Source organism: Streptomyces sp. 1222.5 (assembly GCF_900105245.1).
Classification (GTDB): domain Bacteria; phylum Actinomycetota; class Actinomycetes; order Streptomycetales; family Streptomycetaceae; genus Streptomyces; species Streptomyces albidocamelliae.
Genome location: NZ_FNSZ01000001.1, coordinates 54,323 through 111,185 on the forward strand (window position 1 = coordinate 54,323; position 56,863 = coordinate 111,185).

Consider the following 56,863-nt stretch of genomic DNA (forward strand, 5'->3'; position numbering starts at 1 on the left):
GGTTGATCTGCTCGGGCGCGATGACGGCTTCGGCCTTGAGGACCTCGGCACGGGTGTTGCAGCCGTCCTTGTCAGCGTCCACCCAGTGCTTGAACGCGGTGCGGACGTGGCCGGTGCGGTCCTCGACACGGACCGGGAGCTGGGCAAGGGCGTCCTGCACGGGCAGGGTCACGCTCTCCCCGGGCGCGGCGGCGGGAGTGGCGGTGGGGCAGGCGCGGCGTGGGCGGCTGTCGGGGCAAGGAGAGCAGTGAGCGCCACCCCAGCGGCCAGGACGGCGGCGCGGACGAAGCGCACGAGCGGAGGTCCTCTCGAAGATCGCTGAAGCCCCGCGGACCACTCCCGCTCTCTATCGGGCGGTGCTGCGGCCGGTTCCCTGGCGCGCGGCACACGCAGGCCGCTACGAAGATCACGACCACTGGGGCTGCCAAGCTGGATCACGGTGAAGTCGGGTGAGGCCGGGGACGCCCAGCGGAAGCCCATCGCACTGGTGCTCACTCGTTCGGCGGTATGGCCAAAACGCCCAGGCCGTAAGACTCGGTCACCCCTTGATCATCTTCCTGGAGGAGACCGCATGCGTCTGCCTGTTTGGTCAGCCGCCGCAGCGTTGGCCCTGGCAGCCACCGTCATTCCCGGCACAAACGCCATCGCGGCACAGCCCGGCAGACTGATCCCCGGCTGCCCGGGCGGCTCGATCTGCTTCTACACCGGCTCCAACTTCGGCGGTTCCAGCTGGGAATGGACCGCCAACAGCGGCTACCACGACCTGCCCGAGGCACTGCACGATCACGTGGGCTCCTTCGTGGCCAACACCGACGGCTGCCTCATCAACTGGCAGCCCAAGGAGACCCGCCTGGTTCACAAGGGCGACTATCGCATCAACTACACCACGGACTTCGGCGGCAGGGTCGACGGCGTCGGCACCACCTGCTGATCCCCCAACGCTCGTGTAGCGCCCTCCCCATCTTCGGCCAGCACACGATGCGGCACGCCCCCGACCCGGTCCTGCCGCAGGGGCGGGCAGCGCTACACCGCCCCGCGAGCACCAGCCGTTCGCCAGCAAGCGCCTTGGAGGTATCGTCGGTGCCGAGGGGCCATCACGCTGTCTGCAAGGCCCCACCCGGCCGAACCGTACAGACGGCAGGTCTGTGCCCGACCGTCGTGGAAGGGCGCTGCAGGTGCGCGGGCGGTGGCCAGTCTTCGCCGTGCAGGGCCGGGCGTGCCCAGTCCGCCCCCCCAGGCCAAAAGCCGTCAGCGGCAAGGCCGCTCTGTCGGTGGGGGCGCGTAGCGTGAGCCAGCACACCGAACTTGCAGCAGGAATCACCATGCCACCTCTTGGACAGCAGTCCGCTTCCACCGCCGTGCCGCTCGTGCAGCGTCGGCCGCGGCGGTCGTCCGTCCGTCACGGCCAGGCATCGTGCGCCGACTACGGCTGCACCCGCCCCGAGTGCCGCCAGGCCGCAGTGCGTGCGCGCCGCCAACGCGGCCAGGACCGCCTGCGTGGTCTGTCCGCACGCGTTGCCCCCCGTGCCGCCGCACGGTGGGCCGGCCGGCTGCGCGAGCAGGGCATGTCCGCACAGGACATCGCCGACCGAGCCGGCCTGTCCGTCACCCTGGTCCGCCGCCTCCTGCGCACCCCGGCACAAAGCCTGACGGCCGGGGACATCGCCCGCACAACCGCCGACGCCATACTGGGCATCCCTCTCCCCACTCGCCGCTCCCCCACCGCCCCCGGCCTGACCGACGCCACCGAAGCATCCCGCCTGCTGGCCGACCTGGCACGCGCCGGATGGCCCGCCACCACACTCGCCCGACGCCTGGACGTCAGCTCACGCACCGTCGCCGAAGTCCGCGACCAGCGCCCCCGCCTCCACCTCGACCTGGCACTGCGCATACGCCGCCTGCACCGCCGCCTGATCAGCCTCGATCCCGCCGGCTACGGCATCCACCCCACCGACATCGCCCGCACCCGCGCCGCAGCCGCCCGACGCACCGCCAAGGCCTGAGGCGGCAGAGCCCCAGAGCGCCGACGAGCCACGCCGCCCCGGCACGGTGAACGCGACGCGCCAAGGAGAGGAAACGTCCGATGGTGGCGCGTGGCGATGGTCCCCGGAGGGGAGAACGTGCGGGGTGTACTCGCTCTGAGCACGCCGTGGAACACGGGCCGCCAGCGTCGCGCCGGCGGAAAACGTCAAGTGAAGTCAAGTGAAGGGGAATCCATGCTTGTGCCGAGGCTTGCCGCCGTCGGAGCGGTTGTCGCACTCGCAGTGGGCCTGAGTAGTGCACCGGCTGTTGCCGTACCCCGCACCTCCGGTTTCAGGAACCAGGCTGCCGACCACCGGGGTTGCCTGGACTTCCGGGCCGACTACGGCCCATACATCTTCAACTGCAATCACACCAGCTATCAGCGGTGGTACTGGAACGACGACTACGAGTACACCGCGTTGCGGCAGCAGGCGACCGGGCTCTGCCTGACGCTGCGCAATGGCCAACTCACCATGAAGCCCTGCTCCGCCGCCGACGATGCGGCGATGTGGCAGATCGATGAGACACAACCCATGCTGATCAGGAACCTCGTCAGCCGAAAGTGCCTCGCGCGGACGGCAAACGATCGCGTCTCGACCGCGACGTGCACCGGAGGTGACTCCCAGCGTTGGACGACGACCTACTAGGCGTCGGGCGGAGCCCCACCCCGCCGGTCAGCCAGTCCGGCGAGGAATGGCACCGGGGCAGAACCCGGGGCCCGGAGCGGCGTCATGCTGAGGTCCGGGAAGGTCAGCCGCCCCGGACAGTACTGTGCCCCGCCCCTCGGAGGGGCGGGGCACAGCAGACGGGCTGGGTAATCAGCGGTTGGCGGAGACCGCGTACACCGAGATCCCGATGCTGCTGTACGCGTCCTGACGCCCAAGAGCGATCCAGCCGCGTCCGTCGTCCGTCGGGAATGAGCCGACGAGCATCGCGTCAGCGCCCTGCGCCTCCGCCGTCGGAACGATCAACGCCGGCCTGAACAGCGCCATCCCCGCTCGCGTACGCACAACCAGCCGCTCGCCGTTCGTCAAGGGCCTGCCCGGGGGGTCAGTTGGTTTTCTGGTTGTCGACTTGCTCGAAACGGCACCCGATGCTGTTGTCCGGGTCGTCCCCCGGGATCTGGAGGAGGATCAGCCGGCCATCACCCTGCAGCACTGTCAACGGCTCGAAGGTGTTGCCTCTCTTCACCTCGAAATACTGCTTGCCCCTCACGGTCTCAAGCGTCCAACTCCCCTGACCGTCCTGTCTGCCGGTGATGCGGGCATCACACACGCTGTAACCCGTCGCCCAGTGTTTCCACCGGGCCGAACCACCCTTCTCCAGCACGAGAGAGGAGTCGCACGACTCGCCGGCGTGCCAGTGGCCCACGAGGTCGGAGCGGCTGACGTCCTTCGCTTCCGGTTCCATGGAGCATCCGGTGACAAGGCCTGTGCCGAGGCAGAGGAGGACTGTGGCTGCCAACCGATGGTTCATTCCTGCCCCCGTTTTCGTGACTGTGGGCAGACGATATGCCGCGGTGGGGCGCGTGCCTCGTGGAGGGGGGTGGCCAGGTCTGTGAGGGCTACCGGTAGACCGGTGGCGGCTGGACAGGCGGCGGTGGCGGCGGTGCGGGGTTTGCAGGGGGCCAGAAGGGGTCGTTCCAGGGATCGGAAGGCCGCGCTGGGTTTCCATGGCTGACGGGAATGTGGATCTTCCCGGCGGCCCACAGGACACCCAGCGTGATCAAGGCGGCCGTCACGATCGCCGCTAAGTGGTAGAAAGCCTGTTTCAACGCTTCCTCACCTACTCAATCAGGACACGCACTGCTCTTCTCCACTCTAGGGTTCAGCCTCCGAGCCGTACACGGACTTCCTCCTCCTGCGGGTGCCAAGTCCTCACGCCTGATCAGCCGGCACCACTGCCCTGCTTCGCCGCGAGCGCCGGCAGACCATCCCTCGCCTTCGGCTACGCGGGAGATCAGGCGTGCGCGTGCCGGGGCCTGGTCGTCCGGCGTGGTACGGCATGGTGCGCAGGGCCCGCCGAGGCTGCCCTCGCCGCCTGGAGGCGCTGAAGCCACACGGTGGTGGTGAGAAACAGGCCGGTGAAGACGGCCAGGAGGAGGGCGGATACCCACATCTGCCGACTCCCCAGGCTCTGCCAGCCGGTCCAGGCGGTCGATGCCGCCCACACCAGGACGCCCACCGCGTAGAAGGCGCGGACCCGGCGCAGCTGCCGCACGGCCCGCTGGGACTTGATGCGATCAGTCGTGGATGCCATGCCGGCCCGTGTACCCCCGTACCTGCTGTTCAGCTGTCCGGGGTGGGTGCTGATCCCTTCACCCTTTTTCCTGCTGTCGGGTGCGCCCCTCGAAGTCACGCCGTACCGCGGCACCCTGATCCTCAATCAGGCCTGCATCGTCCGGGAGGTCCAGAACGGCACCGCAGTGACTGCACAGTTTTCCGTTCTGGGCGGGCGTGCCGCAGGCTTTGCAGAACCGGTTGCCCTCGTCGTCTCGGGTCTTGCGTGTCATGGCTCTCCCTTGTCGGGTGGGCGGTGATGCTTGCGGAGTACCCGCGGCTCGAGGAATCACCGGCCGCTCCGGACGGTGATCATCGGACATCTGGTCGCCGCATCGCCCCGTTCGGGGTGCCTCGGCGATCTTCCGAAGCCACCGCATCCGGCCCACCGACGAACACTCGCCACATCCCCGCGATCTGCCCCTCCGCAACGAGTTCCCGGCACGAGGTCATCAAGCGACAGCACCGCACGACGAAGGGACCCAAACCGACCATGCCGAACACCGTGCTGAGCACCTCAGTCGGTGCCGGCCTGCGCGCGCCTGGACCTCTCGTCGAGGAGATGAAGACGACGTTCGCGGCCCGGGAGCTTGCTCAGATGGACCGCGGGGGCCCCACCCACGGTCGTGAGGCTTACGACGCCATAGCAGCTGCTGGCCCTGCTGTGCAGCTTTGCCGCGTTGCAGGTGGCTCCCGAGATGCCTCGCAGCATGGAGCCCGAGGGTGTGGTGCGCATGCTGCAACATCCGGTCTGGATCTTCTGGGGGCAGACCGTCTCCCGGCGCGCCGCCAGGCGGCAGCGGCGTGGGCGGCTGTCGGGGCGAGGGAAACGCGAGCGGAGGTCCTCTCGAAGATCACGAAGGTGGTCGTGATCTTCGTAGTGGCCTGCGTCCCTCCTGGTACGACGGTGCTGACAGTGAGCGGCACTGGCGCGAGGCGTGGGAAACCGCCCCTGTGCACGCGAGGGGCCGTCTGCTCCTGACAAGTGAATCACCTTGCCCAGGCGTCAGGGGCTGTCGAACAGCTCGTTCCAACGTCGACCAGCAGACCGCCGATCCAGGGACCCCGTCCGCTGTATATCGCCGCCGACCGCCCCCTTCAGTGTCGGGTGCTGGTGTTCAGCGGGCTTGGCCGCTCGTGCATGCATGCGAGTGAAAACTCGTGCGCGCCGCGACATGAATGAAGATGCCCGGGCATACATTAGTGCGTTTTCCCTATGAACATGAATAAGCCCGTTTTGATGGAGAAGGGAGTACATAAGGGTGAAAGAAAAGCACAGGGTTGCCGCTTCGCTGGCCGCCGCAGTCGTCATGACGTTTGCCGGAGTCGGAGCAGCACACGCTGCGAAGCAGCCCGTGGCAGCGAACGGCACCGGCGTAGGCACCGCATCCGTTGGCGGGTGCGACAACGGCCACGACTGCCCGAAGCCCCCGCCAGTGCCGTCGGGATGCTTCGACATCGACTCGGCAGTTCAGGATCCAGACAAGTACCTCTCGGTGGTGTGCGACGGGCGGGTGTACGTCCTGACGGTCAGAGAGGCGCCGCCCTCGGCTCCTCAGCCTGTGGGCGACTGGCAGTTCGTGGGCGGCCCGACTAACGTCGTCGACGCCACACTGTCGACGCGCGCCAACGAGGTCTATGTCAGCGTGCTGACCGCGACCGGCAGCGTATTCCAGGGCGTCTGCACCGCAACGGAACCGCTCACGGTACCGTGCACCTTCACGCAGATGCCCACGCCTCCGTGACCAGACAACAGGCGGACCCCCCAACCGGACTGCCGAGCCGGCCCCAGGTTCCGTGTGACACAGGAACCTGCTGCGGCGTTTTCAGAGGGCTGAGTTGACAGCCGGTTCTCACTAGCTGGCACGACTGGGCGCGGTCAGGTGATCGAGGCCCTCACGGCCTGCCGGTCACAAAGTGTCAGAGCCCCGGTCGGTGATCACCAACCGGGGCTCCAAGCTGCATGGACCAGCCACGACGCCTGAACTGGCCATTCGCGCCACCGTGCGTGAACCCGCCCCTGCGATCGGGCTGGGGTGGACGACGCAGTCGGATCCGGCCTTGGACGACCGCGGCACGGATGTCAGGGCGCAGGGACCCAGGCCACATGCCCGCCGGGAGAAACCGCGGGCCGCTGCAGGAGCGCCACTCACGTCGTCCTGAGTGCCGGCCCTCACATCAGGCCTCGAAAACCCGGCGCATGACCCCGCGGGGATGGCTTTGGCCTACTGGACCGAGGCCAAGGGCGCCAGATGGGCGCCCTTCACTACCAGCGGGCGGCTGCGCGCCCTTGACCTGACGGGTGGGTGGCTGTGGTAGCTCTCCCCTGCCGCCGAAAGCCGTGCGCGCCAGGACAGTGGTGCTGCTGGATGCAGTGGTGCAGCAGCGGGCCGGCTGGTGCCGGGGGCCGGGTGCCGGCGGCGTATCTGGCTACCGGCTTCGCTCGGTCCGTTCCGTGTGGTGGCTTGGTCTGCCGATACCCAGTGACGGATCGGAAGGTTGTCCACGACGCCGTGAACGGGGCGCGCTTCCAGTGCCCGGCAGCGCGCCCCGACATAGCCTCGATGGAAGAGACCAGGAAGGACCATACCCGCCGAGGGGGCACTGCATTTGAGCGACACGTCGCGTCCGGGTCCGGTCCGGCAACAACGGCTCGATACGGGCCCACTGGGCGTCAGCCAACGACACACGTCAACCAGCGATCGGATGATCTGAAGGAAACGGCCTAGTAGAGGGTCAGGCCGGCATCTGGGCTTTTGGGTCGCGCCGCCGGAGGGTGAGGAAGGCCTGGGCGGCGGTGACGAGGGTGACGTGGTGGTGCCAGCCGCGCCAGGTGCGGCCTTCGAAGTGGTCCAGTCTCAGGCTGTGTCTGAGTTCGCGGTAGTCGTGCCCGCTCCGCCAACGCATCTTCGCCCATCGCACCAGGTCGGCGATCGGGGTGGTGGCGGGGAAGTTGGTCATCCAGCAGCCGGTCGGCTCGTGATCGTAGAAGTGCTCGGCGCCCGGCTTGTCGAAGACGGTGCGTGGCAGTCCGGCCAGATCGCCGGCAAGGCGCACCTATTCTTCGGCCCCTACGACCACGCTGGCTCCGCAGCCACGCACACAGCGTTCTGCACGTCGTCGGCAAAAGCCCAGAGATGGGGCCACCGCCAACTGCTGGACGTGGCCTTGGTGACCCCGCGGCCTCGTGGTCGAGGTCGGCGTCGACGTGGCACGCGATGCGGACGGCCTGTGGCGGCACTCCGCCCGCCTCCACCGCACCCGCCCCGACCTCCAACCGCACGACGTCACACGATGGGTTGGCCCGCCGAGCTGACGAAAACCGCAGAGATCGCCTGGGCCCTGGGCCCGGTCGCCGCCGTGCACGCGACAAAACGGCTCGAGGCATGTCGGGACGACCGGTGAGGATGCCGGAGCCGAGGGCGCGCGCCCCGGGCGTACGGGGTGCTGTGCACGCCGCGCATTGTCTGGGGCTTGTCTGCTGCATGTGCTCTGACCTGCGGTGGAGTTGTCCGGTTGTCCTGCCGGACGTCTCGGACGCTGTATCGCGGTACGGGCGGCCCGCTGGGGCGGTAGTCATGGAGCAGCAAGTCCGCGCCGGCCGTTCCCGGCGAGCGCGGGGGAATGTGACCGCGGGCCTACTCCGCCTGCGGTCGGGGGTTGGGGAGGGCTGTCATGGCAGGACGCCGGGAGAAGCCGATCGGGCGGGGCGGGGGGCCGATCAAGGAGTTCGCCGAAGGGCTGCGGGCGCTGCGGAACGAGGCCGGGATCTCGTATGCGGCGATGGAGAAGCGGGTTCCGTTCAGCCGGGCCACGTTGAACGAGGCTGCGAGCGGCCGCAAACTGCCGACGAAGGAACTGGCGCTGGCCTACGTACAGGCGTGCGGAGTTGATGAGCGCACGCTGGGCGAGTGGGCACAGCGGTGGGAAGCGGCCAAGGCGGAAGTGGACCGGCTGGAGAAGCAGAAGACTCAGGCGGCGCAGCCGGGAACCGGCGACGGCGGCACCGGGCCGGCCCTCGGGACCCGGCAGGAGTCGGTGCGCCAGCCCGGGCCCCACGACCCCCGTCAGATCGGTGGGTTCAGGGTGCTGGGGTTCCTGGGCTCGGGTGCCATGGGCCGGGTCTACCTGGGTGAGAGCACCGGCGGGCGGCGGGTGGCGATCAAGGTCATCGACGGCGCCCGGGCCGGCGACGCCGAGTTCCGCGCCCGGTTCCGGCACGAGATCGACGCGGCCCGCCGGGTGCACGGGATGTTCACCGCGGCGGTCGTGGCCGCCGACCCGGATGCGGCGGAGCCGTGGATGGCCACCGAGTACGTCGCCGGCCCGCCCCTGCAGGAGGTCGTCGCCTCGCAGGGCCCACTCAAGGTCGAGACCGCGATCAAGCTGGCCGCGGGGGTGGCGGAGGCGCTGGCGGCCATCCATGGCGCGGGGGTGGTGCACCGGGACCTGAAGCCGGGCAACGTGCTCGTCGACCGGGACGGCCCGAAGGTGATCGACTTCGGGATCGCACGGACCCGGGACGCCACGGCGCTGACACGGACCCAGCTGGTGGTGGGGACCCCCGGTTATGTGGCGCCGGAGCGGCTGACCGCCGGTCAGGCGGGGCCGGCCAGCGATGTCTTCTCCTTAGGAGCGCTGCTGGCCTACGCGGTCTCGGGACAGTCGCCGTTCGGTACGGGCACCACGGAGATCAGCTACCGGATCGTGCACGCCGAGCCGGATCTGGAACCGGTGCCCGAGGTGCTGCGGGAGCTGGTGCGGTGGTGCCTGGCCAAAGATCCCGAGGAACGGCCCGGCCCGCAGGACGTGGTCGACTGGTGCCGGCCGCACGCCGGGCAGGTGGGCCCGGGCTGGCTGCCCGCCCCGCTCGACGACCTGGTCCGCCAGCGCGCCGAGGAGGCCGCCGCGGTCTGTGTCCCCGAAGACAGGCCCACGGTGGCGGAGCCCGCGGCGCACGGCGGACGGGTCATGCTCGCCGTGCTGGCCGTCGTCGCGGTCATCGCCGCGGTCGCGGGCCTGCTGGTCTGGCACCCCTTTGCGGAACAGCCGTTCGCCCAGGGCCCCTCCCCCACTGCCTCGTCCAGCGGGGCCGTCACCACTGGAACGACCGGCGGGCCGACGTCCGGAAGCACCGCCGGCTCGGGCAGCAGCCCCGGCGCCACCGCGGGAGTCGCGGGAAGCACCACCCAGGGCTCGGGCGGCGGGACGACCAGCGGACCCACCGCAGGCACCACCAGCGGCAACTCCGGGACGAGCCAAGGCCCGACAGGCGGGACGACCAGCGGGCCCACCGGAGGGAACACCGGCGGCACAGGTGACCGGGGCAGCAGCAGCGGGCCGAGCGGCAGTGCCTCCAGCGGCAGCAGTCAGGGACCCGGTGGCGGCGGCTCTCACGACAACGACGACGGCAAGAACGACAAGACCGGCCCCAGCCAGGACTCCTCGCAGCCGGTCCTCGGCGGAACAGGGGTCTCCGTTCAGCCGCGTTCGGGCACCGTGGACTGCAGCCAGCCCATCACCTTCACCTTTGCCGCCTCCGCGCAGCGGACCGGAACGATCGAGTACACCTGGTTCCCCGACCAGTTCCTGATCGACCGCGGCTACGACCAGCGCTCGGCAAGCATGACCTTCACCACGCCCAACTCCCAGTACGACACCTACGTGGTCCACCTGCAGGGCACCCACCCCGGCGACACCGTGCAGGGCGCGATGGCCGTCCAGGTCACCTCCCCCACGATCGACCGGCAGAAGGTCGGCGACCAGTTCGCCCTGACCTGCGCCTGATCCACCCTCAGGCGGGCAGGCCCGTGCGCCTACCTCCCGGGCCTGCCCCCTGAACCCTCCGTAGCACTGTCTCCCCCGGCTCGTGGCGTCGCGCGCCACGGCACGGCACCGCCATGCCTGAAACCAGCCCCCGGCGCCCGCCCACACACCTCGCCGCTCCCGCTGCCCACGCGGCCGAGGGCTTCCTCACCCCATGGAGATGACGTGACGCACACCGGACACCTCCCCGTCTCAGCAGCCCGGCGAGTGAGTGCCGTCGTGGCCCTGGCCCTGGCCCTGCTGGCCGCCCTGATCGCCTGGACCGTGACGCAGCACCCCCACCCGGACGCCCGGCCGGCCGCCACCGCGGCCCACGTCACCGGACCTGCCGGCAAGCAGGTGGTCCTGGCCCGCGGCGACACCCTGTGGTCGCTGGCCCGGCGCCACGGCACCACCGTCGCCGCCCTGCAGCAGGCCAACCACCTGGGCCGCTCCACGCTCATCTACGCCGGACACCGCCTGGTCCTGCCGACCGGGCCGGGCGCCCACGCCCGAACGACTTCCGCGCCCAGCACCGGCCGCCGCTCCGCCGCCGGCCCGGGACGCACGGCGGTGGACTTCGCCCGCCGCCAGGTCGGCGTGCCCTACCGATGGGGCGGAACGGGCAGGGGCGGCTTCGACTGCTCCGGCCTGGTCCAGGCCGCCTGGCACGCCGCCGGCATCGACCTGCCCCGCACCACGTTCACCCAGATCCACGCCGGCACCCGCATCGTGCGGGCCCGACTGCGTCCCGGCGACCTGGTCTTCACCCACGCCGGCCGCCACGTCCAGCTCTACGCCGGCCACGGCCACGTCATCGAAGCCGCCCGGCCCGGCACCACGGTGGGCTACTCCCCCCTGCCACCCGCGCACGCCGTCGACGCCTACCTGCGCCCCACCCCGACCGGACGCCGCTGACACCCCGTCCCGGGGCCCGAACGCGACTACGGCCCCCGAAGACACCGCCCGGAACCACTTGCCGGCGGTCCCACCCCAAGAGAGAAGGACACATCCGTGAGTCTGCCCCGCCCCGGTGCGGCCCGTAGTCTGGCCGCCACCCTCCTGATGGCCGTTATGGCCCTCCTCATCCAGCAAGTACCGGCTCACGCCGGCCCGGCGCCGGTACCGACCACCGCCATGACCCGCTGCACCCACGACTTCGACCCGGACCAGGCCACCACCCTCCACCTGTCCGGCGGCCGCGGAACCACCTTCCCCAGCGACAGCATCGTGCACCCCGGGGACGTCATCCGGATCGTGCCCCAGGAGAGGGACGAGGTGTCCACCAGCGGCTGGTGGTGGCAGCCCGCCGACGGCTCCAACTGGGTCACCCCCGCCGGCCTCGACCCCCGCCAGAGCGCCGGCGACGGCTACCCCGCCCCCGGCCTGAACAAGTACAGCCTCATCGCCCGCCTCGCCGGTTTCCAGCCCTTCGAAGTCCTCAAGAAGCCCGGCTGCCGCATGGCCGGATCCGCGGGCACCCTGGATCTGCGCATCAACGATCCTCAGGACTGGGACAACTTCGGCGCCTGGAACGTCGACATCCAGCTCTACCGCGAACCCCTCCAGGACGGCGGCTTCGAACAGCAGCCCACCTCCACCGTCCGCCGCCCCTGGCACACCGAAGGCCCCGACACCAAAGTCATCCTCAACGACGTCGGCCAGGCCAACCACGGCAACAAGTCCGCACTCCTCAGCTCCCCCGGCCCGCGCGTCTGGAACGCACTGACCCAGACCATCCCCGTACGCCCCCACACCGACTACAGGATCACCGGGTTCTTCCGCACCTCCGACAACGTCAACACCGCCTTCTTCGGCGTCCGGCTCCCGGGCATCTGGCCCCCCGTCGAACGGCACTTCGGCCCCGCACCCGCCTACTGCCCGCCCCGTGACCCCGCCTGCTACAGCCAGGTGACTGTCTCCTTCAACTCCGGCGACCACACCACCGTCACCGCCTTCGCCGGCTTCTGGGGAGTCGGCCAGCCCGCCACCCTGCAGATCGACGACATCCGCGTCCTGTCCTCCTGAACCCCAGCAGCACACCGGCGCCCCGGGACCTCACGGCCCCGGGGCGTCCCCTCGCCTTGGCTTGCTGCAGCCGCGATCGGCGCGTGGCTCGAAGACGAAAGGGCTCAGTCCTCCTGGTCAGACCGGCTCGAACAGCGGGGCAGTCGGCACTCACGAGACAGGTCCAGACGCGGCCCTTACGACTGGCCGTTGCGTGAGCCACGGGCGCCCGCCGACTGCTGCGCGCGGGCGGTTCGCCCTCTTGTCTCACAGCGCCCGGGTGAGGGCGTCGAGCCGCTCGCTGAGCGTCTTCGAGCGCGGGTGGGGGCATCGGGTCAGAACACTGTGCACCCTTGCCGGGCTTCCGGGATCGTGGATGAAGCGGTCCGCAAGATGCTCGAAGATGCAGCAGCGGGGGTGGGTGCTCCCGTGATGTTGAATGCCCCTTATGGATCAAGGAATAGCAGGACTCGCGGGAGCGGTCGCGGGAGGCCTCATCGGGATCGTGGGGACACTCGGTGCGGCGCGGCTGACGGGTCGAGACCAGAGCCGAAGCCAGCGAGAGCAGTGGCATCGCCAGATTCGGCGGGAGACGTACAGCCAGTACATCGTCAAGTACACGACCGCTGTCAAAGCCGGCAACGCTGCCCACGAGGCTGTCTTCAAGGAGCGCACCGACGCGGAGGCTTTGCTCAGAGGCTTTGAGGCGGCCGTGCACGAGGTCGAGGTGGCGCGCACTCTCGTAGCGCTTGAAGGCCCTGAGGAGGTTGCCGATGCCGCAGTCGACGCACTGACTGAGTTGTCGCCCTGGGTGTGGGGTCTCTCGGTTGTCTGGAAGGGTGAGGACACGCGGTCGCTGGCCATGGCGAGGCAGAAGGCGATCGATGCAACTCATCTGGCACAAGACCAGATTGACGAGGTCACCCATATTTTCGCTGCCTCACTCGGGGGCGGCCGGGTCGTAACGCGTGGGTGAATGTCGCCTTGGTGAACCGCCCACCGCCAAAGCATTCTGCTGACGCGCGGCCGCCGGGCAGTCAGAGCGAGGCCTGTGGTGAGGACTCGGCCCCTGCACTGCGACCGGCGAAGCTCTGGGCCACCGCGTCCAGGTCAGAGAGGGTGTCGGACCGACTGCGGCTGCCTGGTGCTCCACAACCGCAGCCGCCCCTCGATATCCGCGGATACGTCCCTGCCGGCTCTGACGCCTGGCCAGGGTGGGGTTCGCTGCCTCTAGTCGAGGCCGCCGGTCTCTTCGATGTGCTGAACGAAGGCGGCCACAATCCGGGGACGGGTGGCGTCGGGGACGAGAGTGCGCTCCAGACCTTCCTCGATCCCCCACTCTGTGTTGAACATGACCGGGACGTCAGCCGGTGCGAGGTTGTTCCTCAGCCACAGGGCAAATCGTGCTGCCAGGTGGGCGTTGCAGTCCAGGAGTGCGACGCCTTCGGGTTCCAAGCGGACCATTCCTTCTAGGTCCTCGTCGTCGAGGGTGATCCCGAACGTCATGGATGCCCCTCGGACGGAGCCGCCGCTGTCGTCGACGCGGATGAACTCATCCGGGTTGCGCTCCCTCAGTTTGGCTGCCAGGCCGTCGAATGTCAGGCCCCAGCTCTGACCGTGAGGCGGGGTGAAGACGAACATGGTGCGGAGTTCCGCGATCTGTTCCGGTTCCATGACGGGTGCTTCCTGTGCGTGCCTGGACGGATGTTCAGGGGACGTAGCGGGCGTGGCCCTTGACGCCGTAGGCGGCCATCATGATGCGCCAGTACTGGACGGCGTCCTGATTGTTGGTGACCGTCTCGACACCGCGCATCTCCTTGTTGCGGGGGTCGTTGAGCGCAGCGTGGTACTTGCGGAGTTCACCGCGGTCCTTGTCGTAGAGGAAGTCCTTGTCGCCAGTCGCATGGTTCGTGCGGAGGTCTTCCAACGAGCGGTAGCACCGCTGGTTCGGTTTGTTGACGTACTTCGCTTCGACGGCCATTCCATCAACGTTTCGGAAACCGTCCACCATTAGTGTGTTCGCCTTGCCGTGCCCTGGAGGGATGGGTACCTCGAACTCGGGAAACCCCGCCACCCGCCTTTGGTAGGCCTGTTCGACCGCCTTGCCGCCGGAGATATCCCCCTTGCGCAGCGAATCGAGCCAGGTCTGGAATCTTGTTCCTTCTGCGGGCGTGAGCGGCGGGAAGCGGGGGTCAGGCGGATACGTCGGCGGGACTGGCTGAATATGGGGTGTGTTGGCTGGGAGGGGGCGGTAGGCGGCGGGCACCAGGGTCGGAACACGGATTAGAGGGCCGAGAAATGGCGGGAGACCGGGCAGGAAGCCACCGTGGTCCGGTTGCGGCATCTTCACACGGGACTTGGAGCTGTCCAGGGCGTGAGGGATCTTACCGAGCGAGGTGATGCGTGTGTCGCCCGCTATGAGGTCGTGCAGGCCGCCGTCGTGGCCGTCTCCTCCAAACCTCGGTTGTTCCCAGGGCCACTGGAAATCGCCGGTGAGGGAGTTGTTCTCCATGGGTAGGCGTTGCTTGGCGGTCTCGACGTGGTCGGCGTAGGCGTCGCAGGCGCCTGCCAGCATCTTGCAGGCGGTCGGGAGATTGGCCATGAGGGTATCGTGCTCGCCGACCTCGCTGGGTGGCGGAGTCTTGCCGACGAACTTCTCGAAGAAGTGCTCTACTGCGTCCGCGGTCTCGCCGGCCTGGTCGAGGTTGGCTGTCTTCCACGCGTCGCGTGAGTCCCAGTACGCGTCTTCGAGGATTTTGGCGGCGCTCCGCCAGGATTTGGCGACGGCGCGCAGTTTGTGCGGCTGTCCGAGGAACCGTTCGTTGAACAGGTACTGGTCGAGGCCGCTGGTTTCGCCGACGACCTCAGGCAGGTCCTCGGCGTTGTGGCTGGCTCGCGGATTGCAATCCGGCCCCGACGGCTGCGCGCCGATGCCGGGGCCTTGCGGACTTTGTTCCAGGAGCCTGGCTGCCACTTTGTCGTCGCGTTTGAGTAGCTCTTCGGAGGCAGTCAGCAATGCCCCAGCACCGCTGGCCATCACCTGGTGGGCGAAGCCCGACTTGTCGAAAATCGTCTGGACGGCTTCCTTGTAGACCTTGGCGAAGGCCCGGCCTGCTGCTCCGTCACCCGCCATACCGCCGTTACTGCTCAGGTCTGTAAACAGCAGGCTCACCATGTCGTAGACCAGGTCGCGCAGTTGCACCATCGACCAGGACGCGTTGACGAAGTTCGCCGTCTGATGACGCAGATCCACCATTCCCCCGTAGCTCCTGCAGACGCCGCCCACACCGTACATGGGGAATGAGCAAGCCCAGCGGCGGGGTGACGTTACGTCATTAGACGGGTGCTCGATGAGGAAGCGACCAGTTCGCTGCCCTCGTCCGCATGCTCCTTCCTGCCAAGCCGGTACGTCTGCAGGTGTGTTCGCATACGAAGGCGGCACACACTCCCTGCGGGGCTGACCCGTTGCAGGACGACAACGGCGGCAACAGTGACGAAGGCGACGGGAGGGTGCACGGCGGCAGCCTCCACCAGCGCCAGCAACAGATGTGCGGGCAGGCGGACGCAGCGTGGGGTGTGACAACGCGACGGCGGTGACGCGCCTTGATCTTCGCCGCCCTTTTCCGCTGCATCGATGCCTCCACACCAGGTGTACCCGCATCGGACCGATCGCCCTGGCCTGAGCAGGGATGACTGCCCTACGCCCGGCGAGGCCAGCCCTCGGCGGATATTCGGCCGGGATGGAGGGCGGTCACAGAACGGATGCCGTAGGCAACCGACTTGTTCGACGAGCAGCGTCCGAATCCCGACGAGCCGCCTGCCGGCCGTATAGGGCTCGCACTCTCCCTGCAACGCCGACTGATCACCTCCGTCTTGTTGAACGGACCACGTTCGGATCGGAATTTAAGCCGAGGTGCCTCCGCCGGCGGCAAGGCATGTACGGCAAGAGGGCGCCGAGTTCCCGTGTGGGGAACCCTCCCCGCACGCCTCACGCGGTCACGCCGGCAGAGGCACACCAGCTTGAGATCTCCACGATCCGTCCGATCGCGTGACAGCCGAGATGGTCCTAGACTGGTAAAGGCTTCTGGCTAAATTCTGCGGCGCCCCGGCAACCCGGCAGACCCGCAGTCTTCTTCGCCGTCCTTCCTCCTGAATGGCAATCAGGGAGGCAAAGATGCGCCGCTCGCGTTCTTTTTCCGTTGTCGTGGGACTCTCCCTGTGTGCTGCCCTCGCACTGTCGTCTGGCGCGGCTGCGGACACCGCCGCGCCAGTTGTGGAGAGGGCAGTACAGCCCCAGCTTCTGCCGGAGGATCCCCCTTGGTCGGCGTGCATCTACTACATGGAGCTGAACCAGCCCTACTGGCGCGGCCACTGCGATGGCTACCGAGCGGGTGAGCGAGCTGGAAGAGTGGCGGGCTGGAGCTGTGCCCGCAGAAACTTCCCGCTGTTCCAGTCAGGCACTCCCTACGCGGAGGGCTACGCCGCCGGCTACACAGTGGCGTACAGGTACTACTACAAAAAGTTCCGCAATCTGAAGGCATGCGCGCTCAGGCACGGACAGGATCGTCCCGGGCCGATCACCCGCTGAAAGCGGCTGCCGCACCACACTCAGGCCCCTCTGCGGGTGCTGTGCTGAGGAAGACGAACTACCCGCCCGGGCGGCCAGGCGCGTCACGGACCCTCGTCGATGGCCTGCCCCTGCGACAGCAGGCCCGCCTCGACCTCCTGGCTTGCGTCAACGCAACGTCGAATCGCGGGAGGTGGAACCTTCATGAGGAGCCGAACTGCACTGACCGGAACCGCGGTGGGCCTGGTGGTGGCCGGAGCCCTGTCGACGACCCTCGTACCGGTCACCGCGTCGCCGGCCTGGGCCCAGGAGTGCGTAGCATCCGCTCGCACGCCGAGCCACAGTCATTCGCACCGGGCCGACCGCCGCAACCGTGAGGTGAGGGAAGCGGTCGTGTGCCTCATCAACGCTCAGCGTGAGCAACACGGTCTTCCCGCCCTGACCTACAACCAGAACCTGACGACGGCGGCTCACCAGCACGCCTTTGCCGCCGTGGAGCAGGAGTGGTGGGGGCCGGGGAAGGACTCGCACACCAACCCGCAGACGGGCTCGACACCGCAGAGCCGCATTATGGGAGCAGGCTACTGCCCGAACCCGGTGTCCTGGCGGGTCGCCGAGATCACCTACAACGGCTGGGGCGGCAGCGGCACGCCGGACGCCGCCCTCGGCTGGTGGATGAACTCGCCGCCCCACCGGGCGAACGTCCTCGACCCAGGACTGCGCGAGATCGGACGCTGGGCTCAGGCTGGTGCAGCCGACCCGGCTGGAACAGGCGCGAGCGGAGCCGGAACGTACGTCGTCACCTTCGGAAGCTGCCAGCAGTGAGGCACCGGTACGCCCCGTCCTTCCTGCTCCTCTGTCACCAGCCGCAGCCGCACCTTTCCCGGGACAGGACCGCAGGCACAGGCCAGGCTGGCCCGGGGGGGGCAATGCCCCGAGCGCACGCCGTTGGTGCCCGGCCCCGACCAGTGTGTCGATCTCGAATTCCCGACGGCTGTGGCGTTCAGGACGGTCTACACGGACCCTGCAGGGACAACTCGGGTTTCACGCTCCCTACTGCGGAAGCTATCTGACACTTCGCCAGCAGCTGCTCTTGTGGTGGTGCGGGGGCATGGCTCCCGATTTGCAGGAGGTTTCGTGCAGAGTAGCCTGTAATTAATCATTCCTACCCTATTCCGGAGGTAGGCCATGTTCATCCGCATACTGCGGCGGCGCCGTAGGCTGCACAGGCTTCTCCTTCTCGGCGACGGCCGTCTGATTCGCGGCTTCAGCGGCGGCATGTACGACGGTCACGGGTACCACGCCTGACGCCGTCCAGCGGCCGTTACGGGAGGATGCGCGGTGGCAGACCACACCGAAGCACTGGTGGCGGTGAGGCGGTTCCTGTCGCCGTCCTGCCGCGTCGTCCAGATGTCCGGCGGAGCTCTGATCGCGGACTTCAGGCGGGCCCGCTTTCTCGGCATGACAACGGCAGACGTCCAGACGTTCGTCGACGGAAGCGCCGAGGAACGCGCGGAGCTTGCCACCGCTCTCGTCCGTTCCGGGTGCGCGCCGGCCCACCGGAAAGAGTATGCGGACGCCGAGATACGGCTCTGGCTCCGCGGAGTTCGCCTGCTGATCCGCACGGTGGGATTCGGGCGCGTCCTCCGGTTCCTCTCCTTGGCGGCCCCGGACTACGTCCGTGCGGAGGCCCCCGGGACCGAGGATGTGGCGCGTCTCAAACGGGCGGTGCAGTCACTGGCCCACACCAGCTGGTTCGTCAACGACGACTGCAAGGCCGAGGCCGTGACGGCTTTCGTCCTGTTGCGGCGATCCGGTCTGCAGGCCGTGCTGCACGTCGGCATGCGCGAGCACCCGTTCGCCCTGCACGCCTGGACGTCGGCGGCCGGGTTGTGCATCCCGGACGCCGACCCGCGTGGGCATGCGTTCGCACCGATTCTCTCCATCGACCGCGGAGGGCGGTGAGGTGGAAGCGGTGCGCCTCGAGTGGGCCGCGGGTGCGCCAAGACTCCGGGCGGCCAAGGACATGGCGGAACAGGGGCTGGTGACGACGGTCTCCTCGCGGGCCGGCACGGCGACGGTCGTCGGCTGGGTCGGCTCGTTCCGCGACCGCGTGGCGGGTGCGCACCGCCTCCTCGACGCCTTCGCCGGAGCGGGAGCCGCACCACGTCCGCCGAGCGGCGATTACGCGGCCGTCCTCGTCTACCGCGAGCGCATCCTGCTGATGCGGGACGAGTCCGCACGCATCCCCTTGTTCTTCCGGCAGGTCGACGGCCGGGTGAGCGCGGTGAGCACCTCGGCGCGCCGCCTCGGCGATGCCGAAGAGCTGGAGCGGCGCTACTTCTGCCGCTACCTGACCGGGAACATGGCGCAGCCCCACACGGCACTCACCCCGTTCGCCGCAGTCCACCGGGTCCTGGGCGGCGAGGTGGTGGAACTGTCCCCCACCGGGCGGCTGCACGGCCGCATCCGGCGACCCGCCTCCGCTTCTGCCGGACTCTCGCCGGTGGCCGCGGGCGACGCCGGCCCCGGCACAGCGGCCAAGGACCTGCGCCGCGCGCTGGAGAACGCCGTCTCGCGCCGCATGGGCACGACGACGGCATGCCACGTCTCCGGCGGGCTGGACTCCACCAGCGTCGCCTTGCTCGCCGCCCGGACACTGGCCGGAGAAGGCAGCCACGAAGGCAGCCGGCACGGGGATCTCGTCCTGCTCTCCGGGCGCTTCGGCAGCGGAGAACTGGCCGCGGAGCAGCCGTACCTGGAGGAGGCGATGGAGGAGATCCGCCGCCATGCGCCCGAAGCCCGCCCGGTGATCGTGGATGCCGGCGACGTAGCCGACTTCGACGACTTCCGCCACCATGCGGGAGACGCGGACGAACCGCATGTGCACGCCTTCCGGGCCCCGTTCTGGAGCAGGCTTCATGCCGCGGCGTCCGAACTGGGCTGCGACATCCTCCTGACCGGGTGCGGGGCCGATCCGATCGCCGACGCCAACCCGTTTCATCTGCATCGGCTGGCCCGCACGGGACGGCTGCGCGGGCTGGCGCTGCAGGCACGCGCCTGGGCCCAGGGCAGCGAGCGGGGCGTGCGGGACATCGTCCAGGACTACGTCCTGAAGCCGGCTCTGCCCCTGGCGGCCGAACGGATCGGCATGCTCGCCTCCCCCGGAACGGTGCTCGGCGGTCTCGGCGCCTTCAGCCGTCCCCCATGGCTGCGATCCGGCTTCGCGCGGGCCCACGGCTACCGTGAGGCCGGCATCGCGGAGACCAGGTTCGTCTTCGGACGCGCGCCGGAGCAGTCGCTCTACGACGCGGCCAACTACCTTGCCGCTCCCGACCTGCTGTCCTGGCAGCGCGCGCAGGAGGACGGATACTTCCTCTCCCACCCCTTCCTCGACCAGGAGGTCATCGCGCTGATGCGCGGCCTTCCCGCCGAGGCGACGTTCTGTCCGGGGCGGCCGAAGGCGGTTCTGCGTGAGGCGATGGCAGATCTGCTGCCCGCCCACATCCACGACCGGACGGTCAAAACCCCTTTCGACCAGCTGTACGCCCGAGGGTTGCAGGTACACGGCGACGACCTCATCGGCCTGTGCCGCTCCGCGAGGCATCCCCTGGTGCAGGAGATGTTCGACGTCGAGACGCTGTGCCGGGCCGTGCGGGAAGCGCGGCTCGGCGTGGGGGACGCGTACTCCTGGGATCGCGTGAACAGCTCCCTCGCCCTGGTGATGTGGCTGGAGGGGCTTCTCAGCGCGTCGCCTTGATCTCGTCCAGGGTCTCTTCGACCGGGCCCGCATAGACGTCGATCAGGCCGTAACGGTTCACTACCTCACGGAGCATCTGCTCGGAGAGTGGACGGCTCTCCTCACCCATCGGCACAATGGCCGGCGCCACGGCTACACCATGCTGACCAAAGGTCCAGTACGTAGTGACGCGGCGCGTTCTTCTCGTATATTGATCGATTGCATTGTTTTCTCGCATCTCGGACGTCTGAATGATGGTGTCGTCCTCCTTCTTCTTCTTCTCCTTTTCCTTTGCCCAGGCAGGCAGCGCGACACCCTTCCAGGAGTATTGAGGCTCGCCGAATTTTTCCACAACAAGCCGGTCTTTACGTGCCAGGTTCAGGGTGGCGTAGAACGTCAGCTTGTCGAAATTCGTGTTGCTGGGAAGTTGAACAACGGTCCGCGTGAGCGACTCGTCGTTCGCCTTGATCCAATTCCCGGCCGGAATCCACGGCTGCGCCGCCACCAGCATGCCAGGCTGGTATACCTCCCTGCGGGTGAGCGGGTGCTTCTCCCGAGACGAGGCCCATTTCTCGGCTTCCTCTCGCCACTTCGAGGGAGCCAGGTCCCTCGGGCTGACCGCCACGTCTTCTCCCATGGCATGGAACTCGGCGCCCAGCACGTAGAAACCGATATCGCTGTGATTCACAAGCTTGATTTCGACGGGTACGGAGAATGCCTTGCGGTCCGCACTGAGCACCGCCTTGCCCACGTTCAGCTGCACGAGAGGGGTGGCGTCGCGCCGGTACGGCTGGAAAAGGTACTGGTAGCCGAAATTGGCGACCGCCACGGCCGTGGAGATGACGAGTGCCGCGGCCACCCGCTTCGGGGCGGGGATTTCATCCAGCCTTCGCCATACCAGGACGACAGCGGATAGCGAACATGCACTGAGCACAATGGACAGTACTTTGTAAGGGACCCTCTCGCCATCATTCCATGTCTGTAGGGCGAGCAAGACGTTCGTCAACAACGCCACGCCGGTACTGACCAGCGCGACCACTCTGAAGTTGGAGATCGGTCCTCGGACCCAGCAGTCCACGACCGCGGCAATCCCCACGACCATGATGAGTGCCGCCAACATGAGGGCCGCTCCGGTAACGCACCCCGGGAAGGTCAGAGCCTCCCTGAAGTCCTTGAAGCCGCACCAGCCCACCGGCAGCGCGGTCAGGAGCAGGACCAGCACCACCCATGCCATTTCCGCCCGCGCGCATCGGGATCTCGTCATGCGTCGTCGTACCATCACGTACGAGCCGGAGCGGGCCCCTGAGCCAGGCCCGGGGGAAGTCGTCACATGATCACCTCCTGGCGGCATACCGGAATCCGATCACCATGCTCCGATGTGATCCACGCGATCACTAGACACATTCCGCCGGGATCACCACATACATTCCGCCGGTCGGCCCACCCATCGTGCACTTAAGCCGTAACGGCCGTACTCGCGAATTCCCCGATGCCATGTCGTCGCTTCCGGCAACGACATCCGGAATCGTTCGATTTTCACCCAACTCCGATGAGGCGTTTTTACGGTCTCGCCCGAGCTGCGATCCAGCACGACCCGGATATGCTGGTGTTGAACCCATCTGCCAGCGCGCGGAACTCGTCATCGGCGGTCAGTTGACGCCTGAACGAATTCCGTGGCGCACGCGCGGAGGGTGATTCCCGTGGCGCGGTTGTGCGCCTCGACTCGTGATGCCGGATCAACCGCGCTTCCGTCTCCGACAGTGCGTCCGGACCCGTGAAGACCAAGACGCTGCGGTGTCCGCCCTCTTGAACGCGGCCGGTAAGTACCGCTCGCGAAGTTGTCGGTCTGCACGTCCAGTTGCTCGGTCCCACTACCGAGGAGTCATCATGCCCATGCTGCTCATCAAGGGCTTCTACGAAGTCAAGGGAACGCAACCCGACGGTGACACTGTTCATTTCACGGCCGACGACCCCACCGAGTGGAGTCTTGTCGGCGGGGGCGCCGGACGTGCCGTTGAGCACAACGCCGTGGGGCGGGCGACGCTGCGTCTGGACGCGATCGACGCGCTCGAGACGCACTACGGCCCGAGTCGCGTCCACCAGCCCCTGCAATTCGCGCACGCGGCGCGGGACGAGCTGCTGAGCCGGCTCGGTTTCACCGACGTCCAGCGCGGTTCGGGCGAGACGGTGACCGCCAGCACCCCGGAGACGGTTCCCGGATTCATCCTCACCCGCGGTGCCGACGTCCACGGCCGTTGCGTGGCGCTCGCCGGGAACGGCCCTGCGCCCGGCACCAGCGGCCTGGAGATCGACGTCGACGTCGCCGTGCTACGGACGACCGTCAACCACCACCTGCTGGCCGAGGGGCTGGCCTACCCGACCTTCTACCGCAGCCTGTTCACCAGCCTGCGGACCGAGATGGCCGCCGCGGCCACGCAGGCGCGGGAGGCCGGCCGGGGCCTGTGGCCCAGCGATGTGACCACGACCGGGGCGAAGATCACCGGACTGGCCTCGCTGACCGACGACGCGGTGATCCTGCCCAAACTGTTCCGCAGGCTGGTCGACTACCTCCGCCTCACCATGCCGCTGGCCTGCCTCCCGGCTTTCCTGGCCGGTGTCCAGGACCGCTTCTCCATCCTCTCCACGGGTGAGCGGCGGACCGGTCTGCACCACATCGTGGAAGTCACCAACGATCACACGGTGCGGATGACCCACCCGCCCGAAGACCTCCTCTTCGACGACGCCTGACACCACTCCTCCTTCGGGTTCGCCCCGCGCGGGGCGAACCCGAAGGTGAGATGCGGGAGATGCGGCTGGCGCCGGCCGACGGGAGGGTGGCTGCGCAACCTCACGCCCCGCGCGTCACTGCTGCGCGAAGTGCTTTTTGAGCCAGGTGAGCAAAGACGCGAACGCAGGGGTCATGGCGGCGTCCGACTGCTCAAGGGCTGTCAGGCGGTCGCCGTCCTCCACCGTGATCGCGTAGCTCATCGCGTCCCTGGCACGGCCGGCCTGCTCGTCCAGGGGCATCGCGACGGCCGCCGCCAGCAGGTCAAACAGTTCAGCCGCGGCGGTCTCGGGCAGGTCATCCGTGTCCAGCACCTTGGGCGGGCGGCGGAGATCGGTCACCGCCGCCAGCCCGCCGTACGTCTCCAGGGTCACCTTCACCCGGTGCCCTTCAGCGCGGCCACATCCCTGGCCAGCCCCGCGACCTTGTCGTTCAGAGCCGCGATCTGCCCGGCGAGGGCCTCCAGGCCGTTCTCCCGGCCCGCGCCGCCGTTCCCGTTGGCCGCGAGGCTCCGCACCCGGGCGACTCCGGTCGGGACTCCCCGGAGCGGGACTTCCACCTCCTGCCACGCCGACAGCACGGCCGACTGCTCGGGGCTGCCGACACCGAACAGTTCCCCGGCCTTCTGGAAGGTGGTACCCGCGAACTCCTGGAACCCTTCCTCGGCACTGGAGGCCTTGAGCGATTCGTACCAGATGCTTCCGGCAGCCTCCCATGCGAATCCACCGATGCGCACAGCGGTCAGGTAGAACGCCTTGTTCGGAATACCGGAGTTGTAGTGCACCCCGCCGAAGTCACCTCGTTTGGTGTCCGGCAGGTGGATGAACTTGCTCATACGGTCGGGCTGGGGGTCCTTCCCGAACTGCGGGTTGTTGTAGGCCTGCCCCGGGTCCTTCATCGACCGCAGGGCGTCGCCACCGATCCCCGGGGTCCACACGTCACCCCCGATCAGCCAGTCCGCCTCCTCAGCCGTCTGCTTCTTCGACCACTGCTTCACCAGCGACCCGAAGACGTCCGACATCGACTCGTTCAGAGCCCCGGACTGGTTGTGGTACTCGAACTCCGCGGTGTTGTCGGTGACGCCGTGCGTCAGCTCGTGGGAGATCACCTCGAGGGACCCGGTGAGGTTGCTGAACTCCTTCCCGTCCCCGTCGCCGAAGAGCATCTGTCGTCCGTCCCAGAAGGCGTTGTTGACCTGGAAGCCGAAGTGGACGTATCCGTCCAGGCGCATCCCCCGGCCGTCGATCGAATTGCGCTGGAACACCTCCTTGTAGAAGTCGCGCGTGAGACCGAGTGCTTCGAACGCCTGGTTGACGCACGGATCCGCGGACTCCGGGCCGTCCTCCGGCCTCGCCAGAACGGCGTTGGCCAGAAACTCCGCCTGCTCGCAGTCGAAGACGGTGCGCCGGCCATCCCCGGGGGCAGCCGCGCCGGCGAAGGATGCCCGGATCGACCGCTCGCCCCGCAGGCGAGCGGTGACGAGCAGGGTGTCCAGGGCAGCCTGGCGTACCTCGCTGTCTTCGCTGTCCAGGAGCTTGTCGAGGATGTACGGGGGGATGATGCAGTTGATTGGGCGAGCCCTGCTCATGGGACACCTCCTGAGCGAGAGGAACGAGGGCTGAGCATGCGTCACCTTGACGGCTGCTCAGCTGGTACCGGATCACCGATCGTCGCGTTCAACCATCGACGCGAGGAGGGTTTCTGCGTTCAGCACGGCCGGGCGCGGCCGATTCCGCAGGTGCTCACCGGCTGGCCGCAGCGGGAGAAGCGTTGGCCATCCCCCGTTTCAGCAGCGGGTCGCGCTGACATCACTAGTTACTTGCCGTCCGTGGCCACGGGCACCTTTTTTCTTCGCCTGAAGCACTGGCCGAGACCAGACGGTTTGAGGTCATACACGGCACGGAGGAGAGATATTTCGTTGCCCAAAGAATCTTTGATTGGTCTTCAACTCCCCCTGGACAACACTACGCCCACGCAATAAGCCCTGCATCCTGGAAAATGAGGTCATATTTTAAATTCAATTTTTGACGATAGAACGACGGGTTCTGGGTCGCGGCCAGGACCAACGCGCAGCGGTCACATACTCTTTGGCAGGCGTGGTCATATTTTGCGGGCCAGCTGCGAGAGGAGGGGGCCGATAGCGAAATGGAAGGTGAAAAGAAGGGGGGTGGGGTGAGAGATGGGAAAGATCTTGGACTCCCCCGGGATCCCGAATGACGATCCGCGCCTCCGGTCCCGCGCCGCCAAGCACTCGAACGAACGTTCACGGCTGATCCTGGCCGTGAGCTGGTTGGCGCTCCTCTACGCCGTCGCTCTGGGCATCGCGGCCTCGACGGATCCGGGAGCTCTGCTCGGGCTGATCCTCCTGGTCGTGGTCGTGGGCTTCTGGCTCCTCATGCCGCTCTGGAACGCCCGGCTCCTGGGCCGCGCGGTCAAGGTGACGCCCGAGAGCTCCCAGAGCTTCACGCCGAGATCGTCCGTCTGCAGGCAATGCTCGACTACCACCGGCCCATCGACGTCTGCCTGTACGGCAGCCATGAACCCGGCGGAATTTGAAAGATTCCGGGCCGACTCGACCGACAAGGGGCGACAACTCCTCAACCGACTGTTGATGCTGTCACCGCATCAGCATCATTGCTCCACCACGTAGCCTCCCCGCCAGACTGCCGACCGGACCTGATCGAGGATGGCGTACAGGCGGTTCGTGAGGTGACGAGCGCGTCGGCCGACGGCTCGGAGATCGCACGCGCCATGAAGAAGACGTCGTCGATGACGCATCGAGGTCCCGGCTGCCCCCACGGACTCGGTACAGGCCGGTGAACTCGGTACAGGCCGGTGAACTGCACTGACAGCGGATCTGCGCGATGAGGGCCGTCAGGAATAGCCTGGAATAGAGCGGCACCGGGACGGAGCGGACCCTCTCGATGCATCCCCTCGGCCCCGGAGTGCCGCAAAACAGGGAGGATGAGTCATGCCCTGGAATCTAAGCGGCACATACCTGGAGAGCTGTAACTGTGACGTGGTGTGCCCTTGCACCACTTCGGGCCTCACCGCACCGGCCGACCACGAGCGCTGCCAAGTGACCTTCGCCTTTCACGTGGACAGCGGGAACGTGGACGACGTCGACGTCTCCGACCGCAGCGTGGCCGTCTTCATCGACGGGCCGCGGGTGATGGCCGAGGGCGGCTGGCAGGTGGCGCTGTACGTCGACGCTTCAGCCGATGACGGCCAGGCGGAGGCGCTGAGGAAGGTCTTCTCAGGCCAGGTAGGCGGCCCGATGGCAGGGCTCGCTCCGCTCATCGGCGAGGTCCTCGGCGTGGAGCGCGTCCCCATCGACTACCGCGACGACGGTCGCCACCACGCCGCGCGGGTGGGCGATGCCATCGACATCGAGATCGAGGACCAGATTGCCCCGCAGTTCGGCCAGGACGGTCCGGTGATGAGTCTGACGGGCATGTTCCACCCGGTGAACAGCACACTGACGATCGCCCGGTCCACCCGGGCGACGGGCGACGGCGTGTACGGCCGGTCCTGGGACTTCACGGGCGGCAACGGACACTCGGCGCCCTTCATGTGGTCCGGATGACCGGTGGGCCGGTTACCGTCCGCATCCGGGTGGTCCCCGCCGGGCTGCTGCTGGTCGTGGCGGCTGCCGCCTGGGTCTGGATGGTGACGCGCTGGGGCGGCATGTCGGCCATGCCCGGCACTATGGGCCTGGGCCTGGCCGCTTTCCTGGCCGTATGGACGCTGATGATGACGGCGATGATGCTGCCCGCCACGGCACCCGTCGCCGCCTTGTACGCACGCACCCTCACCGTGCACCGGGCACCGCGCATGGTCGTTTTCACGGTTGCCTACCTGCTCGTCTGGGCTGCGGCCGGGCTGCCGGCGTATGCGCTGGCTGTCGGCCTCGGCCGGGCGGCGCGCCTCACCCCTGCGGCGGGGACAGCGGTGGCCGCGGCCGTGTTCGCGGTCAGCGGCGTCTACCAGCTCACGCCTCTCAAAGACCGTTGTCTGGCGAGGTGCCGTTCGCCGATCGGCCTGATGCTGCGCTACGCCTCGTACCCGCGGGCCTCGCGCGATCTGCGTGCCGGAGCCCACCACGGGGCCTTCTGCCTGGGCTGCTGCTGGTCGCTGATGGTGCTGCTGGCGGCGTTCGGTGTGATGAACCTGTGGGCCATGGTGGTCCTGGCCGCCGTGATCACCGCCGAGAAACTCGCTCCATTCGGTCGCCTGATGGCCCGTGCCGTGGGGATCGCCTCGATCGTCCTGGCCGTCGCCGTCTTCTGGGTCCCGGCGCTGGCTGCAGGTCTCACCGGCGGCGGGACGGCCGGGATGTGAGCATCGGCAGGGGCCGAGGAAGCGTCGGTCTACGCGGCAGGCGTGGCGGACTCGACGAGGCTGATCTGTGTCGACGCGCAGCGCGACCGCTCGGCCCAGTCGGCAAGCCATTGGGCGATGGCGGTCAGTTCCGGTACTCGCCCGGCGGCGCTGGCGCCGTAGTTGACGTGAAGGGTCTCCAGGGTGAAGGTCTGCCCGGCGGAGAGGAAGCTGACCGCGTAGGGCGTGCGGGCGAACTGCCGGTCCAGGCGATCGGCGCTCAGACCCGCTTCTTCTTGCAGCGGCACCACCAGCTCGCAGGCCAGCCCCGACGGCTTGACGCGGCGCGTGTCGAACAGGAACGCCAGACGTTCCCCGTTGCCGGCCTTGCCCTGAGTGACGTCAGTGAGGATGAAGGCCCAGTCCTGGCCCAGGATTTTCATGAGATGGCGCAGCCCGCGAAGGTTGCCGCGCACCTCCTGCACGGCGACCACGTCGAACCGGCGGATGACCGCGGCGATGGCCTGTACGTCGGCGAAATTCCGCTTCGGGGAGGCGTCCTCGGCGGACGTCCACTCCTTTGTCAGGTCAGAGAACGCCCGCAGGTTCCACGTCGCGATCAGGAGGTTCGCCCCGTCCGCCTTCGCCGGCACCACACCGTCGAGGACTTCCTGCCAGTGGGCCAGACGCGTAGCAACCGCTGGGGGCGGGGTGAGGATGTCGGCTTCGGCTGTCACACGGGCCTCCTCGAGGCGGGGCGGGCGTTTCGAGCGTGCTCGCTCGCGGGCGCGGCCTGCAAGACCATTGCGGTGACTTCGCGGACGTATGCGGTTCCAAGCCCGGCCTCGTCCAGCTCTTCGGCCGCGCTCCGCATCCCACCTGGTGGAGGCGAGGTCGTCTCGGCGGTCGTGCCGGTCCGTTCCATCCCAGGGAGACGGCGGGCACCATGCTCGCAAACCGGGTGTTCGCCGGTCGCCTGGGTGCCGGTCGGCTACGAGTGGCCGGGGTGCCGGCTCACTCCTGCGGCCCCTCGCTCTCCCGGGGCCCATCGCCGATGGCAACCCGCAGGTCGTGCACGCCCTGCATGACGTCAATGAGGGCTTCTTCCGCCCCGCCTAGAGCCCGCCGGGTTCCCTCGACGTCCCCTCGATCGGCATGCATCTGGGCACTGAGGGTGTACAACGCCGTCATGGCGGCAGCAAAAGACGCCTCCCGACCTGGCAGCGATTGTTCCCCCTCGGACTCAGAGACCTGCATCGCCGTGCGCTGCAGCCTGTTCGTCAAGACGTTCACTGCAAGGCCTGGGTCATCCCCCAGCCGATCCGTCCACCCGAGCGACGTCTGAAGGACGTCCTCGATCTCCCCCTCCTCAGACAATCGCGTCGCAGCAGTGATCTCCCACTCTGCTGTGGCCAGCAGACGGCCCAGCAACCGCAGACGGTCCGCCTCCCTCGGCCCCTCGGACCGCACCTGCGGATCCACCACCGGGTCAGCCCCCAGGGCAGCCAACGCCGCCCAGACCTGCTCAGCACTCACCGGATGCTCACTTTTCATACCCACGCCCTCAGCTTCGCTCCCCGAAGCCGCCGTCGCCCGCCCACACACCGGCAGAACACTTCCGGAGGCCGGCCCGTGCAGCACGTGCCTTACCCGGGATCGGCGGGAGCCAGCAGGCCACCCGGTCACGGTGCGTACCCTGGTTGCAGCCCGGGCCAGCTGTCGGGCGACTTCGTCCAGGACCTTGCGCGACTTCGTCCAGGACCTTGCTCCGGTCGGTGGGCCCGTAGGCCCAGTACCCACCGGTCGCCGGTTCGTAGGCCCTCACCTCGCTGTGCGGGCCAGCGCACATCAGGGCTCGGGCGATCCCCGACAGACGCAGGGTCCGGCCGGCTATGCGCAGCTGTTCGCCAGCGCATGGTTGCGCAGCAGCAGCCACGAAGCGACGAGTGGGCCGGCGCGGCTTGCGCAGTCGATGGCGCCGGGCGTCGACCTGCCTGCGCAGGCGGAGCCTTGGGTGGTCGCGGTGGTGCGCACGGCGCGGCGCGGGGGCGGGGTCGGTGACGGTGGCTGCGCAGGATGCCGGCGGATCGGTGCGGTACTACTGCGTGCCGGTGGCCGCCGACAGCCGGGGCGCCTCGTTGCGCGGTGACGGGTGCGCCCGGTCTGTGCGCGCGCAGGTCGATCCCGGGGAGAGCGCCCTGCGCGAGATCGAGCCGGCCGATAGACACCGGACGCCGGCCGGCACCCGTGGGGAACGTCGAGGCGGCCCTGGATCTGCTGGACGAGCAGGAGATGCGCCGCCGCACCAAGCCGGCCTGCAGCTGCGGCCTGCGTCCGGCGCCGGTGGCTCGGCCGCGAGGTGGCCGCCTACCGCGAGCAGGCCGCCCGGGTGGAGGCCTCAGATGCGATCGCCCCCCACTACCGGAGACCTGCTCATCGGGCATCTACGTGGTTCGCACCGTCCATGCTGCGTGCTTGTAGCGTTCGGTTTGCGTACCAGGCGCGTACGGATGTCCTTCGAGATGCGGCGCATGCCGAATGGAGGCCAGCATCGCTCGGTCCGTTCCGGTGTCGTGGGGGTTCGGCGCCTTGTCCGGGTGGTCGTCGGCAAGCCAAGCCACCACACGTGAACGGGGCGCGCTTCCAATGCCCGGCAGCAGGCCCCGTAGATGACTCGTTGTTCATCGGCTCAGCACTGGATGCCAGTGGCGCATGCTGCCCGACGCTTCGGCCCGTGGCAGACCGTCCACAAGCGGCACATGCTGTGATCGGCCGACGGCACCTGGGGAGCGGTTAGCTCCAACATGTCCAGGCCATGGCCGACGCCGACGGGGAGCTCGACTGGGACGTCAACATCGACTCCAGCCCAATCAGCACGCCGCCGGGGCCCCAACTATCCACGGCCTCAAAAGGGGCCGCAGAAGGATCCGTTCACGTGCACGCGTGGTTGCGCGACCTGCTGGCGGAGGCGGTGCGGCAGACGAAGGACTCGGCCGCTCCCGCGGCGGGCTGACGACCAAGCTCCACATCGCCGCGGACGGCAAGCGCCGTCCGTTGTCGCTGGTCATCACGCCAGGTCAGCGGGCTGACTGCACCCGGTTCGAGAAGGTCATGGAGAAGATCCGGGTACCCCGCACCCGAGCGGGGCGTCCGCGCCGCACACCCGACAGCATGGGCGCCGACAAGGCGTACAGCAACTGCGCCGCCCGCGCCTACCTGCGCCGGCGCGGCATCCGACGCGTGATTCCGGAGAAGAAGGAGGACCAGCAGACCGGACGCCGGGGCTCATGGGGCGGGCGACCGCCAGGCTTCGACTCCACGCGGTACAAGAAGCGCAACACCGTCGAGCGGGCGATCAACAAGTTGAAACAGTTCGGGGCCGTCGCGACCCCGCTATGACAAGCGCGGATATGTCTACCTCGGCACCGTCACGGCCGCCGCCCTCCTCATCTGGCTCCGCTCCTAGCTGGCGGGGAAGCCGGGCTACTGCTGGGACTTGAGATCCTCCAGGCCGGTCGCGACCAGCAGCGGCGTGAACTCCACGACGGAATGCGCAGCCACTCCCTGGACGACATAGGGATCGGTCGCGAGGAGGCGGTCGAGTTCTTCGGTGGGCATCCCCGGGGCGAGGTAGACACCGCCGGTCAAAGGCACCTGACGCCCGGCCACGAGAAGCTGCCGTCGCGAGATGAGATCACTCAGCCAGTCGCCGTGCGCCGGTCTCCACCGGTCCACCTCGGCCAACGGCGCTGTATAGGTCACTGTGACAACGAACATGACCGGACCGTAGCGGAACGTCAATGGGCCCGTGATCCCATTCGATGTTCCGGGAGACACCGCCTCGTGGCGTGCCCGCCGGTCACCAAGCCGGACCCTTCTCTGTGCTGACTGCACCTCTGGTGGCCCTCGTGATGATCTATCGGCTTCGAAGGCGAAGCGGCTGCTGTGGTGAGCGGCTCAAGCAGCACCTCCCGCTTGTTGGCAGATCCCCCGCCCCGGCCGTGATCGACACGGGCGTTGGGCAGGGGATCTGTGTGACGCGAGAGCAGACCCCCGCGTGCGGTATCGAGCTCACTTACCGCCGTGTCCTTCGTTGGCGCAGAGGGTTCCGAACGCAGGGTTGAGCGCACCGATGACATCGACGGTGACGCCGCAAATGTTGATGGGGATGTGCACCGGGATCTGGACCACGTTGCCCGACAGCACGCCGGCCGAGTTGACGGCGGCAGCGTCCGCACCGCTGTCCGCGGAAGCGGCAGCCGCGCCTCCGAGGAGCACCAGTCCCGTCGCCGCTACCAGACCCGAACCTCGCATAACTACAGACCGCAGCATGTGCGCATCCTTTCCTCGTGTGAGCGGCACTCGCCGCTTGACTGCAGCTTGCCGTCTCTCCGGTCGAGTTGTTCCGGTGCGACACAGGCGGAAGCTGCACTGAAACGTTCATTCAGCCGATCAGTCCAATACCAGTTAGCGGTAGCCGGCATCAGGTCGCTGCCCGTCGTAGGCGGCCGAGGGGCCTTGGGCTGCAACTGCTCGAAGAACCGGGTGCGTTGCAGCGCTCCGCTCACACTGGCTGCGACTCGCCGCAGTACAGACTGGCCTGATTCTGAGGCACACGACATGCTGGGACTAGCGGTCATCGGCTAGCGTCTCTGGGAAATTCTTGACGGCCTATTTCGGAGGCGTGTCGATGGCCGCATTCTTCTTCAGGCCATCGCGGTGGGAACTGACTTGGCTACCGTTGTATGCATGCGCCCGCTGCCTCGGTCGGACGACAAGCAGCCTGCAGAACCCTTGCTCGCCTGCACGTCCCCGGCCTTTGACCCCCGAGTCATACGGTGCGTGCCGTCCCAATAGGGCCCGGACAGCTGCCGGAACACCCGATCGTCACAGAGTGAAGTGCCGATGCTGGCCGGCTGCGCAACTCCGGGGGCACTCAGCGCACTAGCTTGCGGAACGGAGCTGCCCCCACTCGCGCATCCAGTCCAAGGTTGCGACAACTATTAACCAAAGCAGCTCACCGCACAGACGACATATTCAGCGTCCACAGCGGCGCGTGTCCCCGTACATGCCCTGACAGTGTTCTGAACCGCAACCTTGGTCGAACGACGAGCGAGGGGCCCGGTTGAACACCCAGTGCGGGGCTGCCCCGTTTCGAGGCGATCACTTACTCATCATCGACGCAAGAGAAGACAGGGCACCGCACGCTCGGCAGGAGGGCCCGGCCGTACCGCCCCAGCCGTGCCGCCAGAGGCCAGGATCTCGACTTTCAGGCTGCTGTGGGGCTGAGAGGAGCGGATGCGCTCCGACGATGCTTCAGCCGTCCGGTGCACATGTGCATCTCTTTGTCGACAACACGTCAGTAGCGCCAGTAGGACGACGCCGCAGCCCAGCCTGCGGCCAGCGAGCGACGAAACCCCGCGTCCGTATGGAGGAGCAGGGCATGTCGAACGCCCACGGGACGCGAACACCCCGCGAAAGTGGGCTCGTCATCCCTGCTCAAGGCAGTACTACGGAGGAGTCCGAGCATGAAACACGTGATGAAGCCGGCGCTAGCTTTGGCAGCGGCCGGGGTTCTCACGCTGCTGACCGTAGGCCCCTCCCAGGCAGCGGCTGGGCCTTTGCCGCAGCCCAAGCCGGCGACGTCCGCAGCCGCTTACTACCCGAACGTCGACCGCATCGTCTGCGAGATCAACCGGGCACGGGGTGACCAGAAACTCTCCCCCCTGCAGATTTCGGACAGGGCCAGCGACGTCGCCCGGGCACACGCACGGGACATGGCCACCATGAACGCAGTTTCGTCCGTGGGGAGCGACGGCAGGGACCTGCGCGCGCGGCTGAATGGCGCCGGCCTCTATTCGTCCTCCATCTACGAAGTGCTCTACCACGGGTACACCGACGATGTTTCCTTCGCCAGCATGGCCACCGCCCCTCGCCCTAACCACTGGTTCAACAAGGCCTTCATGAGTCCGGATGCCGTAGCGCTTGGCCTCGGCTACGACAACCAGTTCTGGGAGGTAGCCCTGCTCGGACCTCACCCGACCCTAGTGACGCGGCCCGCTGTCTGCAGCGGTGACGAGGCCATCGCAAAGGAGCGCTCCTAACTGGCCGGGAATGGCGTGGCTCACTAAGCTTGCGGGATGCAGTCGGATGCAGTCCGCCGGCGATTCCATGACTGCGATGAAATCCCCGAGCCCACCTTCGCCGTCTCAGATCTGCATGCGGGATGTGCTGTGCGATGCACGCCTTCCCCTGTATGCGGTGCTGAGCTGCCGGTTGGGTGGGGAGTCGAACCCTCGCGTTGCTCTTCACATGCCAGGAGTGGGCTGGAAAGCCGCCAGTCCTCGGTGTATGCACGCTTCCAAAGCCGCTTCTTGCTCTACGTGGCCCCTGTTTGCTGCACTACTCGGTCCGGCAGTCGGGGTCCCAGTTCATGCGTGGGAACCGCACATCGCCTTCCCTGACGTTTCGGCGAGTGCATCCGTCGGACCTCGAAGCTCGGCAACCGGAGGCCCGAAGGCATCATCGGCTCGAACCGGTGTTCCCGGCCGTATCCCCCGCTCGCCCTTACCTGCCGACGTCGGCTGCTGCTGCGGTGACTACGCAATGACTCAGCCCCCGGCAGCATGAATGAGAGGCGGTGAGGGTGCCTCATGTGGCAGGGAATCCTGCCCTGGAGGGCCTCGGTCCGACACCTCGCACACCTCGGTCGGTGCGCCTGAGGGGCAACGCCCCTGTCTTGGCGGCACTTACGCACTTCGGTGCATCAAGAAGGGCCGCATCCCGTGAACGTGGAATCCCCGGTGCACGAGCCGCCGTGCACCGGGGAGGATTAAAACCGGACTGCCTTAGAAGGCGCTGTTGTTGCATCCCATGGTCGATCCCATGGACGTCTGCTGGGCGCCCGGGTTGCCTTCACCGTTGAGGGCGTTGCCGAGCACGCCGTTGAGCAGACCGACCTCGCCGAGAAGGTCCAGGTTCAGGTCGTGCGACTTGCAGTTGGAGCTCTGCTGGACGCTGAACTGGTCGCCCCCGCCCTTGCCCTTGCCCCAGCCCTGGTCGGCGTGGGCCGTGCCACCCACGAGGCCGATGCTACCGATCGCGGCGACCAGGACGGCAACGTTGCGAAGCTTGCGCATGTCATCTCCGGTGAGGTGAGTGAGGGTGATCTGTGCGAGATCGCCCCTGTACAGTTACCGGAGATTAGTACTAAATAGCCCAAACTGGATTGCGACGCGCCGCTGTTTCCGAACGCACGAAGCACCCATCCCCATGGGGGGGTGGGGCCTTCCACTGCCGGCTCCCAGGGTGAAGTCCGCATGCTGGTTGCTTCACCCGGCGAATCGGCGGTGCGGCGCGGGGTAGCGCGCTGATTGCAGCTTGGGTACACCGCAGGTGCTTGATTCCCGATACAGAGATTTCACGGGTCGAGGCTTTTCACGCACGCGTCGCTCGGCCGGCACGTGGACAGGCGGTCGGTGGCCTGCGCGGCAGCTATGCGAACTCTTCCGCTGGAGACACGTGGTGCAGCCCGGAGGTCAGTTCTCGACCAGCCGAGTCGAATATCGGCCCTTCAGGGCGGGGAGCGGAAGTCAATCGAGATCGCACCCTGCCTGTTCGCTGCGGGGATCGGCCGGCGGGAGGGGGGCTTGGGGGGTGGTCGTGGTCGGCTGGGAAGGCGCAGGGGCAGTGGTCGTGTGGACCAGGCTCGTACTGAAGTTGGTAGACGAGGTCTGCGCCGGAGGGGTTGCGGTCGGCGAGGAGGAGTCTGGGGAGGCCTGGGTTGTGGCCGTGGACGGGGTCTGCATCGGGCACGGACCGATGCACGGGGGCGGGCCGGTGGGTCTCTCCGGCTGGGATGTCTCGCTTGTGCGGCGCGTGTCGATGCAGTCGACGAACTTCACGTAGTTTGCAGGGCCGAGGCCGTCTGCGACCACGAAGTCGCTCGTCGAGTGGTTGCGGAGCAGGCACATGTCGTAACGGGCGACGGATGCAGGGGTGGTGCGGGTGGGTGCCCGATATTCGTGGCGCCCCACCAACTGGCAGGACTCGTAGCGAATCAGCGGCCCCCTCGCCCCCACTGTGTAGCGGTGCGGGCGGACGTCTGCGGAGAAGTCCTTGAAGGCGAAGGCGGTGTCGTCGCAGTCGTTGAAGTGGACCGTGCCGCCGTTCCACGCACAGTCGATGACCATGACGTCGGGGTCGCGTACCTCGAAGCGGATGTCCTCGGCGTGGAACCGCTGTACCGAGTCGTGGTGCTGGGGGACGGGGAAGCGGAAGAACGTGCTGGTGGTGCCGTATTCCGGGGTGCTTGCGGGCCGTTTGCCGGTGATGATGTAGGAGCCTCCCCGGCAGGCGATCGATCCTCCGTAGGGGAACTCCAGGAAGTTGCCCCACTCGTACTCGACCTTCATGTCGTTGAGCCAGTAGTTGAGGAACTGGTCCTGGTCGTTCGGTTCGGTCTGTCCGCTGCGGGTGAGTCCCGAGTACAAAAAGGCCCGGCGATAGCTGCCTCCGACCCGGCAGGCCTCCCAGCGCATCTCCGAGTTGGTGTCGGTGCCGCTCAGGGCAAGTCCGTACTCCCACTCCCCCGCCCACTGGCATTCCGAGAACCGGTAGTCCTGCGCCTGCCCGGTCGAGTAGGAGCGGAAGAAGGAGGCACCCGGCGTGGCCGAGCGGAACTGGATGCGCTCGAAGGAGATGTTCGACCAGACGTCCTGGTTGCGGCAGAGGTACGAGCCGGCTCCGGCACTCGGCCGGAAGATCAGGGTCGTCATGCGTTTGCCGGCCCCGGCGTAGCGCAGGCCGCTCGCGGGCCGGGGCGGCGCGACGCCGTTGAGCAGGGCGTGCGGGCGGGTGATGAGGAAGTCGCCGGCGGGGATCTCGATGACGACACGGCCGACTCCGCCGGAGACGCCTGCGGCGGCGAATGCGTAGGCGACTTCGAATGCCCCGCTGTCGTCGGTCCGTCCGTCTCCCACCGCGCCGAGGTCTTTCACATTGACGACGGTCTCCAGCTTGCGACTGCAGTGTCTGCTTCGAGTGCGGGCACCGGCCACGGCTGCACCGGAGGCGGACAGGGCTGCTGTCGCCATTGCCAATGTTCCGCCACGCAGAAGGTGGCGACGGCTGAGGTGGGAGGTTCCACCGTCCGACACTGTCATAATTGCCCCCTTTCCATAGGTTTCCCCTATAAGGAGGAGAATGAGCGAGTTCGCTGAGGTGCTCAGGCAGTTTTCGACGGCGCAGAAGCCTGCGAAGGGGGCGTCGGTCTACACCCTGTTCGTGAACCGGCCGGCCGGCCGTCTGCTGGCCGCCGTGGCCTACCGGATCGGAGCTACCCCGAATCAACTGACGTTGCTGGGCGCAATGTTCACCTTCCCCGCACTGGCCATGGTGGCCCTGGTGCCGCCCGGCTGGGTGATGTCCGTGTGTGTCTGCGCGGCCCTTGCCACGGGGTTCGCGCTGGACTCTGCGGACGGGCAGCTCGCCCGCCGGCAGCGCTCGGGAAGCCCTTCGGGCGAGTGGCTCGACCATGTGCTGGACTGCGGCAAGATCGTCACCCTCCATCTCGTGGTCCTGGTGGCGTTCTACCGGTTCTTCGCTCTGCCCAGCCCGGTATTCCTGCTGGCGCCCATGGCCTTCGAGCTCGCCTCTGTGGTGATCTTCTTCGCCGGGATTCTGACGGAGAAGCTCAAGCGGCGAACGGCGGCGGACGGCACGGCTGCCCCGTCTCCAGCTCTGCGGTCGCTGCTGCTTTTGCCGGTCGACTACGGCGTGACCTGCCTCAGCTTCCTATTCCTGGGAAGCCAGCACGTCTTCCTTTCCCTTTACTGCACGCTGCTGGTGGCCCATCTCCTGTTCATGGCCGCCTTCCTGGTCAAGTGGTTCCGCGAGCTTTGCTGAGGGAATCCCCGGCCGCCTGGCTGGGGAGAGCATCTCCAGAGCTCCGCGCAGGAGCGTGCTGGAGGTGTGCGCGGTGTAGGTGAAGTAGACGACGTCGACCCCGACCTGGGCGAAGCGCCGTTCGAGCGCCAGCCACTTGGGGGTTCCCCGCCAGTCGTCGCCCTTGAAGACGACGTGGAAGCCGATCCGCTTCCACGTCTCCAGCTTGTCGTCCACCGATTCGACGACGACGTCGTCGACGCAGCGCAGGCTGCCGACGATGTCCAGGCGCTCGGCGAGCGGTACGATCGGCCGTCGGCCTTTGAGCTGCATGGTCAGTTCGTCGGAGGAGACTCCCGCGATGAGACGGTCGCAGTGCCGGCGCGCCTGGCGGAGGATGTTGAGGTGTCCGACGTGGAACAGGTCGTAGACGCCGGGGGCGAATCCGATGCGGGCGGTCTTCACTCTGCGCTCCCCGTCCGGGCGTCGGTTTTGGTGGGCACGGCCACGCTCAGCGGCGCGGATTTCGGTGACGTGTTCGTCCCGTCCGTCACGTCGAGCCTGTAGGTGTGGCGCGTACCGGCGGGCACGACGTCGGTGTAGCTCATCCAGGGCCGGTGCCAGTACGTGGACGACTTGTGCTGCTGTGAAACGAGGCGTCCGTCGCGGTAGAGCCGGTAGGTGAGCGACGCGTCGTCGCGGTCCCACGACGTCTGCCAGCGGACGGTGGCCTTTCCGGGGCTCGCGGTGGCCAGGGAAAGGGCGGGAACCTGTGGCGCTGCGGTGTCGGGGCCGGCCCCGAAGCGGGTCAGGCCCTGCTGGGGCCGGTCGTTGACTTTGGTGAACTCGCCGCCGACCCACAGGACGCCACGCTCGACGGTCAGGGCGCGAGGGCCGAGATCCTCCCCGATTCCCTCGTTGGTGTCGGGAAACCAGTGCAGGATCGTTCGGTTGTCCGGTGACTGGGCCAGCAGGTGCTGCCGGTCGTTGCGTTCGGGGAAGCCGCCCGGTGTGCCGCTGCAGTCGTGGGCGTGCGAGGCGCTGTAGAGAACGCCTCTGTAGGCCAGGACGACCTGCGTGGCTCCGGCGCAGTCGTCCCGCCACAGCATGGTGTCGTCGGAGAGACGGCCCGCGATCCGGCCGTCGAAGATGCCCGGTCCGCGGCCCTCGGCGCCGACGTAGAGGCGGGTGGCGTCGTGCGCGATCGACTTCACCACCGACCCGGGCGGCAACCAGTGGGGGTAGGAGTGCGCCGTGGCGCCGGTGGTGGAGTTCAGGGCAGCGAGCGAGTGGGTCTGCCGGCCGTTGATGCGCTCGAAGTCGCCGCCGACGTAGATTCTGCCGCGGGCCGGCACCACTGACAGGGCACGTACCGGAGCATCGATGTCCGCTGCGAACGGCAGCAGGGCGCCCTGGGGGCTCAGCGCGGCGATCCGGTTCCTGGTGTGACCGCTGACCAGGTGGAAGTCGCCGCCGAGGTACACCGCACGGTCCGTGGTGGCGATCGCCCGGACGGTCGCGGACACCGTCGGGTGGAAGTCCTTGCGCAGCGAGCAGTCGGCCGTGTTCAGGGCAACAGCGCTCGCCACGCCGGTGGTCCCGACCCGATCGAAGGAGCCGCCGGCATACAGGACGCGACCGTCCGGTGAGGCCTTGAGGGCACGTACGGTCGCTGTATCCCCGGTGAACGAGGGTGCGCAGGGCAGCAGGGCACCTGTCGTGGCGTCGAATGCGGCGAAGTTGCGGCGCCGGACCTCCTTCTCGCCCGGTGCGGCGCCCGGCGGCCGGACCGAGTCGAACGTTCCCCCGACGTAGACGACATTGCCCGTGGAGGCCAGCGCCCAGACGATGCCGTTCGTCTGCCATGTGGCCAGCGGGTCGGCGGTGAACGACACCTTGGGCGCTCCGTTGGCCGGCGCGGCGAAGGCGGTGTCGAGCAGGGCGGGGCAGAGCAGGGTGGTGGCGACGGCCGTGGCGGCCACTGTCGTCGGAATTCTCAAGCGCAAGGGAACCCCCGGGGATGGCAGTGGTCTAGGGCGGTGCGCGGGGAATGACCCGGGGCTCGTCCAGCCCCGGGTTGTGGGTTGTCCGGTCTCATGCGGTGCGACGGCGGAGTACTCCGACCAGCCCGGCCACTCCCAGCAATGTCCGATAAAACCACAAACTAGGACCAAATAGGCACAACCCGAGGACCAGCCCGACGGCGAGTCCTGACGGTGTGTCACCGCCCAGCAGGCGGGCGGCGGCCACTCCCACCGCGACTAGAAGACCGATAACGAGGGCGACGGTGTACCCGCGATCGACCGTCGTGAAGCCGAGGCACCGACGGATGAGCACAGCCGACGCGACGTTCTCCACGATGATGGCCGCCCCCCAGGACACCGCCGCACCCAGGACTCCCCACACCGGCACGGCCAGCACCCCGACGGTCAGCTGCACCGTGAACGCTGCGGCGGTGATGGCGAGATGCCAGGTGCTTCTGCCCGCCATGAGAAGGACGCTCTGAGCGTTGCCGACCGCGACGTTGATCATCGCAGCCACACACAGCACGACCAGCGCGGGTCCCCCTTTGACGAACTCCGGGCCGAAGACTGAAAGGAACGTACGGGGAAAGCCCGTGATGAGGATGAACAACGGCCAGGAGAAGAGCACGACCCAACAGGTCGAGACGCGGTGCAGCTGACGTGCCTCGGCAGCCTGGCCGACGGCGAGCAGCCGACTGATCTGGGGCGCCGCGGCGAGCCGGACAGCGAGCTGGATCAGGGTGCCGGCGGTGACGACACGGCCGATGGCGGTGTAGACACCCGCCTCGGTGCCAGTGGCCAGCGCGGACAGCAGAATGACACCGACCCAGATCGCGCTGATGTCGAAGACGGACGAGATCGCGCGGGGTGCGGCGAAGCTCCAAAAGACGCGCCACGGCACGGCTTCGTGCATCGCCGAGTGCGCTGTGCCTCGTTCGGCACGGCAGCGGCGCAGGGCCAGCCAGGCAGCCGCGGTGCCGGCCCCCGCCGGCAGCAGCCACGCGGCCGCCAGGGCGAGCATGCTCTGGGAGTAGTACGCCAGAAGCACCGCGATCAGCACCCGCAGCGCCGGCTTGCCGATCTGCTCCACGCCGACGAACGGCACCACCGTGCCGTGGCCCTGGGTGGCGCCGAGGAGGACCAGACCGACGGTGGCGACGGGCAGGAACAGCCCGAAAAGCCGGATCAGGGTGACGGCGTCGGCAGGTCGCAGGCCGGGCAGGAGCGTGGTGGCGACGGAAGGGACGAGCAGCAGAGGCAACGCAGCCGCAGTGGCGGCCACGGCCGCCGGGACAACCGCCGTGCGCAGCAGACCGCCCACCGAGCGGCCGCCGTTGAGCGCAAGGTCGCGGGAGACGAAGCGGACCAGCCCGGTGTCGGCACCGAGCTTGCAGGCGTTGCTGAGAATGGTGAAGCAGGCCACGCCGGTGAATACCGCCCCTGCGCCCTGGGCTCCCAGGGCGCGGGTGATCAGGCTGACGAAGACGAACGCGCAGACGGCGCTCGTCGCGGAGCCCGCCACACCCCACCATCCGCCCCGGGCGGCAGCCGCCACCCCGCTCGGGGCCTTGTCCCCGGCAAGGGCGGGGGGAGCTTGGGAGGCGGTCATCCGCGGGAGGCCGCGAGTGAGTCGTCCTGCGCGGGAAGTTCCACGGGCAGCACGGCCGGCTCCACTGCAGGACGGCGCCCGAAGGGGCGCAGCACGGCCTCAAGACGCCGGCGCCGACGGCCGGAGTCCGCCACGGCGCCCAGGAACGTGGCACCCGAGCACCCGATCAGCTCGCGCACCCGCTTGAGGTCCTCGCGCAGGGTGACGTCGAGGCGGGTGACGAGCAGGACGCCGTCGATGCGCTGGGCCACCGCCAGGGCGTCGGCGTGCTCCAGCATCGGCCGGGTGACGACGACCGCGGTGCAGGATCCGGCCTCGGGCAGCACCCGCTGGACGGCGGCGGACACACCCCCGCGGCCGTGCTCGCCGGCACCGCCGCTGGAACACCAGGCGAAACTCCCAGCCGTGCCTGCATCGATGCGAAGACTCCCCTGCCGCACAGACCTTTCGGCGGGCGTGCGGTTGCCGTCCTTGAGAAGCGGCAGGCTGGCCGCGAGACCGCGGGTGTCGGGGTCAGCGTCCACCACAAGCACGTCGTCCCCGCACTCGGCGAGGGCCGCAGCCAGGTTCACGGCCACCTCCGCGGCTGCGGCGCCGCGCCGCGGAGCGACGACGAGGAAGCGGCCGGCGCCGGCCGGGAACCGGGTGCCGCGCAGGCGGTAGGCCAGGGCGCGGTAGGACTCCGACCGCTGACCGCTGGTGTGACCGACCGTCAGCAGAGCGTCGTCCATGGGGGCTGGCGGCAGCAGGCCGAGGACCGGGGCCTGCAGCACGGCGCGTACGTCTTCCACCGACCGGACGCGGTCATCGAGTGCCGCGCGCAGCCAGGCCAGCAGAAGGCCGAGGCCGAGGCCGCAGAGCAGTCCGAGCGCGAGCAGGGTGGCCCAGCCGGGCCCCGAGGGCGCAGTGGGGACGCTGCCGCCGCGGACGATGTCGCCGCCGGTGGTGTCGCGGGAGGTGATCTCGAAGGCGCGCTTGTGCAGGGCGTCGAGGGTGCTCCGGGTGGTGGCGTCCGTGGCCCCCTCGTCGTTCTCCTTTTCCTTGGCCGCCTGGCGGGTCACGGCGGAGATCTGTTCCTTCACCCTGCGGGCGGTCCGCTGCACAGCGGCCTCGTTGCGGCTCTTGCGGTCGGCCAGGTACGCGTCGGCGAGGGCATTGGCGCCGCGGGCCGCATGCTGGGGGCTGGCGGCGGTGAACTCGAAGCGGAGAACCTGGGACTTCGGCGGATTGGTGATCCGCAGGTGTTGCTCGAGCGCGCCCGCCCGGCTCGCGGGCTGCCCCAGGGCGCGTGCCGCACGGACGGCTACTGCGGCGCTGCCGGCGATCTGCTGCTCGGTCCCCATGCTGACCTGGTTGTCGGCAGCCACGCTGACCGTGTCGAAGGGATCGGCGGTGGAGCGTACGAGAACCTCGCTCGTGGAGGTGTAGGTGTGGGCGCCGGACAAGGCCAGGCCCGCCCCGCCGAGGAGCCCCACCATGACCCCGGAGGCGATCACCGCACGGTGACGCAGAAGACGGCGCAGTTGGTCGCGCATCTGGTCCGGCTCGTCGTACGGGCCGTCGAAGTGATGGGGGCCGGTCACGAGTGCCCTCCTGTTCCGGGGGTGGATGCGAGCGGAATGGGTGCGGGCGGCATCGCCGGCGAGGGAAGCCGCGCGGTCCGGGCCGCTGGGACGGTGATGAGCAGCGGGATGGTCACGAGCAGCGTCAGCGGGCCCACGATGCCCAGCAGGCTGCCCCGCAGAAAGATGATCTGGTAGAAGGCGAAGGCCGGGACGAGGAGCACCGCGAGGGTGCCCGCGCGGTCGCGCAACCTGTGCCGTACGTCGTCCATGCGGCGTCCCGCCGCGCCGAGCAGGAAGAAGACGGCGGTTACCGCAGCCGGGCCCGCCCACAGGTAGCTCTCGATCCACAACGGCGCGGAGAGGTTGAGCAGGTCGCAGTGCGCGTACTGGGCCAGCATCATGCCGGTATCTGCGGGCTTGTCCGGCCATACCGAGCGCGGGACCAGGAACAGGACGGGTCCCAGCGCGCGGCGAGGCGAGAAGCCCTCGTCCCGCGCGTAGTCGATGCCGGTCTGCACCTGCTGGAAGGCGTCGTAGTCGCCGTTGGTGGTGAACTGCGTGGCGAGCGAGGCGACGGCGGTCATCTGCTCCCGGTCGCTGTAGCGGAAGTAGTCGCTGTAGGGGAAGACGATCAGTACGGTCGTCACGAGCGTGGCCCCGATCATGCGGAAAGCGCGGGGCCGGTTCAGCCGGGGGATGGTGAACAGCAGGGTCAGCAGCACAGTTCCGGCCCAGAATCTCGGCTTGCTGATGGGATTGTTGACGACGACGCTGAGCGCCACGAGCAGCGGCAGCAGCAGGCTGCGGATGCGGCGCAGCAGGTGGCCGCCGCCGGCCGGGCGCGGCACGTGCAGTACACCCAGCAGCGCCCAGAAGGCGGGTACGCACAGGGACCAGCTGCGCAGAGAGGAGAGAGCGGCGCCGTCCGAACCGCTTGGCCCGCGCGCTTCACCGAGAGCCTGCCGACTGGTGAAGTAGGCCATCAGTCCGCCCGGTTGTCCGGGCAGCAGCACCGTCGCGAGGGCGAGGACGAGCACGCAGACCGTGATCAGACGCCAGGGCGCGAGCCGCCGGGACAGCAGCCGTTCCGTCATTCCCGATGAGGCTAGAGCCGTGCGTCCGCTGTGCGCATCCGTGTGTACAGTGCGCGCGCGTTCCCGGTGAGCGGCGAACAGTGTTCCCGCACCGTGGGCGAGGAGTCCGAGTTCGACGACGGCCACGGCCGTGAGGGAGGTCTCCTCGCCCGCCCTGTAGCCCCAGGGATATGCGTCGGTGGCGAGCATGGCGAGGGGCGTCAGGCCGAACCAGATGTAGGTGAAGACCCAGAAGCCGAGGGCGACCAGCCGCACGCTCGTAGCAGTGAGCACACGGGTGAGCGCAATGCCGGCGTGCATCACGACGACACCCTGCAGGACAAGTGCCGTCGTCACGGGCGCGTCGCGCTCCTGCAGGACCATGACCGGCAGGAGAACGGCCAGCGCCAGCAGCCACAGGGCGACCGGCACGACGCTGCGGCGGCCGACTCGAACTTCACCAACATTCGCGCATTTAGGCACAAACTTCATTAGAAGCGTTATAGCCGCCACGGCCGCTGCATCCGCACAGGCGCGCGCGTTGGCGGACCCGGACCAACCGGCGAGCGCCGTCATCGGGTGATGCGGCAGATCGCACGGCGTGCCCTACTCCGCAAATCGGGACATATATGTATTTCTTTACTGACTGATCACCCATCAGATCTTTCGATGGCCCAAGGAGTTCACCCATGACCAAGCAGGTAGACGTCGTCGTTGCCGGCGGCGGAGGATTCATCGGGGGCCACCTCGTCGCAGACCTGCTGGCCCAAGGGCTGACCGTGCGCTCCATCGACGTCAAGCCCCGCCACGCGTGGTACCAGGTCCACGACGGTGCCCAGAACGTGGTCGCCGATCTCTCACTCCTCGACGATGCGCGCGCCGGCGTACAGGGCGCACGCCAGGTGTACATGCTCGCCGCCGACATGGGCGGCATGGGCTTCATCGAGAACAACAAGGCCGCGTGCATGATGTCGGTGCTCACCAGCACCCACATGCTGCAAGCCGCGCACGAGGCCGGCGTGGAACGCTACTTCTACTCCTCGTCCGCCTGCGTCTACGCCGCCGCCAAGCAGACCGATGCGGACGTCACGGCGCTGCGCGAGGAAGACGCCTACCCCGCGCAGCCGGAGGACGGCTACGGCTGGGAGAAGCTCTTCTCCGAGCGGATGTGCCGCCACTACGCGGAGGACTACGGCTTCACCACCCGCGTCGCCCGCTACCACAACGTCTACGGCCCCCACGGCACCTGGGACGGCGGCAGGGAGAAGGCCCCCGCCGCCGTATGCCGCAAGGTGGCCGAGGCGGCCATGTCCGGGGATCACCGCATCGAGATCTGGGGCGACGGCCAGCAGACCCGTTCCTTCATGTACATCGACGACTGCCTGCACGGCACGCAGATGCTCATGAAGGGAGGCAGCGGCATCCCGGTCAACCTCGGCTCCTCAGAACTGGTGACCATCAACCAGCTCGTCGACATCGTCGAGGAGATCGCGGGCATCCGCTGCAAGCGCAGCTACCGGCTCGACGCCCCGCAGGGCGTACGCGGCCGCAACTCCGACAACACGCTGATCCGCGAGATCTACGGATGGGAACCGTCGATCCCTCTGGTCGACGGCCTGGAGAAGACCTATGCCTGGGTCTACGACCAGGTGAAGCGCTCCCACCAGTGATGACCGGCCACGTGTGAGGAGACGGACCACCGATGAGGATCTTCGTCCACGACTACAGCGGCCACCCGTTCCAGGCCCAACTGAGCCGGGAGTTGGCACGCCGCGGCCACGATGTCGTCCACTCGACGTGCCGGGCGTACGTTTCCGGCAAGGGCAACCTCGCCGGGGACAGCGCCGGTCTGCGTTTCGTCACCATCGGTGACAGCATCCGGTTGCGCAAGGAGGCCTACTTCCGCCGGCTGGCTCAGGAAACCCGTCTCGGCCTCGAACTCGCCCGGCAAGTTGTGCGGGAGAAACCCGATGTGGCCCTGCTGTCCAATCTGCCGATCCCGGTGCTCGTCGCCACCGCCGCAGTACTGCGCAGGCTGGGCATCCCTTGGGTGCTGTGGCACCAGGACGTGACCGCGGTCGCGCTCAAGAGTTTCGCCGCCGGCGATGTCGCCAGGTCGATGGGGATCGCCGCCAAGGTTTTCGGGGCCGGTGAGAAGTGGTCGGCGCGACAGGCTGCGGCGATCATCGTGATCGCCGACTCCTTCGTGCAGGTCCACAAGCAATGGGGCACCGCCGACAAGGTCACCGCCATTCCCAACTGGGCACCGCTGGACGAGATCGTCCCAGTCCCACGAGCCAACGCATGGTCCACCGAGCACGGACTCGACGGCGTGCGCACGGTGCTGTACTCCGGCACTCTCGGCCTCAAACACCACCCGGCGCTTCTGGTGCAACTAGCAGAAAGGCTGCGGGAGCGGGGCGTGCCAGTGCGCCTCGTCGTCGTGAACGACGGCCCCGCCGTACCCGTGCTGCGCGAAACCGCCGCGGCCCGGGGCGTCGACATGACCCTGCTGCCCTTCCAGCCGTACGAACGGCTGCCCGAGGTGCTGGGCAGCGGTGACGTTCTCGTGGTCCTTCTCGCGCCGGAGGCGGGGCAGTTCTCGGTACCGTCGAAGACCCTGTCCTACTTGTGCGCCGGGCGGCCGGTACTCGGGCTGATGCCCCCCGACAACCTCGCCGCGCGGCTGCTCCACCAGTCCGGGTCAGCGGTCTTCCCACCCGAGGAGGCCACGCTGGACGAAGCCGCCGCCTGGGTCGAGGAGATCCTTGCCGACCCCGCTCGTGCCGAGCGACTGGGCAAGGAGAGCCGCGCGCTGGCCGAGCGGGAGTTCGCCTTGGAGGGGTGCGCGTCCCGGTTCGAGGAGATCTTGCGCCAGGTGAGCGAGGACACGTACCGCAGCCGCCGCTGACGATCACCCGGCCGGTTGACTGGCAGCCGGCTGCTCAGGGCTGTTTCCGCCCGGGCCTGCCGGCGTCCGCACGTCACCAGCCCCATCGCGACGTGGCATGCACGCCCGATAGGTCTCCAAGAGGCGGTCGGCCACGGCCACAATGGAGTAGACGTCCTCGACCGCGCGGCGGCCTGCTTCCGCCATGCGCGCACACAAGTCCGGGTCACCGAGCAGCCGACGGACCGCGTCGGCCATGCCCTCGGGACTGCCGTCGGTGACCAGAGCGGCACCGCGACGCTCCAGCTCAGAGGCGATGCCGCAGCTGTCGGTGCAGACGACCGGCGTGCCAGCGGCCAACGCCTCGATGACCGTCATCCCGAACGGCTCGTCCACACTCGCCAGCACATGGACCGCCGCACCCAGGTAGGCCTCGTGTGTCTCGGCGGGGTCGACCGGACCGCCGTAGCGGACCACGTTGGTCAGCCCGTCGGCGATGAGCCGGCGCACCGCGGGCAGCGACCCGTCGTCCGGGCCGTACAGCGTGAACCGGGCCTGCGGCACCCACTGGTGGACCAACGCGGCCATCCGCACAAAGGCCTCGGGGCGCTTGCGCGGATGCAGCCGGGCCAGGAACAGCACGTGCGGCTCGCGCGGTTGCCGCTCCCCTGCAGCGGGCGGGGCCGGTCGGATGCCGTTCGGCAGAATCCGCAGCGGCGGGGCGTCCGGCTCCAAGACGTCCGCCACCAGCCGGCGCTCGTGCTCGGTAAGGACCAGGCAGGTGCGCGTCCGCCGGAGCAGCGGCAGGTATAGCCGGTCGAACATCCTCACGGGGAGCGCAGTACGAGGCTCGACCATGCCGTGCGTCTGCGCAACGCACGGGACGCGGCGCAGTGCGGCGACGGCGAGGGCGGCGAGGGAAACCAGGTCACGTCCCGCATGCACGTGCACGACGTCGGTCTCGCCCATCGCCCGCCACAGGTCGCGCACCAAGAGAGGATGGAGCAGGCCGATGAAGCCCCGACGGGGCAGCAGCGTACGGGCCGGGCGGGTACGAAGCCGGATCGGTCCCACATGCTCAGGTGCCCGCCCGCGCCCCCGCCACAGCGCCATCAGGGTCACGTCGTGGCCTCGTGCGGCCAGTTCCTCCGACTGGGCGATCGCCACGCTCGGCGGACCGCCGAAGGCTCCGTCGTCGCTGATCAGCGTGACCACATGGAGCAGCCTCATGCCCACTCCCCCTTGGCCGTCAGCGCCGCACCGGGTGCAAGGTCTCGGTGGGCGACGGCACCCGCGCCCACGACGCTGCCCCGGCCAACCGTGACGCCGCGCAGGACGACGGCGCGGGCCGCGACCCAGCTTCCCGGCTCGAGCCGGATAGGACCGTTGTCGAACTCGAAGGTGGCGGAGCGGCGGCTGTGGCTGCCGGTGCACAGCAATGCACTCTGGGAGACGCAGCAGTCGCTGCCGATGGTGACGGGCTCCAGATTGAGAATCCAGGCGCCCTCGCCGAGCCACACGTCGTCACCGATGTCCAGCTTCCACGGCCAGTGGACCCGCACCCCGTGCCGGATCAGCACCCGCTTGCCGACGCGGGCGCCGAAGGCCCGCAGCAACGCCGGGCGCCAGCGGGCCGGGAACCACCACTTGACGAACAGCAGGTGCAGGACGGCGAACCAGGCGGCCTGGACGAGCAGGGGTCGGCCCTTGTCGTATCCCGCTCCGGTGAACTTCCGCAGGCACCGCGTCACGACGGGTCGATGCACCGCGGACGACCCCGCGGCGTCGCCGGGTTGCGGAACGGGTACGGTCTTCGCCATGAAGGTGTCCTTCCCGGGGGGGCGATGCTCCTGCGCGATCCTTCACGCCGCGCACGCGGTACCACCTGTGATTCAGGTGTGTTGCCGACAGGCTGGCCCGGATGGCCGAGCAGCGCCCCCCTCCAGGGCCCAACCACCGCCCGCACCGCTTGAAAGCCGGCCCTCAGTAGGCGCCCTGCCCGTCCAGCACCGCCCGTACGGTACGAGCCATCACGTTCATGTCCCCGGCCAACGACCAGTTGTCGACGTACCGCAGGTCGAGCGCGACCGTCTCATGCCAGGAGAGGTCGGAGCGCCCGCTCACCTGCCACAGCCCCGTCAGACCGGGCCTCACGTGGAGGCGGCGCATCTCGATCTGGTTGTACATGAGAACCTCCTCAGGCACTGGGGGCCGAGGCCCGACCAGGGACATGTGACCGAGGAGAACGTTGAACAGCTGGGGCAGCTCGTCCAACGAATAGCGACGCAGGATGCGACCCAGCGGCGTGACACGGGGGTCACGGCGCATCTTGAACATGTGGCCGTCGTTCTCGTTCGACGCCGCCAACTCGCTCTTGAGCCGGTCCGCGCCCACCACCATCGTGCGGAATTTCCACATAGGAAACCGGGTGTTGTCCCGTCCCACCCGCAACTGCCGGTAGAAGGCCGGCCCAGGCGAACCCAGCCGAACAGCCAGCGCCAGCGCCAGCAGCAGCGGCGCGAGCAGGACGAGCAGCAACAGCGCGCCCACCCGGTCCATCGCGGCCTTCACCAGGACCGGCACGCCCCGGCGCGCCGGCGGCAGGATGTGCAGCTGGGTCAGTCCAGCCGCCGAGGTGAGCCGCAGCCGACGGCGAGCAATGTCGACGATGCCAGGCAGCACGACCAGCGGACACCCCCGGTCGTGCAGGGCCCAGGACAGCCGGCGCAGCCGCTCCCCTGACATCTGAGGGCTCGCCACGACGAAGACCAGGTCAGCCGGGAGCACGTCGACCGACTCCAACACCGCCGTCGCATCCTGCTCGGGACTCTCCGGAGCCTCTCGCGACAGCCGTCGGCACACGGGCACGCCGGAGAGCACATCGTCGTCCCCGACCGGGCAGGATCCCACGACCACGTACTCGTGGTCGGTGCGCTGGGCAAGCTGCGCGACCACCGCGTCGACCGTCGGCCCCTCACCGACCACCAGAGCATGCCGCAGAGCCCGGCCGTTGCGTCGGGCGGCCAGCAGGTGACGGTAGATCACCTTCCGGCACAACGCTGTCAGAACCAGTGCGGGAAGCAAAGCGGTGAAGGCCTCGGCCGGCACGCTCTCCCCTCCACACAGCACACGCAGGGTCGCCAGCGCACCAACAAGCACCAGCCAATCCCGCATGACGGCCCTCAAGCCGCCGCCGTCACCCCACGCGGAGGGCGTATACCGCTTCCCGACCACTCTGATCAGCGGCCACAACACGGCGGCGGCCGCCGCCAGACGCAGGGGGTGCGGCTCCTGGACCTCCACGATCGCAGCCGCGACGGGCAACGACGCGCCGACCAAATCCACGCACACGGAAGCGGGAATGTACCAGCGCGACGGCATGCCCTTCGGATGGGTGCGGTGACGGGGCAGGAGAACCGGCGCCTGCTGGGTTGCCGCAATTCCGAACGGCTTCATGCCTCTCCTTAGAAGCTCCGATCCTAGACAGCTGGCGGGCCCCACTTCCCGCACCCCCGGAACCACACCTTCACGCGATCTTTATATCAAGGGATAGGCCCTATGTCCGATTTATCCTCAACATCATTCAACGCGTCTGGATACGCAATCCTCAGCCGGAGCGCGATGGTGACTCCCACGACAGCGCAGGACGCCCCCCGAGCCGACCGAGACAATGCCCGCCAGCCCGCGTCAGCCGACGACCCGATCCAAGCCCTGCGGCAAGCGCAGGTAAGCCGTGTCCATATCGCATTTGAAGCCACATGCCACGCATGGGCATGAGAAAAGGGCCGCTACACGCCGGAGACCACCAACAAACGGCGGCACCGCTGAGCGCCGCGTCCGCACTGCCGCGGCATCACCAGCCGGCTGTTCTGCCCGCGCTCGACAGTCGTAGGCCTACTACGGCACCCAGCTGTCGAGTACGGCTTGGGCCAGGACGTCGTACCGCCATGCACAACGACTTATCGCCGCAGGATCGGCGTCGTCAGGCAGATGCAGCGCCACTCTTCCCGAGATCTTCGAGGGCGACCAGGGCGTTCTTCTGTGCCAGGTGGGCGGCGGTGCGGGCGCAGAAGTCGCCGCGCCGGTCGGACACGCGGGACATGATCTGGCCCATGGCCGTGATCGGCTTGTGCCGGTTGCCGCTGCTCCCCTCTTCTGCCGGGCCAGGCACTGCTGAAGGCGCCGATACCGGACGGCTTCGCCGGGCGTGATGAACGACCGGTCGAAGAACTCGCCATCGGAGGTGACGGCCGCCGCAGCGACTCCCCGGTCTATGCCCACTGCCGTGGACAGGATGGCGTGTTGCTCGGGGGTGACGGCATGGTCGTCCACGAGGAACGACACGAACCACAGGCCGCCCTTGCGGGACACCGTGGCCGACCGGATCTCACCACCGATCGGGCGGGACCACCGGCAACGGGCCCGTCCAAGCTTCGGCAGCTTCGCCCGGCCCCACGTACGGCCCAGGCATTCCACGGTGATGAGGTTCCCGGCAGGGAACCGGAACGAGGGAGACCAGCGCGCCCTGGACCGCCACCGGACCTTGAACGTCCCGTGCTCCCGGCACGCCCGGTCCAAGTCCTTCAGCGTCTGCTGAAGAACGTGCGACGGGGCGGCCTTCAGCCACTCGTGCTCGCCCTTGGCCTCGGCTTACTCCTTACACTGCGGGGCATAGTTGCGGTGCTGGCGACGCTGATCGAGGCCGGTGTTCCACACGGCCCGGCCCCTGTGTCCGAACTCCTCGCACTGTGCAGCCTGTTCACCAGTTAGCTCGAGCCGGTAACTGCGCCCTGCCAGCATGGAATCACCCCCCCTTCAGCTGATGTGTTCAACATGGCGGCGGCCACTGACAGTCAGCGAACTCCGCCGTTGCGCGGCTCCGACCCGGGATGAGCTAACCCCGCCCCAAAGGACGAGGCCTGCGCTCAGGAAACAGGTCAACCCTGGCTCCGTGCTCGTTCCCAGCATCAGCAGCGTCACGAGGAACACGGCGGCCAGTGCTCCAGGAGGTGTGTTCAACGGCGCCGGAAGCACTGTGGTGAACAAACGGACCGTCATCCGGGAGAACACCCCGACCAACTGCAGCCCGTCGGTGGTGCCCGGCTGCACCGGTGAAGCTGGCAGGCGACCTCCCGCTGGGCCGCCGCACCCCGCCGCTAGCCCTTCATCTGGGGGCCGGACAGGCAGCGAGCCAGGTCCGCCGACCGGTGGCGACGTGCGCTCGTAGCGGCGGTGGGGACTCGGCAGCCGGCGAGCCCGGCCATGGGGGTTCGACTGTCCAGCGGTGACGACCCAGTCACGTCGAGGTTTCGCCGCCCTTGCGGGCCGCCGGACCACCGCCGTCAGCAGGTTCGCCGGGTCGGCTCCGAGCCGCGGAAGTTTACTCCCCGAGTGGCGCACGCATCCCCCGTATGGGGCACCCATCTGGCGGACTGGGCAGGAGCACGACGGTGAGATGGCCGACACGAAGGCGCGCATCGTCGGGCGGTGCCTGAATCTGGTGTGCCAGTGCGGGCGGGGGCGTTGACGACCAGACCGGTACTCGTACGCCAGGCACACCAGAGCATCCGGCGGCAGCGGATTCGGTCTCGGCTAGGTCGGGCGGAGCCGCCAGATCCGGCCCTTCCAGTCAGTACGTGGCGTGTGGCTGCAAGAGTGCCGGCACGGCTCGACGTCTGCCCCCTGGCCCGTGAAGTTCGGTCGACGGTGCTGAGGACCGAAGTGATGCATGATCACGCACCTTGCCGCCTCAGGTGACGAACCTCGAGATCAGATGGGTCCAAGACCCGGATGGGTCCTCCGATGAGCGCTGCGGGCCACGCCGATCTAGCCTCCGAAATGAGCGCACAGTGGATCTTTGATGGTGCGCTCTACTCGGCTGAAGGAGGAGACATGCGCAAGCTTCGCAAGGCCGCTGTTGCGGTCGCCATCATTGGCGGTGTCAGCGTCATGGGCATCGGCCCGGCCACCGCGCAGGCCGCCGGAGGCGGGCACGGTGGCGGGCACGGTGGCGGATGCAAGTCGCACGACTTGAACATCGACATCCTCGGTGAGGTGGGCGTCTTCAACGGACTGGGTGGAAACCTGTTCAATGGCGAAGGCAGCCCGGGTGGGCAGTTCACCGATATCGGCTCCGAATGCGGTTTCGGCTGGTAGATCGCTTCGTCACGCTGGGAACCGGGTCTTGGTGCCTTGATCGCACCGACTTCGCGGCCGCCTCGACCCCTGATGCCCATCTCGAGTAGAAGTCGAAGGCCTTGCACCAGGTCTGGTGCAAGGCCTTTCCCGAGGACCAGGTCTTCCGCTTCCCCGCTCCGCGCAAGGGCCGTCCTGACGATCCGTCCACGGCTACGGCAAGAAGCCCCTGGTGTGGGCCCCCAGAGGTACGTGAGATGCCGTGCAACAGATCTCCGGCATCGAGGATTATGTGGCGGCGGCGTGAGACGGTGGCCGAGTCCGTGCATCGCGCGGCAGGTGGTTCAAGCACTTCTGCGAAGTCAGCCGATCCGCCCCGTAGTCGGGATCACAGGGGCGCTGAGGGGTGTACGCGCACACAGGCTCCGGAGTTCAGGCCGCCATGAGTCTTCACGCTCGATTTTCACACTTTCCGATGTACGCGGCAGGTCGGTTCCCATGCCGCCACTTGACTGTCCTCCACGTCGTCACACCTCACCACAGTGGCCCAAAGGGCCATAACCCTGCTGCATCTCAGGCGTTTTACGGGGTGCGGGTGACTGCCCGCGATGATGTCAGGAAGGCAACGACGCTATGAGACGGGCTACCCGAAATCGTGTGATCGCCCTCGCCGCCGCTTCCGGTGCGATGGCAGTAGCACTCCCCGCATCCGCCGCCTTTGCGGCCGACGGGAGCAACGCCGATGCTACGGCGGCCGGCTCACCCGGGCTGGCCTCAGGCAACAGCCTCCAGGTGCCGGTGAACGTGCCGGTGAACGTCTGCGGCAACACGGCGGACGTCGTGGGGCTGCTCAATCCGGCTGCGGGCAACACATGCACCAACACGGGCGGAGCGCACGCCGACGGCGCTGGAAGCCTCAGCGGATCGGCGTCGTCCGACGACGCTGGGAGCGGTAGTGGATCGGCGTCGTCGTCGAAGGGTGCTTCGGCGCACGGCCGTGTCACCGACTCGCCTGGGGTTCTCTCAGGCAACGGTCTGCAGCTTCCGGTCGACCTGCCTGTCAATGTCTCCGGGAACAGCATCAATGCAGTCGGCGTCGGCAACCCGGTCTTCGGTAACCAGTCGGTCAACGGCGATGACCGTCCTTCCGTGCCACGGCACATTCCGTCTTCGAAGCCCCGTGCAACGAAGCCCCCGACACTGACGCGGTCCCACCCGGTTCCGCATCCGCATTGGGCCTCCCCCACCCTGGCCCACACAGGGACGGATCTCACCACCCCGGCTATCGCCGGCAGCGCCGCGCTCCTCCTTACGGGCGGGCTTTTGTACCGTCGCTGCCGCCCGGGCCGCTCCTTCTGACGGGGCCCTTCGGCCCCACCGGGCATTCCGGTGGGGCCGAGCCTCGGTTGTCGAACAGCAGCCGCATCCCGGCGACTCGTGAGCAGCGAATCCTGGTGCCACCACGTGCGGGTGGAACAAATGGACGCAGGACCCCATGACTGAGCGGGGTCTCGCCCCGCTGGCGCAGTCACCGGCTTGGGGCCTCATATTTCGCGCAGCTGCGGACGTTGCGACGGCTGGCCTCACGCTGCGGGATAAATGCGTGGGCCAGCGCATGTCCTTTAAGGCGCAGCGTCGTTAAGGGAGTGCGTTCCCTTCCGTTCGGGCCCCAGGACCTCATGGCATGTCCTCCTGGGGCCCGTAGCGCGTTCTTACCAGGATGCGAGGGTGGGGCGCGCAGCAGTCCCGTGCCCGGCGTGCCCGCAACGGAGGGTCTGGTGCTTGCGGAAGGATGCCCGGCTGAGGGGGCTGGTCGCTCTGAGGCGGAAACTGCGGCTGGCGACGGCGGCCAGCGTGCCGCTGGGCTGTTGCGATCACCTGTGTGAGGGCCTGCGGGCAAGTCGCGGAGTAGGCGCCGCGCAGGCTGCCCGGTCATTGCCGGGTACTTCCTGAGTCGGCTGGGAGGCCGCCGGGGGGGCCGAAGTGCGGCGGCAACGCGGCTCGTGACGTTATGGTCTGCTGTCGTGGACCGGCGGCGTCGCCAGAGCGGGGCCATGGCTTTGGCAGCCAGTTCGAGCGTTGCCGGACGGACCGAGCCTCTGCGGTCTTCGAGTCACACGACGTCAGAGTGCGATGCCCGATGTCCCGTGATCACTCCCTGGGACACAGCGCTGGAGGCCGAATCGGGCCCGCCGCGGACGCCAGTGGACGGGATCGGCGCAGTTCGGTGGCGGGCCCGAATGAGGAGAGAGGCGGCTCGAAGGCCGTAGGCCTCACCGCCTCCTCCGTCCGGCCCGGTGGAGCGCCAACATGTGCAGAACTGGATGGGGCTGGTGCGTTCGGCTCACGGACTGCGCTCCACCGGCACGTTCGGTGAGGGCCAGGACCGAGCAGCCGGTGCGGTTTCGAGCGAGACGGCGTTCGCTCAGAGGGCCTGGCTGTTGCAGCCCATGTCGGATCCGAGGTGGCTCTGCTGTGCCCCCGGGTTTCCTTCGCCGTTGAGCAGGTTGCCTGCCAGGCCGGTGAGGGCACCGACGCTGCCGATCACCTCGATGTTCATGTCGTGCGAGCGGCACTCGATGCCCTGGGTGATGTCGATGTCGTGCCCCGGTTCGCCGTGGGCGAAAGCGGTGGTGGCGCCCATGGAGCCGACGCCGCCAAGCATGGCGCCGACGAGGATTGCCTTCTGGAACTTGCGCATGGGGTCTCCGTTGAAAATGTTTGGTTCGACAGCGTGCCGTGTGAGGGCTGAGGTGTTGTGTGCCGTCAGCCGAGACTGGGAAGTCCCAGCTGTCCGACGGGGGGCGCCGCGATCTGCCCCAGGCCGACGGGAGCCAGCTGTGGTGCGCTGGTGGGTGTGACCGTCGGGTTGAACAGCGGGTTGATCTGAGGGTTGATCTGGGGGTTGATCTGAGGAGCGACAAACGCCGGGGGTTCGGGGCCGAATGCTTGGGGAACAGCCACCTGCGGAGCGACTTGCGGCATGACCTGGGGCATCACCTGCGGCACGACCTGTGCCGGTTGCACAGGGGCGGCCTGTGCCGGCTGCACGAGGGCGGGCTGTGCAGGAGGGGGCCCCTGCGGGGGCGGTGCAGTGGAGGCTTGGGCCGTTCCCTGCGACGAGGCCGAGGCAGAGGCGTAGCCGGTCTGCTGCGGGGCTGCGGGCGCGGCCTGGGCCACCGGAGCGGCCTGGGCCACCGGAGCGGCCTGGGCCACCGGAGCGGCCTGGGCCACCGGAGCGGCCTGGGCCACGGGCGCGGCCTGGGCCACGGGTGCGGCCTGTGGCGCTTGCTGGGCAGGTGCCGCGGCTGGGGCAGCTGGCTGGTCGGGAACGGATGCCGGCGTGACACTGGGGCCTCCGGCGGGAGAGTCGGCATAACTGCCGCCGGCGCTGATGCCGGTCAGACCGCTGGCCGCTGCGACGACGAGCGCGGCCTTGTGAAGCTTGCGCATGAAACCCTCGGCCCTTCAATACCTGATTTGGGAATCCGTTGCATTCGGTGTGGTCAGCGTGCAGTCGGTGCGAAACTCCGCACCGCACCGTCAGCAACGGTCATATTGAGGAGCACGCGGACTTCGCATTGGAGCCGGCAGCAGAATCGTCCGTCCACCCCTCAGTGGCCCGCAGTCGCTGCCCTCTCCGCAGTGGAACGAGGGTGCCTTCACGGGGGTCACGCCCTTCAAGGATCTTCACCCGTTTGCCGTCTGCCGTTCTGCCGACGTGGGCATTCGAACCCGAGCGCCTGCGGCAAATGGGTGACCGCGCCACGGCACCCGTATCAGTTTCGATCTCTTCTCGTTCCCCACGAGGCGAGAACGATGGTCATCGCAGCCGCACAGGGCAGCAACGGCGAAGGCCGGGCTGCTTATCGCAATTCATCAGCTTTCGTGCACAGGTCAATTGAAGGGCCGAGGTTTTTATGCGCAAGCTTCACAAGGTCGCGCTCGTGGTCGCAGCAGCCGGCGGCCTGACCGGCGTGGGTGCCGGCCCGAGTTCCGCCGTTACCCCCTATGCCCAGAACGGCACTGTGCCGCCGCCCGTCTCGCAGCCGGACGCCCAGGCCGCCTCGGCCGCCTCGGCGCAGGCGACCGCGCAGACCAATGGCTCGTCGGCTCCACAGGCGGCTCCACAGGCGGCGCCGCAGCGCGGCACGCAGG

At 68.2% G+C, this 56,863-nt stretch carries 50 protein-coding genes and 2 pseudogenes (2 of these 52 cut by a window edge); 24 read left to right on the forward strand and 28 right to left on the reverse strand.

From position 1 onward, the window contains the following. A protein-coding gene (locus tag BLW57_RS41895; protein ID WP_256339303.1) for a hypothetical protein crosses the window boundary here: on the reverse strand, nt 1–172 show its 5' portion. The gene continues 80 nt to the left of window position 1, outside the view; the window shows 172 of its 252 coding nt (coding positions 1–172); it begins with the start codon at nt 170–172; the stop codon falls past the left edge of the window. 399 nt (nt 173–571) lie between these two features. Here BLW57_RS41895 and BLW57_RS00300 point away from each other — a divergent pair, with 399 nt between their 5' ends. The 3 genes from BLW57_RS00300 (at nt 572) to BLW57_RS00310 (ending at nt 2,669) form a co-directional block, all read left to right on the forward strand. Further along, entirely contained in the window at nt 572–931 is a 360-nt protein-coding gene (locus BLW57_RS00300) for a peptidase inhibitor family I36 protein (protein ID WP_093471274.1), read from the forward strand. Nucleotides 932–1,565: 634 nt separating this feature from the next. Beyond that, on the forward strand, nt 1,566–2,003 hold the full coding sequence (locus BLW57_RS00305; RefSeq protein ID WP_093471275.1) for a hypothetical protein: 438 nt from the start codon (nt 1,566–1,568) through the stop codon (nt 2,001–2,003). Between the two features lie 213 nt (nt 2,004–2,216). Beyond that, complete coding sequence (locus tag BLW57_RS00310; protein WP_176985382.1) at nt 2,217–2,669, forward strand: RICIN domain-containing protein; 453 nt, start codon at nt 2,217–2,219, stop codon at nt 2,667–2,669. A 171-nt stretch (nt 2,670–2,840) separates the two neighbouring features. On the opposite strand, the gene BLW57_RS41085 is transcribed toward BLW57_RS00310, so the two are convergent. From BLW57_RS41085 to BLW57_RS00325, 4 genes are all read right to left on the reverse strand, one after another. Further along, a complete protein-coding gene (locus tag BLW57_RS41085) occupies nt 2,841–3,014 on the reverse strand; it encodes a hypothetical protein (protein WP_176985368.1) in 174 nt (57 codons plus the stop codon). A 58-nt stretch (nt 3,015–3,072) separates the two neighbouring features. Then, on the reverse strand, nt 3,073–3,432 hold the full coding sequence (locus tag BLW57_RS00315; RefSeq protein WP_093471278.1) for a hypothetical protein: 360 nt from the start codon (nt 3,430–3,432) through the stop codon (nt 3,073–3,075). A 549-nt stretch (nt 3,433–3,981) separates the two neighbouring features. Further along, nucleotides 3,982–4,281 carry a hypothetical protein gene (locus BLW57_RS00320; RefSeq protein WP_093471280.1) on the reverse strand — a complete coding sequence of 100 codons (300 nt, stop codon included), beginning with the start codon at nt 4,279–4,281 and terminating at the stop codon, nt 3,982–3,984. 58 nt (nt 4,282–4,339) lie between these two features. Further along, complete coding sequence (locus BLW57_RS00325; protein WP_093471281.1) at nt 4,340–4,534, reverse strand: zinc ribbon domain-containing protein; 195 nt, start codon at nt 4,532–4,534, stop codon at nt 4,340–4,342. 1,029 nt (nt 4,535–5,563) lie between these two features. Between BLW57_RS00325 and BLW57_RS40790 the strand changes: the two genes are divergently transcribed. Next, on the forward strand, nt 5,564–6,046 hold the full coding sequence (locus tag BLW57_RS40790; RefSeq protein ID WP_143051551.1) for a hypothetical protein: 483 nt from the start codon (nt 5,564–5,566) through the stop codon (nt 6,044–6,046). 991 nt (nt 6,047–7,037) lie between these two features. On the opposite strand, the pseudogene BLW57_RS00335 reads toward BLW57_RS40790, so the two are convergent. Next, a pseudogene (locus BLW57_RS00335) lies at nt 7,038–7,235 on the reverse strand (IS701 family transposase); the annotation flags it as partial. 741 nt (nt 7,236–7,976) lie between these two features. Between BLW57_RS00335 and BLW57_RS00345 the strand changes: the two are divergent. The 4 genes from BLW57_RS00345 (at nt 7,977) to BLW57_RS00360 (ending at nt 13,089) form a co-directional block, all read left to right on the forward strand. Continuing rightward, nucleotides 7,977–10,088 (forward strand): protein kinase domain-containing protein, encoded by a 2,112-nt coding sequence (locus BLW57_RS00345; protein ID WP_093471287.1) that lies wholly within the window; start codon nt 7,977–7,979, stop codon nt 10,086–10,088. 204 nt (nt 10,089–10,292) lie between these two features. Then, nucleotides 10,293–11,024, forward strand: coding sequence for a C40 family peptidase (locus BLW57_RS41765; protein ID WP_093471289.1), 732 nt, complete (start codon nt 10,293–10,295; stop codon nt 11,022–11,024). 219 nt (nt 11,025–11,243) lie between these two features. Then, nucleotides 11,244–12,134, forward strand: a complete 891-nt coding sequence (locus tag BLW57_RS00355; protein WP_143051552.1) for a hypothetical protein — start codon at nt 11,244–11,246, stop codon at nt 12,132–12,134. A 427-nt stretch (nt 12,135–12,561) separates the two neighbouring features. Then, on the forward strand, nt 12,562–13,089 hold the full coding sequence (locus tag BLW57_RS00360) for a hypothetical protein (protein WP_093471293.1): 528 nt from the start codon (nt 12,562–12,564) through the stop codon (nt 13,087–13,089). Nucleotides 13,090–13,343: 254 nt separating this feature from the next. On the opposite strand, the gene BLW57_RS00365 is transcribed toward BLW57_RS00360, so the two are convergent. Together BLW57_RS00365 and BLW57_RS00370 are read right to left on the reverse strand one after the other, a co-directional pair. After that, nucleotides 13,344–13,787: a hypothetical protein gene (locus BLW57_RS00365; RefSeq protein ID WP_093471294.1), complete on the reverse strand. Its 444-nt coding sequence runs from the start codon at nt 13,785–13,787 to the stop codon at nt 13,344–13,346. A 34-nt stretch (nt 13,788–13,821) separates the two neighbouring features. Continuing rightward, on the reverse strand, nt 13,822–15,369 hold the full coding sequence (locus BLW57_RS00370; RefSeq protein WP_093471296.1) for a restriction endonuclease fold toxin-2 domain-containing protein: 1,548 nt from the start codon (nt 15,367–15,369) through the stop codon (nt 13,822–13,824). Between the two features lie 1,515 nt (nt 15,370–16,884). Between BLW57_RS00370 and BLW57_RS00375 the strand changes: the two genes are divergently transcribed. The 3 genes from BLW57_RS00375 to BLW57_RS00385 all read left to right on the forward strand — a co-directional run bounded on the left by BLW57_RS00375 (nt 16,885) and on the right by BLW57_RS00385 (nt 20,440). Beyond that, nucleotides 16,885–17,505, forward strand: a complete 621-nt coding sequence (locus BLW57_RS00375) for a CAP domain-containing protein (protein WP_256339304.1) — start codon at nt 16,885–16,887, stop codon at nt 17,503–17,505. Nucleotides 17,506–18,021: 516 nt separating this feature from the next. Further along, nucleotides 18,022–18,645 carry a lasso peptide biosynthesis B2 protein gene (locus BLW57_RS40310; protein ID WP_256339305.1) on the forward strand — a complete coding sequence of 208 codons (624 nt, stop codon included), beginning with the start codon at nt 18,022–18,024 and terminating at the stop codon, nt 18,643–18,645. A 1-nt stretch (nt 18,646) separates the two neighbouring features. Next, nucleotides 18,647–20,440, forward strand: a complete 1,794-nt coding sequence (locus BLW57_RS00385) for an asparagine synthase-related protein (protein ID WP_093471299.1) — start codon at nt 18,647–18,649, stop codon at nt 20,438–20,440. Here the strand turns inward: BLW57_RS00385 and BLW57_RS00390 are convergent. After that, nucleotides 20,424–21,644, reverse strand: a complete 1,221-nt coding sequence (locus tag BLW57_RS00390; RefSeq protein WP_093471300.1) for a hypothetical protein — start codon at nt 21,642–21,644, stop codon at nt 20,424–20,426. The genes BLW57_RS00385 and BLW57_RS00390 overlap by 17 nt on opposite strands. 662 nt (nt 21,645–22,306) lie before the next feature. Here BLW57_RS00390 and BLW57_RS00395 point away from each other — a divergent pair. Next, on the forward strand, nt 22,307–23,167 hold the full coding sequence (locus tag BLW57_RS00395; RefSeq protein WP_093471302.1) for a thermonuclease family protein: 861 nt from the start codon (nt 22,307–22,309) through the stop codon (nt 23,165–23,167). A 114-nt stretch (nt 23,168–23,281) separates the two neighbouring features. Here BLW57_RS00395 and BLW57_RS00400 read toward each other — a convergent pair whose 3' ends face one another. Together BLW57_RS00400 and BLW57_RS00405 are read right to left on the reverse strand one after the other, a co-directional pair. Beyond that, complete coding sequence (locus tag BLW57_RS00400) at nt 23,282–23,584, reverse strand: protealysin inhibitor emfourin (RefSeq protein ID WP_093471303.1); 303 nt, start codon at nt 23,582–23,584, stop codon at nt 23,282–23,284. Next, nucleotides 23,581–24,792, reverse strand: coding sequence for a M4 family metallopeptidase (locus tag BLW57_RS00405; protein WP_093471305.1), 1,212 nt, complete (start codon nt 24,790–24,792; stop codon nt 23,581–23,583). The genes BLW57_RS00400 and BLW57_RS00405 overlap by 4 nt, the downstream gene beginning before the upstream one ends. A 591-nt stretch (nt 24,793–25,383) precedes the next feature. On the opposite strand from BLW57_RS00405, the gene BLW57_RS00410 reads away from it, so the two are divergent. From BLW57_RS00410 to BLW57_RS00420, 3 genes are all read left to right on the forward strand, one after another. After that, nucleotides 25,384–25,854, forward strand: a complete 471-nt coding sequence (locus BLW57_RS00410; protein ID WP_093471307.1) for a hypothetical protein — start codon at nt 25,384–25,386, stop codon at nt 25,852–25,854. Nucleotides 25,855–26,175: 321 nt separating this feature from the next. Continuing rightward, nucleotides 26,176–26,790 (forward strand): DUF1326 domain-containing protein, encoded by a 615-nt coding sequence (locus BLW57_RS00415; protein WP_093471308.1) that lies wholly within the window; start codon nt 26,176–26,178, stop codon nt 26,788–26,790. Then, nucleotides 26,787–27,545 (forward strand): DUF2182 domain-containing protein, encoded by a 759-nt coding sequence (locus BLW57_RS00420; RefSeq protein ID WP_093480430.1) that lies wholly within the window; start codon nt 26,787–26,789, stop codon nt 27,543–27,545. The genes BLW57_RS00415 and BLW57_RS00420 overlap by 4 nt, the downstream gene beginning before the upstream one ends. Nucleotides 27,546–27,574: 29 nt before the next feature. On the opposite strand, the gene BLW57_RS00425 is transcribed toward BLW57_RS00420, so the two are convergent. Further along, complete coding sequence (locus tag BLW57_RS00425) at nt 27,575–28,261, reverse strand: exonuclease/endonuclease/phosphatase family protein (protein WP_176985383.1); 687 nt, start codon at nt 28,259–28,261, stop codon at nt 27,575–27,577. A 277-nt stretch (nt 28,262–28,538) separates the two neighbouring features. Beyond that, nucleotides 28,539–29,060, reverse strand: coding sequence for a hypothetical protein (locus tag BLW57_RS00430; protein WP_093471310.1), 522 nt, complete (start codon nt 29,058–29,060; stop codon nt 28,539–28,541). 1,279 nt (nt 29,061–30,339) lie between these two features. Here BLW57_RS00430 and BLW57_RS41095 point away from each other — a divergent pair. Both BLW57_RS41095 and BLW57_RS41900 read left to right on the forward strand, forming a co-directional pair. Continuing rightward, the gene (locus BLW57_RS41095) at nt 30,340–30,537 is read left to right on the forward strand and encodes a hypothetical protein (protein ID WP_176985384.1); all 198 of its coding nucleotides are present in this window, start codon (nt 30,340–30,342) and stop codon (nt 30,535–30,537) included. After that, complete coding sequence (locus BLW57_RS41900; protein WP_256339307.1) at nt 30,468–30,923, forward strand: IS5 family transposase; 456 nt, start codon at nt 30,468–30,470, stop codon at nt 30,921–30,923. Before BLW57_RS41095 ends, BLW57_RS41900 begins: the two co-directional genes overlap by 70 nt. A gap of 84 nt (nt 30,924–31,007) precedes the next feature. Here BLW57_RS41900 and BLW57_RS00445 read toward each other — a convergent pair whose 3' ends face one another. Both BLW57_RS00445 and BLW57_RS00450 read right to left on the reverse strand, forming a co-directional pair. Continuing rightward, entirely contained in the window at nt 31,008–31,301 is a 294-nt protein-coding gene (locus BLW57_RS00445) for a YciI family protein (protein ID WP_143051553.1), read from the reverse strand. A gap of 294 nt (nt 31,302–31,595) precedes the next feature. Beyond that, complete coding sequence (locus tag BLW57_RS00450) at nt 31,596–31,856, reverse strand: chaplin (protein WP_093471314.1); 261 nt, start codon at nt 31,854–31,856, stop codon at nt 31,596–31,598. A gap of 1,196 nt (nt 31,857–33,052) precedes the next feature. Here BLW57_RS00450 and BLW57_RS00455 point away from each other — a divergent pair. Then, nucleotides 33,053–33,628, forward strand: a complete 576-nt coding sequence (locus BLW57_RS00455; RefSeq protein ID WP_093471316.1) for a CAP domain-containing protein — start codon at nt 33,053–33,055, stop codon at nt 33,626–33,628. Nucleotides 33,629–34,372: 744 nt separating this feature from the next. On the opposite strand, the gene BLW57_RS00460 is transcribed toward BLW57_RS00455, so the two are convergent. Together BLW57_RS00460 and BLW57_RS00465 are read right to left on the reverse strand one after the other, a co-directional pair. Continuing rightward, a complete protein-coding gene (locus BLW57_RS00460; protein WP_093471317.1) occupies nt 34,373–34,663 on the reverse strand; it encodes a hypothetical protein in 291 nt (96 codons plus the stop codon). A 453-nt stretch (nt 34,664–35,116) separates the two neighbouring features. Continuing rightward, entirely contained in the window at nt 35,117–36,619 is a 1,503-nt protein-coding gene (locus tag BLW57_RS00465) for a glycosyl hydrolase family 28-related protein (protein WP_093471319.1), read from the reverse strand. Between the two features lie 109 nt (nt 36,620–36,728). On the opposite strand from BLW57_RS00465, the gene BLW57_RS00470 reads away from it, so the two are divergent. Further along, the gene (locus tag BLW57_RS00470; RefSeq protein ID WP_093471320.1) at nt 36,729–37,430 is read left to right on the forward strand and encodes a CDP-alcohol phosphatidyltransferase family protein; all 702 of its coding nucleotides are present in this window, start codon (nt 36,729–36,731) and stop codon (nt 37,428–37,430) included. Here BLW57_RS00470 and BLW57_RS00475 read toward each other — a convergent pair. From BLW57_RS00475 to BLW57_RS00495, 5 genes and pseudogenes are all read right to left on the reverse strand, one after another. Beyond that, nucleotides 37,425–37,874, reverse strand: a pseudogene (locus tag BLW57_RS00475) (adenylyltransferase/cytidyltransferase family protein); the annotation flags it as partial. The gene BLW57_RS00470 and the pseudogene BLW57_RS00475 overlap by 6 nt on opposite strands. Then, nucleotides 37,871–39,391, reverse strand: a complete 1,521-nt coding sequence (locus tag BLW57_RS00480) for a fibronectin type III domain-containing protein (RefSeq protein ID WP_256339308.1) — start codon at nt 39,389–39,391, stop codon at nt 37,871–37,873. The gene BLW57_RS00480 and the pseudogene BLW57_RS00475, both read right to left, overlap by 4 nt. Before the next feature lie 112 nt (nt 39,392–39,503). After that, nucleotides 39,504–40,955, reverse strand: a complete 1,452-nt coding sequence (locus BLW57_RS00485; protein WP_371127763.1) for a lipopolysaccharide biosynthesis protein — start codon at nt 40,953–40,955, stop codon at nt 39,504–39,506. 83 nt (nt 40,956–41,038) lie between these two features. Continuing rightward, entirely contained in the window at nt 41,039–42,625 is a 1,587-nt protein-coding gene (locus tag BLW57_RS00490; protein WP_093471326.1) for a hypothetical protein, read from the reverse strand. Beyond that, the gene (locus BLW57_RS00495; RefSeq protein ID WP_256339309.1) at nt 42,622–44,112 is read right to left on the reverse strand and encodes a hypothetical protein; all 1,491 of its coding nucleotides are present in this window, start codon (nt 44,110–44,112) and stop codon (nt 42,622–42,624) included. The genes BLW57_RS00490 and BLW57_RS00495 overlap by 4 nt, the downstream gene beginning before the upstream one ends. A gap of 257 nt (nt 44,113–44,369) precedes the next feature. Between BLW57_RS00495 and BLW57_RS00500 the strand changes: the two genes are divergently transcribed. After that, on the forward strand, nt 44,370–45,350 hold the full coding sequence (locus tag BLW57_RS00500) for an NAD-dependent epimerase/dehydratase family protein (RefSeq protein ID WP_093471328.1): 981 nt from the start codon (nt 44,370–44,372) through the stop codon (nt 45,348–45,350). A 32-nt stretch (nt 45,351–45,382) separates the two neighbouring features. Further along, the gene (locus BLW57_RS00505; protein ID WP_093471329.1) at nt 45,383–46,591 is read left to right on the forward strand and encodes a glycosyltransferase family 4 protein; all 1,209 of its coding nucleotides are present in this window, start codon (nt 45,383–45,385) and stop codon (nt 46,589–46,591) included. A 3-nt stretch (nt 46,592–46,594) separates the two neighbouring features. On the opposite strand, the gene BLW57_RS00510 is transcribed toward BLW57_RS00505, so the two are convergent. The 4 genes from BLW57_RS00510 to BLW57_RS42925 all read right to left on the reverse strand — a co-directional run bounded on the left by BLW57_RS00510 (nt 46,595) and on the right by BLW57_RS42925 (nt 51,370). Then, nucleotides 46,595–47,800, reverse strand: a complete 1,206-nt coding sequence (locus tag BLW57_RS00510) for a glycosyltransferase (RefSeq protein WP_093471331.1) — start codon at nt 47,798–47,800, stop codon at nt 46,595–46,597. Continuing rightward, entirely contained in the window at nt 47,797–48,390 is a 594-nt protein-coding gene (locus BLW57_RS00515) for a DapH/DapD/GlmU-related protein (RefSeq protein WP_093471332.1), read from the reverse strand. Before BLW57_RS00515 ends, BLW57_RS00510 begins: the two co-directional genes overlap by 4 nt. A 163-nt stretch (nt 48,391–48,553) precedes the next feature. Continuing rightward, the gene (locus BLW57_RS00520) at nt 48,554–49,951 is read right to left on the reverse strand and encodes a sugar transferase (protein WP_256339776.1); all 1,398 of its coding nucleotides are present in this window, start codon (nt 49,949–49,951) and stop codon (nt 48,554–48,556) included. 1,269 nt (nt 49,952–51,220) lie between these two features. Then, the gene (locus BLW57_RS42925) at nt 51,221–51,370 is read right to left on the reverse strand and encodes a helix-turn-helix domain-containing protein (protein WP_218138101.1); all 150 of its coding nucleotides are present in this window, start codon (nt 51,368–51,370) and stop codon (nt 51,221–51,223) included. Between the two features lie 1,092 nt (nt 51,371–52,462). Here BLW57_RS42925 and BLW57_RS00530 point away from each other — a divergent pair. Beyond that, the gene (locus BLW57_RS00530; RefSeq protein WP_093471333.1) at nt 52,463–52,726 is read left to right on the forward strand and encodes a hypothetical protein; all 264 of its coding nucleotides are present in this window, start codon (nt 52,463–52,465) and stop codon (nt 52,724–52,726) included. 612 nt (nt 52,727–53,338) lie between these two features. After that, on the forward strand, nt 53,339–54,064 hold the full coding sequence (locus BLW57_RS00535; protein WP_093471335.1) for a chaplin: 726 nt from the start codon (nt 53,339–53,341) through the stop codon (nt 54,062–54,064). A gap of 1,066 nt (nt 54,065–55,130) precedes the next feature. Here the strand turns inward: BLW57_RS00535 and BLW57_RS00540 are convergent. Next, entirely contained in the window at nt 55,131–55,406 is a 276-nt protein-coding gene (locus BLW57_RS00540; RefSeq protein ID WP_093471336.1) for a hypothetical protein, read from the reverse strand. A 65-nt stretch (nt 55,407–55,471) separates the two neighbouring features. Next, entirely contained in the window at nt 55,472–56,158 is a 687-nt protein-coding gene (locus BLW57_RS41105; RefSeq protein ID WP_093471338.1) for a hypothetical protein, read from the reverse strand. Between the two features lie 467 nt (nt 56,159–56,625). Between BLW57_RS41105 and BLW57_RS00550 the strand changes: the two genes are divergently transcribed. Further along, a protein-coding gene (locus BLW57_RS00550; protein WP_093471340.1) for a hypothetical protein crosses the window boundary here: on the forward strand, nt 56,626–56,863 show its beginning. Its footprint extends 245 nt past the window's final position; 238 of the gene's 483 nt are visible here — the first part of the coding sequence; its start codon is at nt 56,626–56,628; the stop codon falls past the right edge of the window.

Excerpts from the sequence above, each read along its gene's own strand:
- BLW57_RS00300 (WP_093471274.1), top strand. The coding sequence starts at position 572 with ATGCGTCTGCCTGTTTGGTCAGCCGCCGCAGCGTTGGCCCTGGCAGCC.
- BLW57_RS00305 (WP_093471275.1), top strand. The coding sequence starts at position 1,566 with ATGTCCGCACAGGACATCGCCGACCGAGCCGGCCTGTCCGTCACCCTG.
- BLW57_RS00310 (WP_176985382.1), top strand. The coding sequence starts at position 2,217 with ATGCTTGTGCCGAGGCTTGCCGCCGTCGGAGCGGTTGTCGCACTCGCA.
- BLW57_RS41085 (WP_176985368.1), bottom strand. The coding sequence starts at position 3,014 with ATGGCGCTGTTCAGGCCGGCGTTGATCGTTCCGACGGCGGAGGCGCAG.
- BLW57_RS00315 (WP_093471278.1), bottom strand. The coding sequence starts at position 3,432 with ATGGAACCGGAAGCGAAGGACGTCAGCCGCTCCGACCTCGTGGGCCAC.
- BLW57_RS00320 (WP_093471280.1), bottom strand. The coding sequence starts at position 4,281 with ATGGCATCCACGACTGATCGCATCAAGTCCCAGCGGGCCGTGCGGCAG.
- BLW57_RS00325 (WP_093471281.1), bottom strand. The coding sequence starts at position 4,534 with ATGACACGCAAGACCCGAGACGACGAGGGCAACCGGTTCTGCAAAGCC.
- BLW57_RS00345 (WP_093471287.1), top strand. The coding sequence starts at position 7,977 with ATGGCAGGACGCCGGGAGAAGCCGATCGGGCGGGGCGGGGGGCCGATC.
- BLW57_RS00355 (WP_143051552.1), top strand. The coding sequence starts at position 11,244 with ATGACCCGCTGCACCCACGACTTCGACCCGGACCAGGCCACCACCCTC.
- BLW57_RS00360 (WP_093471293.1), top strand. The coding sequence starts at position 12,562 with ATGGATCAAGGAATAGCAGGACTCGCGGGAGCGGTCGCGGGAGGCCTC.
- BLW57_RS00365 (WP_093471294.1), bottom strand. The coding sequence starts at position 13,787 with ATGGAACCGGAACAGATCGCGGAACTCCGCACCATGTTCGTCTTCACC.
- BLW57_RS00370 (WP_093471296.1), bottom strand. The coding sequence starts at position 15,369 with ATGGTGGATCTGCGTCATCAGACGGCGAACTTCGTCAACGCGTCCTGG.
- BLW57_RS00375 (WP_256339304.1), top strand. The coding sequence starts at position 16,885 with ATGAGGAGCCGAACTGCACTGACCGGAACCGCGGTGGGCCTGGTGGTG.
- BLW57_RS00395 (WP_093471302.1), top strand. The coding sequence starts at position 22,307 with ATGCCCATGCTGCTCATCAAGGGCTTCTACGAAGTCAAGGGAACGCAA.
- BLW57_RS00405 (WP_093471305.1), bottom strand. The coding sequence starts at position 24,792 with ATGAGCAGGGCTCGCCCAATCAACTGCATCATCCCCCCGTACATCCTC.
- BLW57_RS00410 (WP_093471307.1), top strand. The coding sequence starts at position 25,384 with ATGGGAAAGATCTTGGACTCCCCCGGGATCCCGAATGACGATCCGCGC.
- BLW57_RS00415 (WP_093471308.1), top strand. The coding sequence starts at position 26,176 with ATGCCCTGGAATCTAAGCGGCACATACCTGGAGAGCTGTAACTGTGAC.
- BLW57_RS00420 (WP_093480430.1), top strand. The coding sequence starts at position 26,787 with ATGACCGGTGGGCCGGTTACCGTCCGCATCCGGGTGGTCCCCGCCGGG.
- BLW57_RS41095 (WP_176985384.1), top strand. The coding sequence starts at position 30,340 with ATGGCCGACGCCGACGGGGAGCTCGACTGGGACGTCAACATCGACTCC.
- BLW57_RS00445 (WP_143051553.1), bottom strand. The coding sequence starts at position 31,301 with ATGTTCGTTGTCACAGTGACCTATACAGCGCCGTTGGCCGAGGTGGAC.
- BLW57_RS00450 (WP_093471314.1), bottom strand. The coding sequence starts at position 31,856 with ATGCTGCGGTCTGTAGTTATGCGAGGTTCGGGTCTGGTAGCGGCGACG.
- BLW57_RS00455 (WP_093471316.1), top strand. The coding sequence starts at position 33,053 with ATGAAACACGTGATGAAGCCGGCGCTAGCTTTGGCAGCGGCCGGGGTT.
- BLW57_RS00460 (WP_093471317.1), bottom strand. The coding sequence starts at position 34,663 with ATGCGCAAGCTTCGCAACGTTGCCGTCCTGGTCGCCGCGATCGGTAGC.
- BLW57_RS00465 (WP_093471319.1), bottom strand. The coding sequence starts at position 36,619 with ATGGCGACAGCAGCCCTGTCCGCCTCCGGTGCAGCCGTGGCCGGTGCC.
- BLW57_RS00470 (WP_093471320.1), top strand. The coding sequence starts at position 36,729 with ATGAGCGAGTTCGCTGAGGTGCTCAGGCAGTTTTCGACGGCGCAGAAG.
- BLW57_RS00500 (WP_093471328.1), top strand. The coding sequence starts at position 44,370 with ATGACCAAGCAGGTAGACGTCGTCGTTGCCGGCGGCGGAGGATTCATC.
- BLW57_RS00505 (WP_093471329.1), top strand. The coding sequence starts at position 45,383 with ATGAGGATCTTCGTCCACGACTACAGCGGCCACCCGTTCCAGGCCCAA.
- BLW57_RS00510 (WP_093471331.1), bottom strand. The coding sequence starts at position 47,800 with ATGAGGCTGCTCCATGTGGTCACGCTGATCAGCGACGACGGAGCCTTC.
- BLW57_RS00515 (WP_093471332.1), bottom strand. The coding sequence starts at position 48,390 with ATGGCGAAGACCGTACCCGTTCCGCAACCCGGCGACGCCGCGGGGTCG.
- BLW57_RS00520 (WP_256339776.1), bottom strand. The coding sequence starts at position 49,951 with ATGCCGTCGCGCTGGTACATTCCCGCTTCCGTGTGCGTGGATTTGGTC.
- BLW57_RS42925 (WP_218138101.1), bottom strand. The coding sequence starts at position 51,370 with ATGCTGGCAGGGCGCAGTTACCGGCTCGAGCTAACTGGTGAACAGGCT.
- BLW57_RS00530 (WP_093471333.1), top strand. The coding sequence starts at position 52,463 with ATGCGCAAGCTTCGCAAGGCCGCTGTTGCGGTCGCCATCATTGGCGGT.
- BLW57_RS00535 (WP_093471335.1), top strand. The coding sequence starts at position 53,339 with ATGAGACGGGCTACCCGAAATCGTGTGATCGCCCTCGCCGCCGCTTCC.
- BLW57_RS00540 (WP_093471336.1), bottom strand. The coding sequence starts at position 55,406 with ATGCGCAAGTTCCAGAAGGCAATCCTCGTCGGCGCCATGCTTGGCGGC.
- BLW57_RS41105 (WP_093471338.1), bottom strand. The coding sequence starts at position 56,158 with ATGCGCAAGCTTCACAAGGCCGCGCTCGTCGTCGCAGCGGCCAGCGGT.